The 55,930-nt window shown below is 72.8% G+C and carries 52 protein-coding genes and 3 pseudogenes (1 of these 55 cut by a window edge); 27 read left to right on the top strand and 28 right to left on the bottom strand.

The features are described from left to right. Both PUR71_RS38390 and PUR71_RS38385 read right to left on the bottom strand, forming a co-directional pair. A protein-coding gene (locus PUR71_RS38390; RefSeq protein WP_329931914.1) for an ABC transporter ATP-binding protein crosses the window boundary here: on the bottom strand, positions 1–330 show its 5' portion. It extends 825 nt beyond the left edge of the window; 330 of the gene's 1,155 nt are visible here — the first part of the coding sequence; it begins with the start codon at positions 328–330; its stop codon lies beyond the left edge, outside the window. A gap of 84 nt (positions 331–414) precedes the next feature. Then, entirely contained in the window at positions 415–597 is a 183-nt protein-coding gene (locus tag PUR71_RS38385) for a hypothetical protein (protein WP_329931913.1), read from the bottom strand. A gap of 95 nt (positions 598–692) precedes the next feature. On the opposite strand from PUR71_RS38385, the pseudogene PUR71_RS38380 reads away from it, so the two are divergent. Together PUR71_RS38380 and PUR71_RS38375 are read left to right on the top strand one after the other, a co-directional pair. After that, positions 693–872, top strand: a pseudogene (locus PUR71_RS38380) (response regulator transcription factor); the annotation flags it as partial. A gap of 202 nt (positions 873–1,074) precedes the next feature. Then, positions 1,075–2,280 carry a glycosyltransferase gene (locus PUR71_RS38375; RefSeq protein WP_329931912.1) on the top strand — a complete coding sequence of 402 codons (1,206 nt, stop codon included), beginning with the start codon at positions 1,075–1,077 and terminating at the stop codon, positions 2,278–2,280. A gap of 78 nt (positions 2,281–2,358) precedes the next feature. On the opposite strand, the gene PUR71_RS38370 is transcribed toward PUR71_RS38375, so the two are convergent. Then, entirely contained in the window at positions 2,359–3,087 is a 729-nt protein-coding gene (locus PUR71_RS38370; protein ID WP_329931911.1) for a hypothetical protein, read from the bottom strand. Between the two features lie 371 nt (positions 3,088–3,458). Here PUR71_RS38370 and PUR71_RS38365 point away from each other — a divergent pair, with 371 nt between their 5' ends. Beyond that, entirely contained in the window at positions 3,459–4,349 is an 891-nt protein-coding gene (locus PUR71_RS38365) for a hypothetical protein (RefSeq protein ID WP_329931910.1), read from the top strand. 249 nt (positions 4,350–4,598) lie between these two features. Here the strand turns inward: PUR71_RS38365 and PUR71_RS38360 are convergent, their stop codons facing one another. Further along, complete coding sequence (locus tag PUR71_RS38360) at positions 4,599–5,015, bottom strand: DUF5997 family protein (protein WP_329931909.1); 417 nt, start codon at positions 5,013–5,015, stop codon at positions 4,599–4,601. A gap of 67 nt (positions 5,016–5,082) precedes the next feature. Here PUR71_RS38360 and PUR71_RS38355 point away from each other — a divergent pair, with 67 nt between their 5' ends. Both PUR71_RS38355 and PUR71_RS38350 read left to right on the top strand, forming a co-directional pair. Next, entirely contained in the window at positions 5,083–5,850 is a 768-nt protein-coding gene (locus PUR71_RS38355) for a LysR family substrate-binding domain-containing protein (RefSeq protein WP_329932046.1), read from the top strand. Between the two features lie 109 nt (positions 5,851–5,959). Beyond that, positions 5,960–6,529 carry a DUF421 domain-containing protein gene (locus PUR71_RS38350; protein WP_329931908.1) on the top strand — a complete coding sequence of 190 codons (570 nt, stop codon included), beginning with the start codon at positions 5,960–5,962 and terminating at the stop codon, positions 6,527–6,529. Positions 6,530–6,541: 12 nt separating this feature from the next. Here the strand turns inward: PUR71_RS38350 and PUR71_RS38345 are convergent, their stop codons facing one another. Continuing rightward, a complete protein-coding gene (locus PUR71_RS38345; RefSeq protein WP_329931907.1) occupies positions 6,542–7,873 on the bottom strand; it encodes a cytochrome P450 in 1,332 nt (443 codons plus the stop codon). Positions 7,874–8,128: 255 nt separating this feature from the next. Between PUR71_RS38345 and PUR71_RS38340 the strand changes: the two genes are divergently transcribed. Next, complete coding sequence (locus PUR71_RS38340; protein WP_443077724.1) at positions 8,129–9,532, top strand: amidase; 1,404 nt, start codon at positions 8,129–8,131, stop codon at positions 9,530–9,532. Positions 9,533–9,582: 50 nt separating this feature from the next. On the opposite strand, the gene PUR71_RS38335 is transcribed toward PUR71_RS38340, so the two are convergent. After that, positions 9,583–11,559 carry an FUSC family protein gene (locus PUR71_RS38335; RefSeq protein WP_329931905.1) on the bottom strand — a complete coding sequence of 659 codons (1,977 nt, stop codon included), beginning with the start codon at positions 11,557–11,559 and terminating at the stop codon, positions 9,583–9,585. 475 nt (positions 11,560–12,034) lie between these two features. Here PUR71_RS38335 and PUR71_RS38330 point away from each other — a divergent pair, with 475 nt between their 5' ends. The 6 genes from PUR71_RS38330 to PUR71_RS38310 all read left to right on the top strand — a co-directional run bounded on the left by PUR71_RS38330 (position 12,035) and on the right by PUR71_RS38310 (position 18,521). Then, entirely contained in the window at positions 12,035–13,075 is a 1,041-nt protein-coding gene (locus PUR71_RS38330; RefSeq protein ID WP_329931904.1) for a phytanoyl-CoA dioxygenase family protein, read from the top strand. A gap of 1 nt (position 13,076) precedes the next feature. After that, positions 13,077–14,393 (top strand): DUF6271 family protein, encoded by a 1,317-nt coding sequence (locus tag PUR71_RS38325; RefSeq protein ID WP_329931903.1) that lies wholly within the window; start codon positions 13,077–13,079, stop codon positions 14,391–14,393. 23 nt (positions 14,394–14,416) lie between these two features. Then, positions 14,417–15,727 carry a type III PLP-dependent enzyme gene (locus PUR71_RS38320; RefSeq protein WP_329932045.1) on the top strand — a complete coding sequence of 437 codons (1,311 nt, stop codon included), beginning with the start codon at positions 14,417–14,419 and terminating at the stop codon, positions 15,725–15,727. Next, positions 15,724–16,272, top strand: a complete 549-nt coding sequence (locus tag PUR71_RS41425) for a GNAT family N-acetyltransferase (protein ID WP_443077723.1) — start codon at positions 15,724–15,726, stop codon at positions 16,270–16,272. The genes PUR71_RS38320 and PUR71_RS41425 overlap by 4 nt, the downstream gene beginning before the upstream one ends. A 5-nt stretch (positions 16,273–16,277) precedes the next feature. Next, positions 16,278–17,486: an MFS transporter gene (locus tag PUR71_RS38315; RefSeq protein WP_329932044.1), complete on the top strand. Its 1,209-nt coding sequence runs from the start codon at positions 16,278–16,280 to the stop codon at positions 17,484–17,486. Positions 17,487–17,780: 294 nt separating this feature from the next. Continuing rightward, positions 17,781–18,521, top strand: coding sequence for a PIG-L deacetylase family protein (locus PUR71_RS38310; protein WP_329931902.1), 741 nt, complete (start codon positions 17,781–17,783; stop codon positions 18,519–18,521). On the opposite strand, the gene PUR71_RS38305 is transcribed toward PUR71_RS38310, so the two are convergent. The 3 genes from PUR71_RS38305 to PUR71_RS38295 all read right to left on the bottom strand — a co-directional run bounded on the left by PUR71_RS38305 (position 18,518) and on the right by PUR71_RS38295 (position 20,244). Next, a complete protein-coding gene (locus PUR71_RS38305) occupies positions 18,518–19,216 on the bottom strand; it encodes a DedA family protein (RefSeq protein WP_329931901.1) in 699 nt (232 codons plus the stop codon). The two genes, PUR71_RS38310 and PUR71_RS38305, sit on opposite strands and share 4 nt — an antisense overlap. Before the next feature lie 50 nt (positions 19,217–19,266). Then, a complete protein-coding gene (locus PUR71_RS38300; protein WP_329931900.1) occupies positions 19,267–19,470 on the bottom strand; it encodes a DUF1918 domain-containing protein in 204 nt (67 codons plus the stop codon). Between the two features lie 117 nt (positions 19,471–19,587). Then, entirely contained in the window at positions 19,588–20,244 is a 657-nt protein-coding gene (locus PUR71_RS38295) for a TetR/AcrR family transcriptional regulator (RefSeq protein WP_329931899.1), read from the bottom strand. A 216-nt stretch (positions 20,245–20,460) separates the two neighbouring features. On the opposite strand from PUR71_RS38295, the gene PUR71_RS38290 reads away from it, so the two are divergent. The 3 genes from PUR71_RS38290 to PUR71_RS38280 all read left to right on the top strand — a co-directional run bounded on the left by PUR71_RS38290 (position 20,461) and on the right by PUR71_RS38280 (position 23,592). Continuing rightward, a complete protein-coding gene (locus PUR71_RS38290) occupies positions 20,461–21,801 on the top strand; it encodes an aldehyde dehydrogenase family protein (protein WP_329931898.1) in 1,341 nt (446 codons plus the stop codon). 37 nt (positions 21,802–21,838) lie between these two features. Next, on the top strand, positions 21,839–22,597 hold the full coding sequence (locus tag PUR71_RS38285) for a maleylpyruvate isomerase family mycothiol-dependent enzyme (RefSeq protein WP_329931897.1): 759 nt from the start codon (positions 21,839–21,841) through the stop codon (positions 22,595–22,597). 236 nt (positions 22,598–22,833) lie between these two features. Continuing rightward, positions 22,834–23,592 (top strand): DeoR/GlpR family DNA-binding transcription regulator, encoded by a 759-nt coding sequence (locus PUR71_RS38280; RefSeq protein WP_329931896.1) that lies wholly within the window; start codon positions 22,834–22,836, stop codon positions 23,590–23,592. An 18-nt stretch (positions 23,593–23,610) separates the two neighbouring features. Here the strand turns inward: PUR71_RS38280 and PUR71_RS38275 are convergent, their stop codons facing one another. The 3 genes from PUR71_RS38275 to PUR71_RS38265 are packed head-to-tail and all read right to left on the bottom strand — an operon-like array spanning position 23,611 to position 26,602. Continuing rightward, positions 23,611–24,453: a carbohydrate ABC transporter permease gene (locus tag PUR71_RS38275; protein ID WP_443077728.1), complete on the bottom strand. Its 843-nt coding sequence runs from the start codon at positions 24,451–24,453 to the stop codon at positions 23,611–23,613. Beyond that, the gene (locus tag PUR71_RS38270) at positions 24,429–25,340 is read right to left on the bottom strand and encodes a carbohydrate ABC transporter permease (RefSeq protein WP_329931894.1); all 912 of its coding nucleotides are present in this window, start codon (positions 25,338–25,340) and stop codon (positions 24,429–24,431) included. The genes PUR71_RS38275 and PUR71_RS38270 overlap by 25 nt, the downstream gene beginning before the upstream one ends. A 2-nt stretch (positions 25,341–25,342) precedes the next feature. Next, the gene (locus tag PUR71_RS38265; protein WP_329931893.1) at positions 25,343–26,602 is read right to left on the bottom strand and encodes an extracellular solute-binding protein; all 1,260 of its coding nucleotides are present in this window, start codon (positions 26,600–26,602) and stop codon (positions 25,343–25,345) included. Positions 26,603–26,953: 351 nt separating this feature from the next. Here PUR71_RS38265 and PUR71_RS38260 point away from each other — a divergent pair, with 351 nt between their 5' ends. The 7 genes and pseudogenes from PUR71_RS38260 to PUR71_RS38230 all read left to right on the top strand — a co-directional run bounded on the left by PUR71_RS38260 (position 26,954) and on the right by PUR71_RS38230 (position 35,726). After that, entirely contained in the window at positions 26,954–27,847 is an 894-nt protein-coding gene (locus tag PUR71_RS38260) for an SIS domain-containing protein (RefSeq protein ID WP_329931892.1), read from the top strand. Continuing rightward, the gene (locus tag PUR71_RS38255; protein WP_329931891.1) at positions 27,844–28,755 is read left to right on the top strand and encodes an ROK family protein; all 912 of its coding nucleotides are present in this window, start codon (positions 27,844–27,846) and stop codon (positions 28,753–28,755) included. The genes PUR71_RS38260 and PUR71_RS38255 overlap by 4 nt, the downstream gene beginning before the upstream one ends. 163 nt (positions 28,756–28,918) lie before the next feature. Then, entirely contained in the window at positions 28,919–29,842 is a 924-nt protein-coding gene (locus PUR71_RS38250; RefSeq protein WP_329931890.1) for a 1-phosphofructokinase family hexose kinase, read from the top strand. Positions 29,843–30,100: 258 nt separating this feature from the next. Continuing rightward, positions 30,101–30,943 carry a class II fructose-bisphosphate aldolase gene (locus PUR71_RS38245; protein ID WP_329931889.1) on the top strand — a complete coding sequence of 281 codons (843 nt, stop codon included), beginning with the start codon at positions 30,101–30,103 and terminating at the stop codon, positions 30,941–30,943. 444 nt (positions 30,944–31,387) lie between these two features. Next, a pseudogene (locus PUR71_RS38240) lies at positions 31,388–33,724 on the top strand (glycoside hydrolase family 31 protein); the annotation flags it as partial. A gap of 138 nt (positions 33,725–33,862) precedes the next feature. After that, a complete protein-coding gene (locus PUR71_RS38235) occupies positions 33,863–35,005 on the top strand; it encodes an FAD-dependent oxidoreductase (RefSeq protein WP_329931888.1) in 1,143 nt (380 codons plus the stop codon). Positions 35,006–35,039: 34 nt separating this feature from the next. Further along, on the top strand, positions 35,040–35,726 hold the full coding sequence (locus tag PUR71_RS38230; protein WP_329931887.1) for a TetR/AcrR family transcriptional regulator: 687 nt from the start codon (positions 35,040–35,042) through the stop codon (positions 35,724–35,726). 3 nt (positions 35,727–35,729) lie between these two features. Here PUR71_RS38230 and PUR71_RS38225 read toward each other — a convergent pair whose 3' ends face one another. Further along, positions 35,730–36,317, bottom strand: a complete 588-nt coding sequence (locus PUR71_RS38225; RefSeq protein ID WP_329931886.1) for an NADPH-dependent FMN reductase — start codon at positions 36,315–36,317, stop codon at positions 35,730–35,732. 246 nt (positions 36,318–36,563) lie between these two features. Beyond that, positions 36,564–37,274 carry a hypothetical protein gene (locus PUR71_RS38220; protein WP_329931885.1) on the bottom strand — a complete coding sequence of 237 codons (711 nt, stop codon included), beginning with the start codon at positions 37,272–37,274 and terminating at the stop codon, positions 36,564–36,566. 181 nt (positions 37,275–37,455) lie between these two features. Between PUR71_RS38220 and PUR71_RS38215 the strand changes: the two genes are divergently transcribed. Continuing rightward, positions 37,456–38,796, top strand: a complete 1,341-nt coding sequence (locus PUR71_RS38215; protein WP_329931884.1) for a GH1 family beta-glucosidase — start codon at positions 37,456–37,458, stop codon at positions 38,794–38,796. 130 nt (positions 38,797–38,926) lie between these two features. Here the strand turns inward: PUR71_RS38215 and PUR71_RS38210 are convergent, their stop codons facing one another. From PUR71_RS38210 to PUR71_RS38175, 8 genes are all read right to left on the bottom strand, one after another. Next, positions 38,927–40,099: a M6 family metalloprotease domain-containing protein gene (locus PUR71_RS38210; RefSeq protein WP_443077721.1), complete on the bottom strand. Its 1,173-nt coding sequence runs from the start codon at positions 40,097–40,099 to the stop codon at positions 38,927–38,929. Positions 40,100–40,227: 128 nt separating this feature from the next. Beyond that, positions 40,228–41,394 carry a M6 family metalloprotease domain-containing protein gene (locus PUR71_RS38205; RefSeq protein ID WP_329931883.1) on the bottom strand — a complete coding sequence of 389 codons (1,167 nt, stop codon included), beginning with the start codon at positions 41,392–41,394 and terminating at the stop codon, positions 40,228–40,230. A 21-nt stretch (positions 41,395–41,415) separates the two neighbouring features. After that, positions 41,416–42,693 carry an alpha/beta fold hydrolase gene (locus PUR71_RS38200; protein WP_329932042.1) on the bottom strand — a complete coding sequence of 426 codons (1,278 nt, stop codon included), beginning with the start codon at positions 42,691–42,693 and terminating at the stop codon, positions 41,416–41,418. Next, on the bottom strand, positions 42,693–43,712 hold the full coding sequence (locus PUR71_RS38195; protein ID WP_329931882.1) for an ABC transporter ATP-binding protein: 1,020 nt from the start codon (positions 43,710–43,712) through the stop codon (positions 42,693–42,695). Before PUR71_RS38195 ends, PUR71_RS38200 begins: the two co-directional genes overlap by 1 nt. After that, positions 43,709–44,524 carry an ABC transporter ATP-binding protein gene (locus tag PUR71_RS38190; RefSeq protein WP_443077720.1) on the bottom strand — a complete coding sequence of 272 codons (816 nt, stop codon included), beginning with the start codon at positions 44,522–44,524 and terminating at the stop codon, positions 43,709–43,711. Before PUR71_RS38190 ends, PUR71_RS38195 begins: the two co-directional genes overlap by 4 nt. After that, complete coding sequence (locus tag PUR71_RS38185) at positions 44,521–45,513, bottom strand: ABC transporter permease (protein WP_329931881.1); 993 nt, start codon at positions 45,511–45,513, stop codon at positions 44,521–44,523. Before PUR71_RS38185 ends, PUR71_RS38190 begins: the two co-directional genes overlap by 4 nt. Further along, positions 45,510–46,403 (bottom strand): ABC transporter permease, encoded by an 894-nt coding sequence (locus PUR71_RS38180; protein WP_329931880.1) that lies wholly within the window; start codon positions 46,401–46,403, stop codon positions 45,510–45,512. The genes PUR71_RS38185 and PUR71_RS38180 overlap by 4 nt, the downstream gene beginning before the upstream one ends. 44 nt (positions 46,404–46,447) lie before the next feature. Continuing rightward, positions 46,448–48,025: an ABC transporter substrate-binding protein gene (locus PUR71_RS38175; RefSeq protein ID WP_329931879.1), complete on the bottom strand. Its 1,578-nt coding sequence runs from the start codon at positions 48,023–48,025 to the stop codon at positions 46,448–46,450. Positions 48,026–48,240: 215 nt separating this feature from the next. Here PUR71_RS38175 and PUR71_RS38170 point away from each other — a divergent pair, with 215 nt between their 5' ends. Beyond that, positions 48,241–49,209: a LysR family transcriptional regulator gene (locus PUR71_RS38170; RefSeq protein ID WP_329931878.1), complete on the top strand. Its 969-nt coding sequence runs from the start codon at positions 48,241–48,243 to the stop codon at positions 49,207–49,209. Between the two features lie 292 nt (positions 49,210–49,501). On the opposite strand, the gene PUR71_RS38165 is transcribed toward PUR71_RS38170, so the two are convergent. The 4 genes from PUR71_RS38165 to PUR71_RS38150 all read right to left on the bottom strand — a co-directional run bounded on the left by PUR71_RS38165 (position 49,502) and on the right by PUR71_RS38150 (position 53,502). Further along, positions 49,502–50,452, bottom strand: a complete 951-nt coding sequence (locus tag PUR71_RS38165; RefSeq protein ID WP_329931877.1) for a hypothetical protein — start codon at positions 50,450–50,452, stop codon at positions 49,502–49,504. Between the two features lie 14 nt (positions 50,453–50,466). Beyond that, positions 50,467–51,270, bottom strand: a complete 804-nt coding sequence (locus PUR71_RS38160) for a papain-like cysteine protease family protein (RefSeq protein WP_329931876.1) — start codon at positions 51,268–51,270, stop codon at positions 50,467–50,469. 384 nt (positions 51,271–51,654) lie between these two features. Continuing rightward, on the bottom strand, positions 51,655–51,783 hold the full coding sequence (locus PUR71_RS38155; RefSeq protein ID WP_329931875.1) for a hypothetical protein: 129 nt from the start codon (positions 51,781–51,783) through the stop codon (positions 51,655–51,657). A gap of 141 nt (positions 51,784–51,924) precedes the next feature. Further along, complete coding sequence (locus tag PUR71_RS38150; RefSeq protein WP_329931874.1) at positions 51,925–53,502, bottom strand: flavin-containing monooxygenase; 1,578 nt, start codon at positions 53,500–53,502, stop codon at positions 51,925–51,927. 250 nt (positions 53,503–53,752) lie between these two features. On the opposite strand from PUR71_RS38150, the gene PUR71_RS38145 reads away from it, so the two are divergent. Both PUR71_RS38145 and PUR71_RS38140 read left to right on the top strand, forming a co-directional pair. After that, on the top strand, positions 53,753–54,034 hold the full coding sequence (locus tag PUR71_RS38145) for a 3'-5' exonuclease (protein WP_329931873.1): 282 nt from the start codon (positions 53,753–53,755) through the stop codon (positions 54,032–54,034). A 233-nt stretch (positions 54,035–54,267) separates the two neighbouring features. Next, the gene (locus tag PUR71_RS38140) at positions 54,268–54,597 is read left to right on the top strand and encodes an EsaB/YukD family protein (RefSeq protein ID WP_329931872.1); all 330 of its coding nucleotides are present in this window, start codon (positions 54,268–54,270) and stop codon (positions 54,595–54,597) included. Between the two features lies 1 nt (position 54,598). On the opposite strand, the pseudogene PUR71_RS38135 reads toward PUR71_RS38140, so the two are convergent. Continuing rightward, positions 54,599–54,973, bottom strand: a pseudogene (locus tag PUR71_RS38135) (IS701 family transposase); the annotation flags it as partial. A gap of 126 nt (positions 54,974–55,099) precedes the next feature. Between PUR71_RS38135 and PUR71_RS38130 the strand changes: the two are divergent. Further along, positions 55,100–55,480 carry an alpha/beta fold hydrolase gene (locus PUR71_RS38130; RefSeq protein ID WP_329931870.1) on the top strand — a complete coding sequence of 127 codons (381 nt, stop codon included), beginning with the start codon at positions 55,100–55,102 and terminating at the stop codon, positions 55,478–55,480. A 245-nt stretch (positions 55,481–55,725) separates the two neighbouring features. Here the strand turns inward: PUR71_RS38130 and PUR71_RS38125 are convergent. Further along, a partial coding sequence (locus PUR71_RS38125; protein ID WP_329931869.1) for an AMP-binding enzyme occupies positions 55,726–55,930 on the bottom strand: 205 nt, incomplete at its 5' end.

The raw sequence follows: 55,930 nt of genomic DNA, 5'->3' as shown, positions 1-55,930 counted from the left end.
GCGGGAGGCCTTGACGGTCGGCAGGGCGCCGAGGACGCGCATCAGGGCGGAGCCGTAGACGCCGGTGTCCTCCCGGTTGGCCGTCGCCACGAGCCGCACCCGGCGGGCCAGCAGCAGCGAGACGGCGCTGGCGGTGCCGAGGCAGGCGAGGGTGGGGGCGAGCAGCAGCGGGTCGATCCAGGCCATCATCGCGATGCCGCCGACGACCATGAACGCGCTGGGGGTGGGCGCGAAGAAGCGCCAGTTCGGCAGCAGCGAGAAGGTGTCCTTGAGCTGGAGCCGGTTGAACGCGGGGTGCGGGTGCTGGGTGGCGAGGGTGCCGAGCAGCATCGCGGCCCCGGCGATCCGCCCGCGGCGCCCTTGCCCTTGAAGACCGCTCTGCCGGTGAACACGGCGCGCACGTCGGGACGGGGGTCACTTGGCGGCCTCCTGGCCGGCGGGTCCGGTGGGTCCGGCGGGTCGGGCGGATTCGGCGGGCCGGGCCTCGGCGACGGCGGTGAGGAAGCCGGTGATGAGGTCGGCCGCCCGGTGCGCGAAGCGGCTCTGGGTGAGCAGGGTGTCGTGCCCGGCGTCCTCGACGGCGCGCGTCCTCGTCATCGCCGCCATCGCGATCGCGATCCCGCCGGCCTTCGCGCTCCGTCCTGGACCTCCAGATGCCCGAGCGCGACGGTGTCAGCGTGGCCAGCGAGCTCGCCCGCGAGGCCGACATCCTGTCCCTCGCCGCCGACGGCGCCCCCGTCCTGGAGATCGCCGAGCGCGCGGCCCTCGCCCCGGGGACCGTCCGCAACTACCTGTCCTCCGTCACCACCAAGCTCGGCGTCGAGAACCGCCACGCGGCTGCCCGGCTCGCCCGCGGGCGCGGCTGGATCTGACGGGTCGGCGGCGTTTACCGATCGTCAACAACCTTTCCCTACGGTGAGCCGGTGGGGGCCGCCGGCCGGCGGTGCCCCACCACGCCTTTGACCAGGGGAGATTCCACTGTCCAGGATCATCGCCGCCGCCATCCCGGCGCACGGCCACGTCGGCCCGCTGCTCGCCATCTCCGCCGACCTCGCCGCCCGCGGCCACGAGGTGGTGTTCCTCGGCGGCGGCCGTTTCGCGCAGGCGGCGGAGCGGGCCGGGGTGCGCTTCGCGGCGCTGCCCGCGGAGGCGGACTTCGACGACCGGGACCTCGACGCCCGCTTCCCCGGGCGCTCCGACCTGCCGGCCGGGCCCGCGAGGATCGCCTTCGACGTCAAGCACGTGTTCACCGACCCCGTCCCGGCGCAGTACCGCGCCCTGGAGGAGCTGCTGGCCGGCTTCCCGGCGGACGCGGTGGTCGCGGACGCGTTCTTCCAGGGCGCCCTCGCGCTGGCGCTGAGCCGGCCCCGGGGGCAGCGGCCCGCCGTGGTGGGCGTCGGGGTCGCGCCGCCGATGTTCCAGAGCGTCGACACCGCGCCGTTCGGCCTCGCCCTGCCGCCGCTGCCGGGCGAGGCGGGCCGGGCGCGCAACCGGGCGCTGTACGCGGAGGTGAACCGGCGCGGCGAGCCGCTCCAGCGGTACGCGGAGGAGGTGTTCGCGGGCCTCGGCCTCACCCTGCCGCACGGCCCGCGCGCCAACGCCATGGTGACGGTGCCGGACCACTTCCTCCAGCTCACCGTGCCCGGCTTCGAGTACCCGCGCGGGGACGCCCCGGAGACCTTCCGGATGATCGGCGCGCTGCCGCCGGCCGTCGGTGCCGAGCACGGTCTGCCCGCCTGGTGGCGGGAACTCGACGGCAGCCGCCCGGTCGTCGTGGTGACCCAGGGCACGCTCGCCAACGACGACCTCGGCGAGCTCGTCGCGCCCACCGTGACGGCCCTGGCCGACCGCGACGTCCTGGTGGTCGCCGCCACCGCCCGCCCCGACGGTCCGGCCGAGCTCGCCGGACTCCTCGGCGCACTGCCCGGCAACGTCCACGCCGTCTCGTACGTGCCGTTCGACCTGCTGCTGCCGCACGCCTCCGTCCTGGTCAGCAACGGTGGCTACGGCGGCGTCCACACCGCGCTGCGCCACGGCGTGCCGCTGGTGGTCGGCGGTGCGAGCGAGGACAAGCCCGAGGTGGCGGCCCGGGTGCAGTGGTCGGGCGCGGGGCTGGACCTGCGCACCGGGCGGCCGGAGGCCGCGGCCGTCGCGAAGGCCGTCGACGAGGTGCTGGCCGACGGCCGGTTCCGCGAGCGGGCCCGCGCGCTGGCCGCGGAGCTCGCGGAGCACCGGCCGTTCGACGCCGTGGCCGAGCTGGTGGAGTCGCTCGGCGCCTGACCGGAGGGGGACCGTCGCCAGGAAAGGCCGTCGGTCGCGGGGCCCGTCAGTGCCGGGTGGGCGCGGACGGGCGCCGGCTCACTGGTCGTCGCCGTCCGCGTCCGGTCCGGCGGCCGGCGCGCCGCCCTTGCCGATGCCGAGCTTGGCCTCGGCGGTGGTCCAGTCGGTGGCGATGGCCTGCTGGACGGCGGCGAGGGTGGCCTGGCCCTTGCAGAGCGCGGTGTGCAGGTGCGTCTCGACGGTGTCCTTGGGGTTGTTCGGGCCCTTGCCCGGGACGTGGTCGGGGGAGGGCGGCTGGGTCCACAGGTTGCGCGGGTCGTTGGGGTCGCCGCCGAGCTGAAGGCTGATCAGGTGGTCGTACTCGGCGTCGCCCATCGGGCCGCTGTAGCCGTAGGACTTGGCGTTCTCGGCCTTCTCCTTGCCGGTGATGCTCGCCGGCGGGCGGATCCCCGAGGTGTAGCCGCCCGGCTTGCAGACGGTGTCGTTCAGGTTGGCCTGGGTGACCGCCGGGCTGGTCGCGCCGGGGGTGCAGTTCGGGTCCGGCAGCGGCTGCTTGTCCGCGGTGTAGCGGTACTTACAGGTGCCCGCGGCGGGCTGGGCCTGCACGTCGTACGAGGGCTTGGGGCCGACGCCGACCGGGATCGCGTGCCCGCCGGCCGCGTCGCCGGCCGCCGGGGCCGAGCCCTTGGCGGCGGCGCTGGTGGGCGCGGGCTTGGCGGTGTGTCCGGTGTCGGACGAGCAGCCTGTGGCCGCGGCGAGCAGGACGGCCGCGGCTATGGCCAGGGCACCGCGAGCGGGAGCCGGCACGAGTTCCTCCAGATGGGTGTGCGTGAGCTGCGGGCCGGCGGGCCGCCGGATACCGCGCCAGCGGACACTACCGTGTCAAAGGGGCCAAAGGGGTGACGCCACGTCGGGCGCGGGAGGCCCTGGCCCGGCGTGCGGAATCGTTCCGCCGTGCCCGCCGTCATGGTCGCCCCCGAAGCGCCTGACGTCGGGCGGAGTAACCGAGCAGGGCGGGGCCCGCCGGGCGTGCGTAGCTTCGTCATCGAACGACCGTTCATCGCGTTCGCCCGCGTCCGACACCTTCGGCGCCCCCTCCGGCGCGACGCCTCCGGGCGCCCGTTCCGCCCCGTTCCGACCCCTTCCGGCCCCTTCTGACCCCCGATCCGGAGTCACCCATGCGGATCCCCGCCCTCGTCGCGGCAGTCGCCCTGCTGCCGCTCTCCCTGACCGCCGCGCAGGCCGCTGAGGCCGCCGCCGGCCCGACCCACCGCTCGGCCCACCGCTCGACCCACGCCAAGGACCTGAGCGTCCAGGTGAGCCCGCCGTCCTTCCCGACCGCGCCCGGCGCCGTCGGCACGATCCTGGTGACGGTCTGCAACAACGGCTCGGAGACGCCGGCCGACGGCGCGACCCTGGTGGTCAACGGCCCCGGCGACCCGGGACTGGTCCTCAGCACGGACCACGCCGGACCGGTGGACGGCGGCTGGAACTGGATCCGCTTCACCGTCGCCAAGGGCCTGGCACCGGCCGGCTGCGAGACGGAGAGGCTCTACGGCAAGACCATCAGCACCACCCCCGGCCCGAAGACCTACCCCGGCGGCACCGCCGTCGTCACCTGGGACGCGGACCAGAACCCGAACGACGACTCGACCACCTGGAGCTGGGACACCTCCGCGCCCGTCACCGACGCGGTGCTGGAGCTGTGGCGGCCCCCGAAGCCCGCCGCGCCCGGCGATCCGGCCGACTTCGAGGTGCTGGAGCGCAACCTCGGCCCGTCCACCGACTACCCGTGGCGCGGCCGGCTCGTCGCCCAGCTCCCGCCCGGCTCCAAGTGGCTTGACACCGCGCCGGGTTACAACAGCTGCGCGATCTCGGCCGACGGCACCACGGCGACCTGCGACGACATCGTCGACAACACCTGGTCCCAGTACAACCGGGGCTTCGCGCTCCAGGTCGACCCGGCCGCGAGCCCGGGCACGAGCATCGCCGCGACGCTCACCTACCAGGCCCCGGCCAATCCGGACCCGCACGCGTTCGTGCTGACGGTGCTCATCCCGGTGTGCTGAGGGCCCGTCCGGGGGTGGGGCCGCCCTCCGTGCGCCGCGATCCAGTCCGTGACCAGCTCGTCCAGCACGCCCAGCGGCAGGCTGCCGTGCCCGATCACCTCGTGATGGGACTCCTCACCTGACGGCTCCGCAACCCTGTGACGGCGTCGACCGTTGTGGGTTCCTGCAGTTCGCCCGTGACATGACGATGCCGGTTCCCGGAGCCCAGGGGCCGCGGGAACCGGCATCGGTCGTCCGGAGCGGGGAGCGTCAGGCCTTCGCGGCCTTGGCGGCGGCCTCCGCGGCCTCCTTCTCGTGCTTCGCCTTGATCCGGGCGGTCTCCTTGCGGACGTCCACCTGGTTGGCGCGCTCGTGCTGGAGCCAGAGCGGGTTCTCGGCCTTGATGGCGTCGATCTGCTCGGTGGTGAGCGCCTCGGTCACCCCGCCGCGGGCCAGGCCCGAGATGGAGACGCCGAGCTTGGCGGCGACCACCGGCCGCGGGTGCGGGCCGTTCTGGCGCAGCTCCTGGAGCCACTGCGGCGGGTCCGCCTGGAGGGCGCTGAGCTCCTCGCGGGAGACCGTGCCGTCCTGGAAGCTCGCCGGGGCCGCGTCGAGGTAGATCCCCAGCTTCTTGGCCGCCGTGGCCGGCTTCATGGTCTGGCTGGTCTTCTGCTTGAGCGATGTCATGAGGACAAGGGTAAGGGAGCGCGCGGGCGCTCCCCGTCACGGTCGGTAGCCTTGCCCTGTGACAGACATGCAGGTGAACCCGTCCTTCCGGCTCGCGTACGTCCCCGGCGTCACCCCCGGCAAGTGGGCGCGCGTCTGGGGCGAACGGCTCCCGGACGTTCCGCTCGCCCTCCTCGCGGTGCCCGCCGCCGACGGCGAGCGGCTGCTGCGGGAAGGGGACGCGGACGCCGGGCTGGTGCGGCTGCCGGTCGACAAGGACGTGCTGAGCGCCATCCCGCTGTACACCGAGACCACCGTCGTCGTCTTTCCCAAGGAGCACTGGCTCGCGGCCGCCGAGGACGACGTCGCCCTCGCCGACCTGGCCGACGACGTCGTGTTCCACCCGCTGGACGACACCCTCGGCTGGACCGACCTGCCCGGGCGCCCCGCCATCGAGCGCCCGGCCACCACGGGCGACGCGATCGAGCTCGTGGCGGCCAACGTCGGCGTGCTGCTGGTGCCGCAGTCCCTCGCCCGGCTGCACCACCGGCGCGACCTCACCTACCGGACGGTCGCCGACGCGCCGCAGTCGCAGGTCGCGCTGTCGTGGCCGCAGGAGCGGACGACGGACCTGGTGGAGGAGTTCATCGGCATCGTCCGGGGGCGCACGGTGAACAGCTCGCGCGGGCGCGGCGCCGCCCCGGCCCAGGAGCCGAAGAAGGCCGCTCCGGCCCGCAAGCCGCAGCCCCAGAAGGCAGGGCAGAAGGCAGGGCAGAAGACCACCGGGCAGAAGGCCGGCCAGAAGCCGAAGCCGAACGCCGCGGCCAAGCGCGGCAAGCCGAGGCGCGGCCGGTAGTCCGCGCCTCGGTGCTGGCCGGGGCCCGGCGGGGCGCGTACCGTCGGTGCCCGCCCCGCCCGGCCGGGGCGCAGCCGGGAGCCGAGTCGAGGGTGCGAGGAGAGCGGCCATGTGGCACGACCTGGTAGTCGTCCAGATCCCGATCGTCGAGAAGGTCCTGCGCACGATCGCCGTCTACGCGCTGATCGTGGTCCTCTTCCGGATCGCCGGGAAGCGCGGGCTCGCGGGGCTGAACACCTTCGACATGGTGGTCGTCTTCCTGCTCTCCAACGTCGTGCAGAACGCGATCATCGGCAACGACGACAGCCTGCTCGGCGGCGCCATCGGCGCCGTCACCCTGATCGCGGTCAACTCGGCCGTGACCCGCTGGCTCGCCCGCGACCCCCGCGCCGCCCGGCTGTTGGAGGGCACGTCGACGACGGTCGTGCGGAACGGCGAGCTCGTCCCGGGCGCCCTGCGGGAGCTCGCGCTGCGCCCGTCCGAGCTGGAGCACGCGATCCGGATCCAGCACGGCGACGACCTGAGCGACGTCGCCCGCGCCCGCCTGGAGCCGGACGGCCAGCTCCTCGTCACCCTCAAGGCCGCCGAGCAGAGCGCCACCCGCGGCGACATCGAGGAGCTCCGCCAGCGCCTGGACACGATCGAGCGCCTCCTGACCGACCTCGGCCGACGGGCCTGACCCGCTGCCCCCTCAGCGGCGGCGGGTGAGCGTGGCCGTGAACGGGCGGGGGCGCATCGCGGCGCTGCGCATCGGGCGGACGGGGCGGCCGGGGGTCGGGGTGAGCGTCCAGCGGGCGGCGATGGTCGCGATGGCGAGGACGGCCTCCGTCGTCCCGAAGGCGTCCCCGATGCAGCGGCGGGCGCCCGCGCCGAAGGGGGCGTAGGTGCCGAGCGTGGGGCGGGCGGTGTCGAGCCAGCGGTCCGGGTCGAAGCGGTCGGGGCGGGGGAACAGGTCGGCCCGGCGGTGCAGCAGGTAGGGGCTGAACAGGACGGTCGCGCCGGCCGGCACGTGGTGGCCGCCCAGCTCGGTGCCGTCCCCGGTGACGACGCGGCTGAGGAGCCACGAGACCGGGTAGAGCCGCAGCGTCTCGTTGACGACGCGCGCGGTGAGCGGCAGGGCCGGCAGGTCCTCGTGGCGGGCGGGGCGGCCGTCGAGGACGGTGTCGAGTTCGGCGTGCAGCCGCTCGCGGACCGCCGGGTGGGCGGCGAGCAGCGTCCAGGCCCAGGAGAGCGTGGCGGCGGTGGTCTCCATCCCGGCGAGCAGGAAGGTGATCACCTGGTCGTGGATCTCCTCGTCGGTCAGCCCGCTGCCGTCCTCGTCGCGGGCGGCGAGCAGCATCGAGAGCAGGTCCCGGTGGTCGGTGCCGGCGGCGCGGTAGTCGGCGACGAGGCGGCGGGTGATCTCGGCGAGGTCGGCGCGGGCGCGGTGGTAGCGGCGGTTGCCGGGGGTGGGGATCCGGTCGGCGCCGGGCAGCGGCATCATGATCCGCCGGGCGACGCCGTGGGTGACGACGTCCATGGCCCGGTGGACGGGCAGCGACCCGGCCCGCTCGTGGGCGGCGAAGAGGCAGCGGGCGGTGACGGCGGTGGTCAGGCGGTACATGGCGGCGGGGACGTCGACCACCTCGCCGTCGCGCCAGGGCGCGGTGACGTCGACGATCTCGTCGGCCATCATGGCGGCGTAGCCGGGCAGCCGGTCGCGGTGGAAGGCGGGCTGGACCATCCGGCGCTGGCGGCGGTGCGCGGCGGCCGGGCAGGTGGCGAGGCCGTCGCCGAAGACCTCGCGGGCCTTGTCGACGACGAGCCCGCCCTTGTCGTAGGTGCGGTCCTCGGTGAGCATGCGGCGGACGAGGTCCGGGTGGCAGGCGACGTACGCGTCCATCGGACCGAGCCGCAGCCGCACGAGGTCTCCGTGGGCAGGCAGCCCGGCCACGAACTCGTACGGGCGCCGGACGAAGGCCGGCACGTGGCCGAGCAGGGGCAGGGCGCCGGGGGCGGTGGCCGAGGTGTACTGGTGGGGCACGGGCGTCACCTTGGGGGTGCGGGGGCAGGTGATCGGCAGCTTCCCCGGCGGGAGTCGGCGAAACGAGCGCCGGGCGGCGGGCTGGTGAACGCGGGGGCGTGCGCCGAACACCCGTGCGCCGTCCGGGGGTTGGCCCGGAAGGGGTCGGCAGGGGCGGTCGGCGGGGTGGAGCGGGGACTATCCGCGGGCGCGGTCGCGCGCCTAGACTGCCACCCTCTTGCGAGACTACCGGTCAGTAGGAATTGGGGAGTGGGGATGGCCGACGAGCGGGTCCACGCGTTCACCGACGACGCCCTCGGCGAGCACGACGCGGTGGCGCTCGCCGCCCTCGTGCGCGCCGGCGAGGTCAACCCCCGGGAACTGGTCGCCGCGGCCGTGGCCCGCGCCGCCCGCGTCGACGACACGCTGCTGCCCCTCGCCCACGACTCCCACGACCGGCCGCGGATCAGCCGCGCGGGCGTCGGCGGGCCCTTGTGGGGCGTCCCGACCTACCTCAAGGACAACGTCGACCTGCGCGGCCTGCCCACCGCCAACGGCAGCGCCGCCTACCGGGCCCGGCCCGCCCGGCGCAACGCCCCCTTCGCCGACCAGTTCCTCGCCACCGGCCTCGCCGTCCTCGGCAAGACCCGGTTGCCCGAGTTCGGCCTCAACGCCTCCACAGAGTTCGCCACCGCCCAGCCCGTGCGCAACCCGTGGAAGCCCTCGCACTCTCCCGGCGCCTCCTCCGGCGGCGCGGCCGCCCTGGTCGCCTCCGGCGTCGTGCCGATCGCGCACGCCAACGACGGCGGCGGCTCGATCCGGATCCCCGCCGCCTGCTGCGGCCTGGTCGGCCTCAAGCCCACCCGGGGCCGGCTGGTCACCAACGCGCAGAGCGGCAAACTGCCGCTCGACATCGTCACCGACGGCGTCGTCACCCGCTCCGTGCGGGACACCGCCGCGTTCTTCGCCGCCGCCGAACAGCACCGCGCCAACCCGCGGTTGCCGCCGATCGGCCTGGTCGAGGGCCCCGGGCGGCGCAGGCTGCGGATCGGCCTCGTGGTGGACTCGCCGATCGCCAAGACCGACGAGCCGACCCGCCGCGCCGTCGAGGAGACCGCCGCCCGCCTGGAGGCCCTCGGCCACCACGTCGAACCGACGACCCTGCCCTTCGACGAGGAGTTCTCCCGCGACTTCGTCTCCTACTGGGGCTCCATCGCCTGGGCGATCGCCGTCACCGGCAAGCTGATGCTCGACCCCGGCTTCCGCGCCCGCGACCTCGACGGCCTCACCACCGGCCTGCGCCGCGGCTACCAGCGCGAGTTCCGCCGCACCCCGGGCGTGCTGCGCCGCCTGCGGGCCGCGGAGGCCACGTACGCGGGCATCTTCCGCACCCACGACGCGATCCTGTCCCCGGTGCTCGCCCACGTCGCCCCGCCGATCGGCCACCTGAGCCCGAACGTCGCCTACGACGAACTGATCGAGCGCCTGCTGCGCTACGTCGCGTTCACCCCGGTCAACAACGTCACCGGCGGCCCCGGCATCGCCCTGCCCACCGGCGCGGCCCAGAACGACCTCCCGATCGGCGTCCACCTCTCCGCCGCCCACGGTCAGGAGCGCCTCCTGCTGGAACTCGCCTTCGCCCTGGAGGCCGACCGGCCCTGGCGCCGCATCCAGGACTAGCCGGTCCCTACCCGGCGGGCGCACGAACCTCGCCGACGGACACGCCCTCGCTACCCGGTGGGTGCCGCTACCGCGCGGGCGGCGCGGACCTCGTGGTGGACGCGGAACAGGGCGCAGTCCGGCGGCAGCGGCGCCTGCGGGCCGGGGGCGGGCAGGGCGGCGCCGGTGCGCAGGGCCTGCGCCAGGTCGCTCAGCTCGCGGGTGATCGCGGCCACCTCGGCCCGGGACGGGACGGGCGCGCCGTGCTCGACGCGCACCCTGGTCGCCGTCGTGGTGTCGACGATCCGCTCGACGGCGATCACCAGCGGCCACCACGCCTGTGCCCGGGTGCCGACCGGAGGGGGCTCGGTCAGCGCGCGCTGGAACTCGCTGCGCACCGTGGAGAGGTCGCGGTAGAGGCGCCGCCGGTAGCGGGCGCGGCCGGGCTCGTCGCCGCCGGGGCCGGTGGTGAAGGCGAGCGAGACGTAGGAGGCGGTGTCGGCGACGGCCTCGGCCAGGCGGTCCCCGATGCGGGTGTGCCAGCTCTCGGGCCACAGCAGGTAGCCGGCCAGCAGCGAGATGGCGCAGCCGATCAGCGAGTCGACGAGCCGGGGCAGCACGAGGTGGAAGCCCTGGTGGTTGAGCAGGTCGGAGAGCATCAGGATGACCGGTGTGATGGCGGCCGTCTGGAACGCGTACCCCTTGGCGGACAGGATCGGGATCAGCGGCGCGAGCACCGCCATCACCGGCACGTCCCACCAGCCGTGCGGCACCTCGGCCAGCACGGGCATCGCGATCAGCAGCCCGGCCGCCGTGCCGAAGGCGCGCAGCACCGCGCGGGAGAACACCGAGCCGAAGTCGGGCTTCATGACGAACGTGACGGTGAGCGTGACCCAGTACGAGCGGGGCACCGCGATCACCGACACCAGCACCTGCGCGAGGCCGATGCACAGCGCGAGCCGCAGCCCGTACCGCCAGGACGCGCCGGACAGCAGCAGGGCGCGCGCCGTGCGCCGGGCGCGTTCGTGCAGCCCGGCGGGCCGGCCGAGGCGGTCGTCGGCGGCGTACGGGTCCGGCTGGTCCTCCCGCACGACGGTGGCGGCGTGCCCGATGGCCTCGTGCAGGGCGCGGGTGGACGGCCCGGCGGGCACGGGCAGCTCGGGCGCCGGCGCGGGCCCGGCGCGGCCCGCCTCGACGGCGTCCGCGAGGCTGCGCACCGCGGCCGGGTAGGCGGCCGGCAGCGGCCCGAGGTCGCTCGGGCGCAGCTGGGCGGCCGAGGCCGCCTCGACCACCGGGATCACCGCGTTGAGCTGGGCGAGCAGCCGCACGAGGGTGCGCGAGCGGCCGTGGCGCCGGGCCCGGCGGGCGAGCAGCAGGTCGTAGGAGTGGTTGAGCGACTGGGTGAGGGCCTGGCGGCGCGCGTCGTAGCCGGGGGAGCCGGTGGCCTCCAGGAGCTCGGCGACGGCCCGGTACGTGCCGGCGACGACCGCGCGCTCGGGCGTGCCGCCGCGCAGCGGCCACGCGAGCAGGGTGAGCGCGAGCACGACCCCGCCGCCCGCGAGGAGCAGCAGCGGCGGCAGCCACCACGGGGACGGCAGCGGCAGGCCCGCGCCGACCACGGCGTTGAGCAGCAGGAGCAGCCCGGACACCGACGCGACCGCGCCGATCGAGGAGATCATGCCGGAGACCAGCGCGATCAGCGTCAGCGCGACGACGGCCGTCCAGCCCTCGTGGAAGACCAGGGCGCCCAGCAGCACGCCGAGGGCGCCGAACAGCTGCGGCACGGCGATGTTGAACACCCGCATCCGGTAGGCGTCGGCGGTGTCCCCGATGACGCCGGACAGCGCTCCCATCGACACCAGCGCGCCGTACCCGGGCCGCCCGGCGGCCGTCCCGACGGCGAGCGGCGCGGCGAGCGCCACCGAGGCCCGGGCGGCCGCGGCCCACGGGACCGGCGCGCGGGCGGGCCGCAGTCCCGCGGTCAGCCAGCCGGGCGGGGCGAGCCGGGCGGCCCGGGAGCGGCGTGCCGTGCGGATCGGGCGTGCCATACGAAAAAGCTACGGCCAACCGCCGGGCCGGGCCCGCGGGCGCGGGGAAGGCGGTGTTCCCGGTGACCTCCTTCATGGACTCGCTGCCGGGGCAGGCACCCCCGCCGGCGCGGCGGAGGCCCGCCCCAACGTTCGGACGGCCGTCCGGGTTCACATCCGGGCGGCCATTTTTATGTCAATTTCCGAAACAATGCCTCCGGGGTTATGTCCCTCGGCGAAACATAACGCGAACCCCGGCGGTGGCCTTGAGCTGCGCGGATTTCCCTATTGGCAATCCGCAGTGGAGGGTTGACACCATTAGTTGGTCTAGTCCAACGTAGGGGGCGCGCCGTTCGGCGACGGCTGAGGCGGGGTGAGGTGCCCTGCCGCGCCGACGAGTTGGCCGCCCGACCTGGTGAGAATTCCGGTCCGTCGCGCCCGCACTCGTCCATCCGGGAAGTGCCGTGCCGAACACGAACCATGGAGTGACTTGCTCATGCCGAAGCCTGACGGATATCTGCACCGGGCCGCCTCCGAACGCCCCTACTTCAGCGCCGACGGTGAGTCCTACCTCGCGCAGACGGCCCTGCGGGACATCCGGAAGACGCGGCCGCTGCGCGTCCTGTCCGAGGAGGACCTGGAGTTCTGGCGGACGTACGGCTACGTCGTCGTCAAGGAGGCCGTCCCGGCCGACGCGGCCCGGCGCCTGCTCGACTTCGCCTGGGACTTCCAGGGGCTGTCCCCGGACCGCCCCGAGGACTGGTACCGGGAGCGCGACTACCGCGACGAACTCGACCGGCACCTGCACATCTACGGCTTCGTCGAGGCCTACCACCACCAGCTGATCTGGGACAGCCGCCAGTCGCAGCGCGTCTACGACGCCTTCGTCGACGTCTGGGACTGCGAGGAGCTGTGGGTCACCCTCGACCGGCTCAACCTCAACCCGCCCAACGTCCGCAACCGCGACCGCGCGCTCATCGAACCCTCCGACCGCGGCTTCGACATCGAACTGCACTGGGACGTCGACACCACGCTCGGCATGCTGCCCCAGCGGGTCCAGGGCATCATCGCGCTCAACGACACCGAGCCCGACCACGGCGGCTTCCAGTGCAACCCGGAGCTGTTCCGCCGCTTCAACGCCTGGCAGGCCGCCCAGCCGGCCGACCGCGACCCGATCCGCCCGGACGTCGACCGCGCCGAATACCCGGTCGTCCGGCCCGAGTTGAAGGCCGGCGACCTGCTGATCTGGAACGGCCTGCTGGCCCACGGCGTCGAGCGCAACACCTCCGCCGCCGGCGTCCGCGCCGTGCAGTACCTGTCGATGATGCCCGCGCTGGAGGAGGCCGAGGACATGCGCCGCTCCCGCGTCGACTCCTGGCGCACCCTGAGCACGCCGGACTGGAACCGCACCCTCGTCGGCGACGCCGACAAGCCCGAGGCGCTGCGCTACGGCCCCGCCGAGCTCACGGAGCTGGGCGAGAAGCTGCTCGGGCTCAGGTCCTGGCACGACGGGCAGGCCGCCGGGGAGGGGGAGTAGCGTGCGGCGCAGAATCTGCCTGACCCTGCCGACCAACCGGGCCTGCGCCGGGACGATCGCCGGGACCTTCGCCGAGGCCGCCCACGCGGCAAGGACGTTCGGCGTCGAGGTGCACCTGCTCATCCTGGACTCCGCGGACGGCCCGACCTACGACGAGCACGCCAAGGCCGTCGCCGCGCTCCCCGCGGCGGAACACGTCGTCGTCCACCACCTCGACGAGGAAGCCCAGCGGGCCTTCCTGCGGGACGTCATCGCGCGCTCCGGGCTCGACGGCGCGGAGCACCTGTTGGAGCTCATGCTGCCGGACGCCGTGTCCTACGGCGCCTGCACCAACCGCGCGTTCCTGATCGCCGCCGCCCTCGGCTGCACCTCCGTGCACCGCCGCGACTCCGACAGCCACTACCAACTCCTGGACGGCGAGCCGGTGTTCCCCGTCGACCACGAGCTCGCCACCCTCGGCAGGCGGGCCGCCGACGCGGCCGGAGCCGTCACCGAGACCACCCTCGACCCGGCCCACGCGGACAAGCCCGTGAGCCTCGTCGGCGCCTCCTTCGTCGGTGAACTCTCCGTCGACATCGGCGAGATACGCGAGGCCGACCCGGCCGTCTACCACGAGGTCGTCGGCCTCTGGGCGCCCACCGGTGCCACCGAGGAGGAGCGGCGCGAACTCGTCGCCGAGTCCTTCGTCGGGGCCGGGACCGAACCGTTCTCCCGCGACCGCGCCGTCCTCGACCTGCCCGACATCTGGCGCGTCGACATGTGCAACATCGCCCTCGATCACGAGGTCTACGAACGCGTCCCGCTGCCGCCCGCCACCGCCACCATCGGCAGCGACTACTTCCTCCTGCACCTCGTCCGCGACGCCACCCTGCCCGGCGTCGTCCACAACCGGCACATCGTCAACTACTACACGCCGGAACGGCGCACCGGCGCCGGCTTCACCGCCTACCAGCTGCGCTACACGAAGTTCCTCCTCTCCATGCTCTACCTCTACCCGGTCTACTCCGAGATGGAGGCCGCCGGCGACGCGCTGCTCGACACCGGGCACCGCGTGCGCGCAGACGTCATCGCCGAATCCGCCCGTCGCAGCGCCGCGACCGACCGGGCGGAGAACCACCGGCGGCTCGCCGTCCTCGACCGCTGCTACCGGCGACTGGGCGGCAAGTACGCCGAGTTCGCCGACCACCTGGCACCCCTGCGGGAGCGCCTGCTCGACGAGGCGCAGGCGGACATCGAGGACTTCGCGCTGCTGACCGACGCGTGGGGTCCGCTCGTACGGGCGAGCCGCGCCACCCCAGCCGACCGGCTGCCGTGCTAGCCGGGACCAGGAGCCGCACCCACATGTCACGCGAGACTGCCGCACCAGCCGCGAAGCTCCACACGACGACCTTCCACCCGCACACCCCGCACCGCTCCTCCCTCCAGGGCGCCCTTCCGCCCGGCCTCCTCCCGCCGGGACCCGACGAGCCCGCACACGTCCACGACCCCTCGGCGCTGCGTGCCGCACTCGCCGCGGCCACCGACGACCGGATCATCTACGACCTCGACGGCATCGCCGCGCAGTACGCCGCCCTGACGGCCGAACTCCCCGGCATCGACGTCCGGTTCGCCCTCAAGGCCTGCCCGGTCGACGAGGTCCTCGCCCGACTGGCCGGCCTCGGCGCCGGCTTCGACGCGGCCTCCCCGCAGGAGATCGCCCAGGCGCTGCGCACCGGCGTGGGCACCGAGCGGATCCACTACGGCAACACCGTCAAGTCCGACGCGAACATCGCCGAGGCGTACCGGCTCGGCGTGCGCGACTTCGCCACCGACTGCCTGGAGGACGTCGAGGCGATCGCCGACCACGCCCCCGGCTCCCGGGTGTTCTGCCGCCTGGCGACCACCGGTGACGGCGCGCTGTGGGGCCTGAGCCGAAAGTTCGGCTGCGCGCCCGAGGACGCCGTCCGGGTGCTGGAGGCGGCCCGCGCGGCCGGTCTGACCCCGTCCGGCCTGTCCGTCCACGTCGGCTCGCAGCAGATGACCGCCGAGGCCTGGCACGCCGCGATCGACGCGCTGGCCGCCGTCGTCGAGGCGCTCGACCGGCGCGGCATCACGCCCGCGACCATCAACCTGGGTGGCGGCCTGCCCGCCCTCGGGGTGCTCGACCGGCGCGGCCGGGCGCTGCACCCGCCGCTGGACAAGATGTTCGCCGTGATCCGCGAAGGCATGGACCGGCTGCGCGAACTCTCCTCCGCACCCGTGGAGTTCATCATCGAGCCCGGCCGCCACCTGGTCGCCGACCACGGCGCCATCCGCGCCCACGTCGCCCGGCTCACCTCCCGACGCCAGCTCGACGGCACCCGGGAGGACTGGCTCTACCTGAGCTGCGGCAAGTTCAACGGCCTGTACGAGATGGACGAGCTGCAGTACCGCCTGGAGTTCCCGACCCACCCCGGCGACCGGTTCGTCGACGCCGTCGTCGCCGGGCCGACCTGCGACAGCGACGACGCGTACCAGGCGCTGGAGGACGGGCTCGTCCGGGTGCCCCGCGCGGTCGCCTCCGGCGACCCGGTGTGGGTGCACGCCTGCGGCGCGTACGCGACCGCCTACGCCACCCGCGGGTTCAACGGCTTCGCGCCGCTCCCGTACACCTGCATAGGAGGCGGCGAGTGACCGCCGACATCCGGATCCGCCCGGTGCGGGAAGAGGACTGGGACGCCATCGTCGCCCTGGAGGCCCGCGCCTACGCCGACCACGGCCTCTGCGAGGGCCGCGAGGCGCTTCGCTCCCGGCACGCCGCCTCGCCCGGCACCTGCCACGTGCTGGAGCACGCCGGCCGCGTCGGCGGCTACCTGCTCGCGCTGCCCTATCCGTTGTTCCACAGCCCGGACCTGAGCCTCGGCGAGCGGCCGGGCCCGGCGAAGTCGAGCAACATGCACGCCCACGACCTGGTGATCGCCGAGGAACTGCGCGGCCGGGGCCTCGCGCCGCGCCTGATGCGCCACCTGCACGACACCGCGCTGGCGGCCGGCTACCGGACGGTCTCACTGGTCGCCGTCCTCGGCGCCCAGGCCGTGTGGGCCCGGCTCGGCTACCGCGCCAGGCCCGAGGTCGGCCTGCCGGAGAGCTACGGCCCCGAGGCCGTCTACATGGCGATGCCCCTGCGGCCCGCCGCCCCCGCCGTGTTCGTTCCCACCCTCGCCACCGAACTGGGCTGATGCACATGATCCGCGTCCGCGACGACTTCCGCCGACACCAACTCGCCATCGCCGCACTGTTCTTCGTCCTCGGCTTCCAGTACGCGACCTGGGTCTCCCGGGTGCCCGCGCTCAAGGCCAGGCTCGACCTGAGCGAGGCGGAGATCGGGCTGCTGCTGATGACCTGCGGGGTCGGTGCGGCGGTGTCCTTCCCGCTGGTCGCGGTGCTGATGCGGCGCATCGGCTCCCGGCCGCTGTCGGTGCTGTCCGCGCTGGCGCTCGGCGGGGTGCTGCTCGCGCTGTCGGTGGTGCCCAACTACGCCGTCACGCTGCTGGTGCTGTTCTGCGACGGCGTCGCGGTCGGCTGCCTGAACGTCGCCATGAACGCCCAGGGCGCCGCACTGGAGGCGCGCTTCGGGCGCACGACCATGTCCAGGCTGCACGCGACGTTCAGCGCGGGCTCACTGCTGGCCGCGCTGCTCGCCTCGGCCGTCACCGCGGCCACCGACACGATGCCGGTGCACTTCGGCGTCGCGGTCGCGGTGCTGGTCGCCCTGGTCGCGCTCGCCCGCCCGGCGCTGCTGGCAGAGGAACCCGCTGCTCAGGAGGGGGCTGCCCCGGAAAAGAAGGGACGGCGCCGCTTCGCCCTCCCCGCTATGGCGACGCTGTGGATGGGCCTCGCGATGGTCTTCGGCACCGTCACCGAGGGCGCGATGAACGACTGGTCGGCGCTCTACCTCAAGGACGTCGTCGAGGCGAGCGCCGGCATCGCGCCGCTGGGCATCGCCGTCGTCTCGGTGATGATGGTCCTCACCCGGATCTTCGCCGACGGCTGGCGCACCCGCTTCGGCGACGGCCGGATCGTCCGCGCCGGCAGCCTGCTGGCCGCCGCCGGGCTCGCCCTCGCCCTGCTCTCCGGCGGCGTGCTGCCGACCCTCCTCGGCTTCGCGTGCGTCGGCCTCGGCGTCGCCGCCGTCACCCCGTGCGTCTACGTCGCCGCGGCCCGCCGGGGCTCCGACGCGTTGTCCCTGGTGGCCGCGATGGGCACCACCGGCCTGCTCGCCGGCCCCGCCGTGATCGGCTTCATCGCCGACGGCGCCGGCCTGGTCTGGGGCATGGCCGCCGTCGCCGCCTCGGCCGGGATCGTCTCCCTGTGCGCCACCCGGATCCAGTGGCCCACCCCGGCCCCGGCCCCGGCCCCGCTCGCCCCCCAGCCGGCCCCCGACGCGACCTGACGGCGGGCCCCGGACCCTCGCCCGGTACGCCCACGCCCCCGTCGTGGACGTACCGGGCGAGTGCCTTTCCGCGGCACTCGTGCTCAGCCCTCGTCGCCCGGGGCCGGCCCTCCTCAGGCGGGCGCGGCAGCACTCCGCTGCGGTGCCGGGAGGCCGAAGCCTGACGTGCGGGTCAGGGGCAGGTCCGGGACGCGCTCTGACGCGTCGTCTTCTAGGCTCGCTTCCGGAACGAAAGTTCGAAGCAGAGCCGTAGAGCCGTAGAGCCGTAGAGCCGCACCGAGAGGCAGTACCGCCATGAGCGAGCAGGCGCCCGAGCCGTTCGAGCCCGTCGACGAGGACTGGGAGACGGCGCTCGCCGTCGTCGCGCACCCCGACGACATGGAGTACGGCGGGGCCGCCGCCGTCGCGCGCTGGACGGGGCAGGGCAAGAAGGTGGTCTACGTGATGGTCACGAGCGGCGAGGCCGGGATCGACTCGATGGCCCCCGAGGAGTGCGGTCCGCTGCGCGAGGCCGAGCAGATCGCCTCGGCGGCCGTGGTCGGCGTCGACACCGTCGAGTTCCTCGGCCACCCGGACGGCGTGCTGGAGTACGGGCTGCCGCTGCGCCGGGACATCGCCCGCGCGGTGCGCCGACACCGGCCCGACATCGTGATCACGAGCAACTTCCGCGAGACGTACGGCGGGACGATGCTCAACCAGGCCGACCACGTCGCGGTCGGGCGGGCCACCCTCGACGCCGTCCGGGACGCGGGCAACCGGTGGGTGTTCCGCGAGCTGGTCGACGAGGGGTACGAGCCGTGGAACGGCGTCCGGCAGGTCTGGGCGGCCGCCTCCCCGGAGGCCCGGCACGCGGTGGACACCACGGACACCTTCGACCTGGGGGTCGCCTCGCTGCGGGAGCACAAGGCGTACCTGGCCGGGCTGGGCGGCCCGATGGCGGACCCGCGGGAGTTCCTGGAGGGCTTCGGCCGGGGCGCGGGCAGCCGGCTCGGGGTGCGCTTCGCGGTGCCGTTCGAGGTGTTCCCGCTGGGCTAACCGCCGTCTCCGTCGGCGTCCATGTCGGCGTCGGTGTCGGTGTCGGCGTCGGTGTCGGCGTCCTCGCGACGTCGGCGCCGGTAGCGCACCACCTGGCGTGCCAGGAGCGCGGCCACGACGACCCCGAGCCCGATGGCGAACCAGAGCTGGTAGCGAACCGCCGTCCGGTACACCTCGCCGATGTTCGCGCCGGCAAGGTACCCGAACGTCCCCCACACGGCCGTCCAGAGCGCGGCGCCGATGACGTTGAAGACGGCGAACCGCCGCCACGGCATCTCCGTGGTCCCGGCGATGATGCCGTTGGTCTGGCGCAGCCCGTCGATGAACCGGGCCACCACGACGACCGTCCCGCCGTACCGGGCGAAGAAGTCGTCCGCGCGCTCCATCCGGGCGGGGGTGAGCAGCACGTACCGGCCCCAGCGGTGGACGAACGCGCGCCCGCCGGTGCTGCCGATCAGGTAGCCGAGGGAGTTGCCGAGCGTCGCGGCGACAAAGGCGATCACCAGGACGGCGGCGAAGTCGAGGTGCCCGCTGCCGGCGTAGACGCAGGCGAGCACGAGGATGGTCTGCCCGGGCACCGGGATGCCGCAGTTGTCGAGCAGCACGAGCAGCGCCACCGCCAGGTACCCGTAGTGGTCCAGCAGTGGCGCCAGCCCGGCGAGTGCCCCGGGCAGCGGGGTCGCGGGGGCGGACACCGCTCCTCACCACCTCGCCCGGGTCGGGGACGGGGCGGCGGGCGCGTCGGTCAGCGTTCCGCCCGCAGGGATTGCGCGGGTTCGACGTTGCAGTCGGGGCCCGGGTAGATCAGGCCTTCGTGGCCGTCCTCGAAGCGGACGACGTAGGGCGGTTGGCCGTCGGTGCCGCGCACCTCGGTGATGGTGCCCTTCTGGTCCAGCCGGCCGATCGCGTTGCTGTGGATGTGGAGCTGGTCACCTACTGCCGCGTGCATGGGTCTGCTCCTCGGGTCGCGGTGGCCGCCTCGGCGGCCGGTCTGCCTTCCACTGTGCGGCGCGGGGAGCGGCCCCGCAACGCCTCGGGCGGACGGGACGGCCGCGTTCCGTGGGGGCTACGCGAGCTGCTCCGCCAGGTAACCGCGCACCAACCGCTTGCATTCGGCGATCAGCGCCGGGTCCCCGTCCGGGTCTCCCCGGAAGGCCAGTTTGAGGACCGCGTCGGCGGCCTCCAGGGCCACCCGCAGGGCGAGGGTGAGGGCGGCCGGGTCGCTCGCCTCGAAGAGCTCGCCACCGAGCGCCTGGAGGCGCAGCGCGACGGCGGTGTTGTTGTCCACGCCCGCGTCGAGCAGGTGGCGTTCGTCGCGGACTCCGGACGGGACGGTGGCGCCGGCGAGGCCGAAGTCGAGCTGCCCGAAGCCGGGCACGGCGCGCTTCATCGTGACGAACTCGTCCACCGCGAGGTCGGTGAAGCGGGCCGGGCCGACCGGGGCGGCCTGCGCGAGCCGGTCGTCCAGGCGCTGGAGGTAGCGGTCGAGGTTGCGGCCCGCGAGCGCGGCGAGCAGGTCCTCCTTGCCGGCGAAGAACTGGTACAGGGTGCCGATCGGCACCTGGGCGCGGGCGGCGACCTCCTTGGTCGTGAGCGCGGTGGGGCCGACCTCGTCGAGCAGCCCGGCGCAGGCGTCCAGGATGCGGCCGTACCGCTCCTGGCTGCGCTGCTGGACGGGCTTGCGCCGTCCGGGGGGTACGTGACTCCTCGTGTTCGCGCTCATATGGCTCACTGTGCCGTATCGGGCCAGGTGGGGGCGAATCAATGGAGGTACGGGCGGCGCCCGGGGCGGAGGGCCGAACGGCACCTCGCGCGGCACCTCGCGCGGCACCCCGGGGAAATGATTGACAAACTCAACCTTTCACGTCTAGCGTCGGTATTGCTTCAAGTGATGAAACATCGATGTGCGCAAGCCATCCCGAAGGACCGCGAGAACCCCATGACCGCACTGTCCGGATCCTCCGCCCACGCCCCTGTCGCCGAGGACATCCCCACCGCCGTCGCCCGGCTGCGGGCCGCGTTCGGAACCGGCCGCACCCGCCCGCTCGCCGACCGCCTCGACCGGCTCGCCGCCCTGCGCGCCCTGCTCACCGAGCAGACCGAGGTGTTCCAGGAGGCCCTGCGCGCCGACCTCGGCAAGAGCGCCGCCGAGTCCTACCGCAGCGAGATCGGCTTCACGCTCAACGAACTCGACCACACCGTGGCGCACGTGGAGGAGTGGCTGCGCCCGCGCCCGGCCGCCGTCCCCGAGCCGTTCCGGCCCGCCGAGGCCACCGTCGTCCGCGACCCGCTGGGCGTCGTGCTGATCATCGCGCCGTGGAACTACCCGCTCCAGCTGGCCCTGTCGCCGCTGGTCGGCGCGCTGGCCGCCGGGAACACCGCCGTCGTCAAGCCCAGCGAGCTCACCCCCGCCACCTCCGCGGCCATCGCCGAGCTGCTGCCGCGCTACCTCGGCGAGACCGTCGCCGTCGTCGAGGGCGCCGTGCCGGAGACCACCGCGCTGCTGGAGCAGCGCTTCGACCACATCTTCTACACCGGCAACGGCACCGTCGGCCGGATCGTCATGGCCGCCGCGGCCCGGCACCTGACCCCGGTCACCCTCGAACTCGGCGGCAAGAGCCCGGTCGTGGTCGAGCCCGGCGCCGACCTCGCCGTCACCGCCCGCCGGATCGCCCGTGGCAAGTTCCTCAACGCCGGCCAGACCTGCGTCGCCCCGGACTACGTGCTCGCCGTCGGCGACACCGCCGCCGAGCTGGAGAAGGAACTCGTCGCCGCCGTCCACGAGTTGTACGGCGACGACCCGGCCGGCGCCGAGCACTACGGACGCATCGTCAGCGAGCGCCACTTCGACCGGCTCACCGCGCTGCTCGGCGACGGCCGCACCGTCACCGGCGGCACCCACGACCGCGCGGCCCGCTACCTCGCCCCGACCGTCCTCGCCGACGTCGAGCCCACCGCCCCGGTCATGCAGGACGAGATCTTCGGCCCGATCCTGCCCGTCCTCACCGTCCCCGACCTGGACGCGGCGATCGCCTTCATCAACGAGCGCGACAAGCCGCTCGCCCTGTACGCCTTCACCGAGTCGGCGCAGACCAAGCGCCGCCTGGCCGAGGAGACGTCGTCGGGCGCGCTCAACTTCGGCCTGCCGGTCCTGCACCTGGCGATGCCCGAGCTGCCGTTCGGCGGCGTCGGCGGCAGCGGCATGGGCCGCTACCACGGCGAGTACTCGATCGACACCTTCAGCCACCTCAAGGCCGTCGTCGACAAGCCCCTCGTCTGAGCCCCCGCACCCTCTCGAACCCCCGGAGACCACACCGATGAACCCACTCGACCACGGCTCCGCCGTCGCCGCCGAGACCGCCCGCTTCGTCGCCGCCGTACGGGCCGCCGACCCGGCCACCCCGGTGCCCACCACCCCCGGCTGGACCCTCGCCGACCTCGTCCGCCACGCGGGCAGCGTCCAGCGCTGGTTCACCGTTCTGCTGCGCCAGCGGATCCAGGCGCCGCCCACCAGCCGGGACGTCGACCTCAAGCTGCCCGAGCAGGTCGAGGCGTACCCCGACTGGCTGGCCGACGCGGCGGCCGAGGCCGGCGAGACCTTCGCCGCGACCGACCTCGACGCCCCGATGTGGGCCTGGGGCGCCGACCAGCACGCCCGCTTCTGGGTGCGCCGCATGCTGTTCGAGACCCTCGTCCACCGCGTCGACGCCGAACTCGCCCTCGGCGGCAAGGCGGACATCGCGCCGGAGCTCGCCGCCGACGGCGTCGACGAGTTCCTGACCAACCTCCCGCACGCGGCCTTCTTCGCCCCGGACACCGCCGAGCTCCGCGCCGAGGACCGCACCATCCGCTTCGCCCGCACCGACGGCGACGACAGCTGGCTCGTGCGCCTCCGCCCCGACGGCTTCGGCCTCGACCACGACGCCGCGGCCGGCCCGGCCGACGCGACCGTCTCCGCCACCGCCGCCGACCTGCTGCTCCTCCTGTACGGGCGCGTCGACCGCGCGTCGGAGGCCGTGCTCGTCGAGGGCGACGAGGCCCTGCCGGCCCTCTGGTTCGCCAACTCGGCTTTCTGACCGTCGGATTCACCGCGGTTCTCCGCTCGGAACAGCGACCCCGAACAGCCGCCCCGGACCAGCCGGCCCGGGGCGGCTGTCGCTCTCCATGCCGTCCGCCTCGCCATGTTCATTGTTGATTGGTCCATGGCAAATTGCGCAGCTTCGCGCAGGTCGTGATCCCGGGCCGTATGGCGGGTCGTGCGGGAATCACCCAGGACTGCGCAGGTGTCGTGCCCCGGGGCTACACTCCGGTCATGCTCAAAGCTGATCGCGCCGCGCGGATCCTGTCCCACATCTCGGAGGCGGGAAGCGCGGACGTGCACGCGCTCGCCGAGTTGCTCGGGGTATCGGGGGCCACGGTCCGCCGGGATCTCCAGGATTTGCACGATCAGGGGCTGCTGCACCGCACCCGGGGCGGGGCCGTCACCGGGGCGGTCAACCTCGAACTGCCGCTGCGGCACCGCAGCGAGAAGCAGCAGGAGGAGAAGCGCCGGATCGCCCGCGCCGCGGCCGACCTCGTGCCCGAGGGTGCGGTCGTGGGCCTCACCGGCGGCACGACGACGAGCGAGCTGGCCCGGGTGCTGGCCGAGCGCGGCGGCGTCACCGTCGTCACCAACGCCGTCAACGTCGCGGCCGAGCTCATCGTCCGCCCCGAGGTCCGCCTCGTGGTGATCGGCGGCATCGCCCGCTCGGCCAGCTACGAGCTGATCGGGCCGGCGGCCGAACGGATGCTCTCCCAGTACCACTTCGACGTCTCGTTCGTCGGCGTCGACGGCCTCACCCCGCACGAGGGCTGCACGACGCACGACGAGATGGAGGCCCAGACCGACCGCGCGTTCCTGCGCAGCAGCGCGCGGTCGGTGGTCCTGGCGGACAGCACCAAGGTCGGCCGGGTCACCTTCGCGTCGATCTGCCCGCTCGCCGAGGTGCACGACATCGTGACGGACACCGGCATGACGGACGCCCAGGAGAAGGCGATCGCGGACTGCGGGGTGCACGTCCTGCGGGTGTGAACGCCGTTTCAGGGATGGCTACTTGACCGAGCCGGCGGTCAGGCCCGAGACGACGTGCCGTTCGATCACCGCGAACAGGACGACGACCGGCACGATCGCCACCAACGACGCCGCGAACACCTGGTTCCACTGCACGCTGTAGGCGCCGATCATGTTGTCGATCCCGACGGTCAGCGGCTGCCGGTCCGGGGAGGTCGTCAGGGTCAGGCCCATGATGAACTCGTTCCAGGACGCGATGAACGTGAAGATCACCGCCGTCACCACCCCCGGCAGCGCCAGCGGCAGCGTCACCCGCCCCAGCGCGCCCAGCCGGCCGGTGCCGTCGATCCGGGCCGCCTCCTCCAGCTCCACCGGGATGGCGGCGATGTAGGCGCTCAGGATCCAGATCGCGAACGCCAGGTTGAACGCGGCGTTGGCGAGCACCAGCACGAGGATCGTGTCCAGCAGGTCGAGCGTGTAGAACTCCCGGTAGAGACCCACCTGCAACGCCGTCGGCTGGAACATCTGCGTGACGAGGACCAGCAGCAGGAACGCCTTGCGCCCCCGGAAGCGGACCCGCGCCGTGTAGTACGCGGCGGGCAGCGCGACCAGCAGCACCAGCAGCGTCGAACCGCCCGCGACCACCAGGGTCACCTGGAGGTTCTGGCCGAGCGTCGTGTCCCGCCACACCGCGGTGAACGACGACCAGTCGAAGTGGCCGGGCAGGTAGCCGTTGTCGCGCAGCTCGTCGGCCGGGCGGCCCGCGGTGACGAGCATCTCCACGTACGGCAGCAGGAACAGTGCCGCCAGCGCCCAGGCGGTGGCGGCCAGCAGCAGGGTCCGGGGGGCGAAGCGCTTCACTGGTCCTGCTCCTCGTTCCAGCGGCTGACCCTGAGGAAGAGCAGCACCATGACGATCACGACGGCGAAGTTGACCACCGACATGGCCGCCGACTCGGCGACGTCGTAGCCGCGCAGCATGTACATGAACACGGTGGTCGTGGCGGTGTCGGCGTTGGGCCCGCCCTGGGTCATGCCCCAGATGACGGGGAAGGAGTTGAAGACGTTGATCAGGTTGACCACCAGCGCGACCAGGAACGCCGGGCGCAGCAGCGGCAGCGTGACCAGCCGGTAGGTCTGCCGGCGGGACGCGCCGTCGACCCGGGCCGCCTCGTACACCTCGGCGGGCACGGTCTGGAGGCCGGCCAGCAGCGTGTAGGTGGTGAACGGCAGGGAGACGAACACCGCGACGGCGATCAGCCATGGCTTGGCGTGCGCGGCGTCGCCGAGCCAGGCCTGCGGGCGGTCGATCAGGCCGAGGTCCACCAGGAGCCGGTTGAGGACCCCGGCGACCTGGTCGAGCATCCACCGGAAGCCGATCGCGGTCATCAGCACGGACGCCGCCCACGGCGCGATCAGCGCCCACCGGGTGAACCGCCGGCCGGGGAAGTCCTGGTTGAACAGCTGGGCCAGGGCGAGCGAGAGCAGCATCGTCAGGCCGACGACGGCGACCGTCCACAGCACCGTCCAGCCGAGCACCTCGGGCAGCCGCGGATCGGCGAACAGCTTGCGGTACGTGGCCAGGCCGGCCGCGCCGTGGTCGGTGCCGGTGGTGTCGATGCGCCGCAGCGACGTGCGGACCATCTCCACCACCGGCCAGAGGACGACGGCGAGGATCAGCAGGACGGCGGGCGCCAGCCAGGGCACCGGGCCGAGGCGGCGCAGCGGGTCCCGGTGGGGCCGTTGGCGGGGGACCGGAGGGCGGGGCACGGCTACTGGCCGGCCTGGACGGCGGCCTGCTGGAGCGCGTCCAGTGCCTTCCTCGGGTCGCTCACGGCGGTGCCGATCTGCGTCTTGACCTGGGCCGAGACGCCCGGCCACGTCGGGTCGCTGAGCGGGTAGAAGGTGGCGGTCGGCAGGATGCGCAGGAACGGCGCGAGCGCCTGCTCGTCGGGGTCGGCCTGGAGGGCGGTGAGCGCGGACTTCGTGACCGGCAGCAGGCTGTACTCCTTGGCGAACGTCACCGCGTTGTCCTTGGCGTAGGCGAAGTCGAGGAACGCCTTGATCTGGTCCTTGTGACCGCCCTTCTTGAAGGCCATGACCCAGTCGGCCACCCCGAGCGTGGACGGGCTGACGCCGTCCTTGCCGGGCATCGCCGTCCAGCTGACGTCCATGTTCTTGACGTCGCCCAGCAGGGTCGGGATGCCGTTGAGCATGCCGACCTTGCCGGACGCGAAGTCCTTGGTGAGGTCGGTGCGGTTGACGGCCGCCGGGCTCTGCTCGGTCAGGCCCGCGTCGACCCAGGACTTCAGCTGGGTGAACGTGGCGACGTTGGCGGGGGAGTTGATGGCGTACTTGCCGCCCCCGTCCTGGTAGCCGCCGTGGTTGCCGAGCATCCAGATGAACGACTCGCCCTGCGCCTCCTCCTTGCCGAGCGGCACTCCGAGCGGCACCTCGACGCCCGCCTTCTTGAGGGCGGTCGCGGCGGCGGTGACGTCGTCCCAGGTCTTCGGCGGGTTGGCCGGGTCGAGGCCGGCCTTGCGGAAGAGCACGTTGTTGATCAGGAACATCCGGGCACTGGAGACGAACGGGACGCCGTACTGGGTGCCGTCCTGCACGCCGGCCTTCGCGAGGGCGGGCACGAAGTCGTCGGCGGTGGCGGAGGACAGGACGTCGCCCGCCGGGTAGAGCATGCCGTTCTTCGCGTAGTCGGCGTAGCCGCCGGTCTGGAGGAGGTCGGGCTGGTTGCCGTTCTGGACCATGGTCTTGACCTGGGTGTCGAGGTCGTTCCAGTTGATGACCTGGAGGTTCACCTTGACCTTCGGGTTCCGCTGCTCGAAGGCGGATATGACGCCCTGCCAGTACGCCTGGCTCGGGTTCTGCCCGTTGGAGCCGTAGTCGGCGGCGACGAACCGGATCGTGGTGACGCCGTCGGCGGACGTGCCGCCGGAGCCGGAGCCCTTGCTGCACGCCGACAGGGCGAGGGTGCCGGCCAGGACGGCCGCCGACAGGGCGAGGAGAGGCCGCTTCATTGCAGGACCGCCTTTGCGAGTCTATGAGCTGCGTGAACCGCGTGAGCTGCGTGAAGTTGTGCGATCGCGCCGATCAACAATCAGTTTCGATCAGTAGCGTGCCCAGAGTGTGCCCCCTTGGCGACGGCCATGGCGGGCGCGTTATCGAAGTGTTGCCGGACTGACTGCCGGGAGAAGGCGGTCTTCCGTGTGAGTGGAACTGCGTGTAGCCTCGCCGCCGGTTGCTCAAAATTGATCTGTTTGGCGTGAAGTGCGGCAGATTTGAGCATGAGTGGCGTGTGAGCCGTTGGCGCCGTAGGCGGGGAGGCCCTTGTGAGTCATGTCGAGTCCAGTCACGTCGAGCCCGATCGCGTGGCGCCCAGTCACGTGGGGCCCAGCCACGTCGAGCGTGAGATCGCGGCTCAGCCGGACTGCTGGCGGCGGGCGTCGGCGCTGGAACCGGCCGGGCTGCCCGAGCCGGGCGAGCGTGTGGCCGTCATCGGCTGCGGCACCTCGCTCTACGTGGCCCAGGCGTACGCATCGCTGCGCGAGGCCGCCGGCCACGGCGAGACGGACGCCTTCCCGGCCTCCGAGTTCCCGGCCGACCGCCGCTACGACCGGCTCCTCGCGCTCAGCCGCTCCGGCACCACCACCGAGGTCCTGACGGCGCTCGCGCGCGCCGAGCACACACCCCGCACCGCGATCACCGGCGACCCCACCACGCCGATCAGCGCCGTCGCGGACACCGTCGTCGACCTCGCCTTCGCGGACGAGGAGTCCGTGGTCCAGACGCGCTTCGCCACGACCACCCTCGCCCTGCTGCGCGCCCGGCTCGGCCACGCCCCGGCCGACCTGCCCGAGCAGGCCGAACGGGCGCTGGCCGCCGACCTGCCCGAAGGCGCCCTCGGCGCACGGCAGTTCACCTTTCTCGGCACCGGCTGGACCGGCGGCCTCGCCAACGAGGCGGCACTCAAACTGCGGGAGGCCGCCGGGTCCTGGACGGAGTCCTACCCGGCGATGGAGTACCGGCACGGCCCGATCAGCGTCACCGCGCCGGACACCGTCGTCTGGTTCTTCGGCGAGCCCCCGGCCGGACTCCTCGACCAGGTCCACGAGATCGGCGCCACCACCTCCGTCACCGGCCTGGACCCGCTCGCCGACCTGATCCGCGCCCAGCGGCTCGCCGTCGAACTCGCCAAGGCCCGCGGCCTCGACCCCGACCGGCCGCGCCACCTCACCCGGTCGATCGTCCTCACCCGGCCGTGACCACGGTCATCGCGCTCGACGTCGGCGGCACCTGGGTCAAGGGCGGCGCGGCCGGCCCGGACGCCCGGCTGCGGGCCGCCACCCGCCGCCCCACCGGCGCCGAACACGGCCCGGAGGCGGTACTGGCGACGGTGCTCGCCACCGCGCGCGAACTCGCCGACCACTACCGCCCGGTGGCGGCCGGCGTCGCGATCCCCGGCATCGTCGACGAGCGGGCCGGCCGCTCGGAGCTCGCCGCGAACCTCGGCTGGCGCCGGCTGCCCGTCCGCGACCGCCTCGCGGAGGCGCTCGGCATCCCCGTCGCCCTCGCCCACGACGTCCGGGCCGGTGGCCTCGCCGAAGCCCGGCTCGGGGCCGGCCGCGGCTGCGACAACTTCCTGTTCGTCCCGATCGGCACCGGCGTCGCCGCGGCCCTGGTCGTCGACGGCCGCCCGCTGACCGGCAGCCACGCGAGGGCCGGCGAACTCGGCCACCTCCCGGTGGAACTCGCCGCCGACGAACCGTGCGGCTGCGGCGGCCGGCGCTGCCTGGAGACGATCGCCTCGGCCGCCGCCATCGCCCGCCGCTACACCCGCAGGACCGGCCGCACCGGGGTGGACGCCCAGGAGGTCGCCGAACGCGCCCGGACCGGAGACTTCGCGGCGGTCACCGTCTGGCGCGAGGCCGTCGAGGCCCTGGCGGAAGGCCTCGCCGCCGCCGTCACCCTGCTCGACCCCGATCGCGTCGTCATCGGCGGAGGCCTGGCCGAAGCCGGCGAACACCACCTGGCCCCCCTGCGGACCGCCTTGGCAGCCCGCCTGACATTCCAGACCGTCCCCGAGATCGTCCCCGCCCACCTGGGCCCCCGCGCCGGCTGCCAGGGCGCAGCCCTGCTGGCCCGCGAACTGGCAGAGGGGACGGCGAGATGAGGGAGGCGGGGCGGGCGGGCGCAGGAAGTCGGCGGGGTCGACTTTCGGTGCGATCGCGGGTGGGCGGGCCGCGCCCGCGCGTAGGAAGTCGGGCCGTCCGACGTCCTACGCCGTGGTCCGTGGCCGTGGGGGCGGTGCGGTGGCTCCCTCCGGAGGCAGGGCGATGATCCTCACCGTCACGCCGAACGCCGCGCTCGACCTCACCTACTGGGTCGACCTGCTCCTTCCGCGTGCCTCCAACCGGGTGCGGCGGGCGGCCGAGCGGGCAGGGGGCAAGGGCGTGAACGTGTCCCGCATCCTGCACGGGCTCGGTCAGCCGACGCTCGTCACCGGTCTCGCCGGCGGCCCGTCCGGGGCGGCGCTGCGCCGTGACCTCGCTGCCGCCGGGCTGGCGGAGCGGCTGCTGCCGATCGCCGCCGACACCCGCCGCACGGTTGCGGTGGTCGACGCGGAGGCCGGTGACGCCACCACCCTCCTCGAGCCGGGCCCGGTGGTGCGGCCGGAGGAGTGGCACCAACTGCTCGCCCACGTCGACGGGTTGCTGCCGGAGGCCTCTGCCGTCGTGCTGTCCGGCAGCCTCCCGCAGGGCGTGCCCGAGGACGCGTACGCCGGGCTGATCCGGCTCGCCCACTCGCACGGCGTACCGGCGGTCCTGGACACCGCGGGCCCGGCCCTGCGGGCGGCACTCGACGCGGGGCCTGCGCTCGTCAAGCCGAACGCGGACGAGCTGGCCGCGGCCACCGGCCTCGTCGACCCGGTGGCCGCGGCAGGAGCCCTGCGCTCGGCGGGCGCCGGGGCCGTGGTCGCCTCGCTCGGTGCGGACGGCCTCATCGCGGTGACCCCGCAGGGCGGTTGGCGCGCGGAGGTGCCCGCGCGGATCGCCGGCAATCCGACGGGGGCGGGCGACGCGGCGGTGGCAGCGCTGACCCTCGGCCTGGTCGCGGACGCGCCGTGGCCCGACCGGCTCGCCGAGGCGGTGGCCCTGTCGGCGGCGGCCGTGGCCGCGCCGCTGGCGGGCGACTTCGACCCCGACGTCCACCGCGCGCTGCGCGGCCGGGTGGAGGTGCGGCCGTTGTGGAGCCCGTGATGGGGGAGACGGTGGCGCCGCGCCGCCTCGACCTGCGCCGGCTGGTGGCCCCGGTCCCGGTCCCGGCCCGGGTTTCGGAACGCCGGAGCTCCGCGACGGGCCCGGGTTTCGGAGCGCGTCGTGTGCTGCGCGGCCGCTGCGGAGCCCGCGACGGCCGTGCCCGGCGCGCCCCACTGCAAGCCCCTGCGCCTGCCCGGGGCGGGCGACCGCGACGCCCGCATCCGCACCCCCACCCCACCCCCAGCCGAGGAGTCCCCCATGCCCCTGACCGGTACCGGTGCCATCGTCGCCCCCGCCGTCGCCTACGGGCGCGGGGTCGGGGCGTTCAACGTCATCCAGCTGGAGCACGCGCAGGCGATCGTCGCCGGTGCCGAGGCGGCCGGGGCGCCGGTGGTCCTCCAGCTCAGCGAGAACGCCGTCCGCTACCACGGCGCCCTCGCGCCCGTCGCCGCCGCGGCGCTGGCGGTCGCGCGGCGGGCGGCGGTGCCCGTGGCCGTCCACCTCGATCACGCGACGTCCGTCGAACTCGTCGCCGAGGCAATCGACTTGGGCTTCTCCTCGGTCATGTTCGACGCGTCCGCGCTCGCCCACGCCGACAACCTCCGCCGGACCGCCGAGGTCGTCGCCCGCTGTCACGCAGCCGGGGTGTGGGTGGAGGCGGAGCTGGGGGAGATCGGCGGCAAGGACGGCGTCCACGCGCCGGGTGTGCGGACCGATCCGGACGAGGCCGCCGAGTTCGCCGCCGGGACGGGCATCGACGCGCTGGCCGTCGCGGTCGGATCCTCGCACGCGATGGCGACCCGGGACGCCGTCCTCGACTTCGACCTCGTCGCCCGGTTGCGCGAGGCCGTCCCGGTGCCGCTCGTGTTGCACGGGTCCTCGGGTGTCGCGGACGAGGACCTGACCCGCGCGGTCGAGCACGGCATCACGAAGGTCAACATCGCCACCCAGCTCAACCGGGTGTTCACCGCCTCCGTCCGGCGCGCCCTCGCCGGCGACGCGCGGCTCGTGGACACCCGCCGCTACCTCGGGGCCGGCCGTGCCGCGACGACCGCCGAGGTGGCCCGGCTGCTCGCCGTCCTCAGGGCGAGCCCGTCCTGACCGCACTGCCCCGGCAACTGCCCGGCCCCTCGGCAGCTACCCAGCCCCGCATCCAGGCGTCCCGTCCGGATCCCCCGGCGGGAGTCCCACCGGAGAACGGAAGGTGACACGTCCATGCGCCACCGCTTACGCCGCCCGCGCCCGCGAGGCGTCCTGACCGCCGTGCTCGCGCTGCTCTGCGCGCTGCTCGGCGCCGTCCCGGCGGCCCGCGCCGCGACCCCGTCCGCAGGCACCCTCTCGCCCGGCCACCGAACGGTGACCTGGCAGAGCCCGACCTACGCCAACGGCGCCGTGCCCGACCCCGCGCACTGCCCGACCGCCGCCGCCGACCCGGACGGCAAGGTCTGCGACCGCTTCTCGATCACCGTCGACGTCCCGGCCGGCCACTGGCGCGACAACCCCGACGGCGGCGTGCCCGTGTCGATCAGCTGGCCCGACCCGACCATGGAGTTCGACCTCTACGTCTACGACAGCGCGGGCCGCAAGGTCGCCGAGAGCCAGACCGGCGCCGTCCCCACCACCGCAGTGATCCCGGACGCGTCGGGCACCTACCAGGTGCTGGTGGTGCCCTACTCCGTCAAGAACTCCTCCTACACCGCGACCGCGCTGCTCCCCGAGCCCACCACCGTCGGCAACGCGACCGGCATCGCGCGGGACGGCGACGGCTACCTGATCCAGGCGGGCGCGACGGCCCGCGCCCGCGTGGACTTCACCACCGAGGACGCGTTCCGCCTGCGGTTCAGCCCGGACGGCACCTTCACCGCGCCGCCCGTCGGCGAGATGATCGCGACAACTCCTCCCACTCTCAAGACCGTCGAGGCGCACGACGAGGGCGACTACTACGCGATCAGCTCCGCGCACCTCACCCTGCGCGCGTACAAGCAACCGCTGCGCTTCGCGCTCTACACGGACGACGACACCAAGCGCGTCTGGGAGGAGACCCGGGGCCTCACCTGGACCCAGGACGCGATGCAGCAGACCCTCGCGCGCGGGCCGCAGGAGCAGTTCTACGGCGCGGGCGAGCAGAACGGCTCGTTCTCCCACCGGGACAAGACCGTCCACGTCGCCAACGACTACAACTGGAACGAGGGCGGATTCAACAACTCCCAGCCCTTCTACCTCTCTTCGGCCGGCTACGGCGTCTTCCGCCACACCTACGCCCCCGGCACGTACACCTTCGGTGACCCGGTGCAGACGTCCGAGCGCGAACGCCGCTTCGACGGCTACTACTTCTACGGCCCGGACCTCAAGAGCATCATCGGCGCCTACACCGACCTCGTCGGCAAGCCCTTCATGCCGCCGGTCTACGGCCTCGAACCGGGCGACTCCGACTGCTACCTGCACAACGCCAACCGCGGCGAGCGGCACACCCTGGACGCCCTCAAGGTCGCCGACGGCTACACCGCCAACCAGCAGCCGCTCGGCTGGATGCTCGTCAACGACGGCTACGGCTGCGGCTACGAGAACCTCCAGCAGACCGGCCAGGGCCTGCGCGACCACCAGATGCAGCTGGGCCTGTGGACCTCGACCGGCCTGCCCAACCAGGGCGAGGAGGTCAAGGCGGGCGTGCGGGTGCGCAAGCTGGACGTCGCCTGGGTCGGCCCCGGCTACAAGTTCGCGCTCGACGGCTGCCTGAAGGCCAAGGACGGCATCGAGCAGAACAGCGACGCCCGCGGCTTCGTCTGGCTGCCCGTCTCCTGGGCCGGCGCGCAGCGCTGCGGCGTGCTGTGGAGCGGCGACCAGAAGGGCACGTACGACTACGTGCGCTGGCAGATCCCGACGTACGCGGGCGCGGCGATGTCCGGCATCGCGTACGACACCGGTGACGTGGGCGGCATCTTCGGCAGCGACCCGAAGGTCGAGACCCGGGACCTGGAGTGGAAGACCTTCGTCCCGGCCATCATGACGATGGACGGCTGGGCCGCCGCCGACAAGCAGCCCTGGCGGGCGGGTGAGCCGTACACCTCGGTCAACCGGCGCTACCTCCAGCTCAAGGAGCGCCTGCTGCCGTACTTCTACACGCTCGCCGAGGAGGCGCACCGGACGGGCGTGGGCGCGGTGCGGCCGCTGGTGCTGGAATACCCGGACGACCCGAACACGTGGGGCGACGCGGCGAAGTACGAGTTCATGAGCGGCAGTGACTTCCTCGTCGCGCCGGTCTACGACACCTCGTCCGTCCGCAACGGCATCTACCTGCCGAAGGGCACGTGGGTGGACTACTGGACGGGCCGGACCTACCAGGGCCCGACCACGCTCGACGGCTACCGGGCGCCGCTGGACACCCTGCCGCTGTTCGTCCGGGCCGGGGCCGTCGTGCCGATGTGGCCGCAGGGCACGCTGTCGTGGCAGACCCGCGACACCGGCCGACTGTCCTACGACGTCTACGCCAAGGGCGGCGAGTCCTCCTTCACCCTCTACGAGGACGACGGCACGACGCGCGCGCACGAGCAGGGCGCGGGTGCCACGCAGGAGGTGTCGGTGCGCTCGGTCGGGCACGGCCACGGCGTGACCACGGTGGAGGTGGGCCCGAGCGTGGGCGACTACACGGGCAAACCGGCGGCGCGGGCGTACGAGTTCACCGTCCACGCGGGCGCCGGGCCGGGCGCGGTGCTCCTGGACCGCGAGCCGCTGGACGGCCACTCCTCGCAGGCCGAACTGGACGCGGCGGGCGCGGGGTGGTTCTACGACGCGACGGCGGGCGTGGTGCACGTGCGGACGCCGAAGCAGCCGACGGACTCGGGCTTCTCGCTGCTCCTGGCGGGGGCCGGGCCGCTGGCGGGCTGAGCCGGGGGGGAGGGCGGGGGTCTTCGAGCCTCCGCCCTCCTTCACTTCCCTGGGTTCGTTTCCACGGGCGAACTTGTTCGTAACGAACATGTTCGTTAGCGTGGGTGTGACAACGACCCGAAGGAGCGGACAGAGATGATCCAGCGGAACCCGGCCCACGTCCCGATCGCCGTCCTCGGGGCCGGCCTCGGCGGCCTCACGCTCGCCCGCGTCCTCCACGTCCACGGCGTCGAGGCCGCCGTGTTCGACCTGGAGGCGTCCCCGGAGGTCCGCACCCAGGGCGGCATGCTCGACATCCACGAGGAGTCCGGCCAGCGCGCCCTGCACGCGGCGGGCCTGTACGACGGCTTCCGCGAGCTCGTCCACGAGGGCGGCGAGGCCCTGCGCCTGGTCGCCCCGGACGGCACCGTCCGCCTCGACGCCCCGGACGACGGCACCGGCGGCCGCCCCGAGGTGGACCGCGGCGACCTGCGCGACCTCCTCCTCGGCTCGCTTCCCGCCGGAACGGTCCGCTGGGCCCACAAGGCCACCGGCGTGCGGGCACTCGGCGGCGGCCGTCACGAGATCGCCTTCGCCGACGGCGGCGTCCTCACCACCGACCTGCTGATCGGTGCCGACGGCGCCTGGTCGAGGGTCCGGCCGCTGCTGTCCGACGCCGTCCCGGCCTACACCGGCATCTCCTTCGTCGAGGCCGACCTGCACGACGCCGCCGTCCGCCACCCCGAGGCCGCCGCGCTCCTCGGCGGCGGGTTCTTCATGGCGCTCGCCGAGGACCGCGGCTTCCTCGGGCACCTCGAAACGGACGGCAGCATCCACGTCTACGCCGCGCTGCGAGTGGGGAAGGAGTGGCTGGACGGCCTCGGCGGCCCCGACTCCACGGCGGTCAAGCGGGCCGTGCTCGCCGAGTTCGACGGCTGGTCGGACGGTCTGCGTGCCCTCGTCGCCGACGCCGACGGCCCCCTCGTCGGGCGCCGCATCCACGCCCTGCCGGTCGGCCACCGCTGGGAGCGCGTCCCGGGCGTCACGCTCCTCGGCGATGCCGCGCACCTGATGTCCCCGTTCGCGGGCGAGGGCGCCAACCTCGCCATGCTCGACGGCGCCGAACTGGGCGCGGCGATCGCCGCCCACCCAAGCGACGCCGAGGCCGCGCTTTCGGCGTACGAGCGGGAACTGTTCCCGCGCAGCGAGGCCTCGGCGGCGGAGTCGGCGGCCAACCTGGAGCGGATGTTCGGACCGGACGGGCTCCAGGGGATGCTCGACCTGTTCGCGGGCGCGTGAAACCGCACGGGCGCCGCGTCCTAAGGTGGGCGCCATGAGCAGCACCCCGACGCCCCGCCCCCGCAGCCGCCGCGAACGCCCGGCCAAGCCGGCCCTCACCTACGAGGGCATCGTCGCCGCCGCCGTCCGGATCCTGGAGGCCGAGGGGTTGCAGCGGGTCACCATGCGCCGCCTCGCGCAGGAGCTCGACACCGGCCCGGCCTCGCTCTACGTGTACGTCGCCAACACGGCCGAACTGCACGCGGCGATCCTGGAGGAGTTCCTCGGCGCCGTCGACCTCGTCCCGGTGCGGGCACCCGGCGACTGGCGCGAGCGCCTGGCCGCCGTCCTCGTCTCGTACACCGGCGTCCTGTTCCGGCACCCGGCGCTGGCGCACACCGCGCTCGTCACCCGCCCGTCGGGCCCGCACTACCTGGCCGTCGTCGAGGCGGTCCTCGCGCTGCTGCACGAGGGCGGCGTGCCGGACGGGCAGGCGGCCTGGGGCGTGGACGTCCTGTTGCTGGTGGCCACCGCGACGGCCGCCGAACAGTCCGCCCGCGACGCCGACCCGGCCGCCGAGGCCGAACACACCGCCCTCGCCGAAACCCTGCTCGGCGCCACCGCCCCCGACCACCCCCGCATCGCCGCCCTCGGTGCGGCCCTGCTCGCCGGCACCCCGGAGGAGCGCCTCGCGTGGACCTTCCGCATGGTGATCAACGGAACGGCGAGCACCCCGCGTTAGGGGCTACCGGCTGCCGTACGGCCGCTTCTCGCGGGCCTCGCGCAGAGCGTGTCCCCACCAGCCGAGCTGGTCGAACAGGGTGGCCGCGGCGGCCGTCGCGCCGACGGGCTCCTTCAGCGCACCGGTCTCGTCGAACTGCCCCCAGCAGTTGTGGAAGCTCACCACGTCACGGACGGACACGGCGTGCATCTCGGCGAAGACCTGCCGCAGCTGCTCCACCGCCCGCAGGCCGCCCGACAGTCCGCCGTAGGAGACGAAACCGACCGGCTTGGCCGCCCACTCCTTCCCGTGCCAGTCGATCAGGCTCTTCAGCGAGGCCGGGAAGCTGTGGTTGTACTCCGGGGTGACCACGATGAAGGCATCCGCGTCCGCCAGCCGCGGCGAGAGCTTGGACAGCACCTGCGCAACGTCCTCACCCGGGTTGTGGGACAGCTCGTGCGGCAGCGGGTGGTCGGCGAGGTCGATCGCATCGACCAGCAGATCGTCCCGCTCCTTGGCGAGCGAGGCGACCCAGGTGGCGACGGTCGGCCCGAACCGGCCGTCCCGGACGCTGCCGGTGATCACGGCGAGACGGAGGGGAGTGGTGGACATGCGGACTCCTCGGCGATCGGATCTGTGCGACCCCGGGGCGGGGCGACGTTCACATGATTGAAGTTCAAGTGCACTTGACGTCAAGTCGCTTCCGGCCGATGCGGCCGCCGCCGGGCACTCTCCGTCGCCCAGCGGTCGAGCCCGGTCCCCGTGTGCGCAACGGGGGCTGTGGCGGGATGGCGGGACGGCGGGACGGCGGGACGGCCCAAGGAACCCCGCCGACACATCCGGTGAACCGCCGATCGGTTAGCCCCGCAGCCAGATCCGCAGCGGACCGATGGCCTCGAACCCGTGGCGGACGGCGGCATCCAGGTCCTCGCCGTGCTCGTAGCCGACCACGGGAAGGGCCGGGAACAGCCGGTGCACCGCGTCCAGCACCACCGGCCAGGCCGCGTCACTGCCGCCTTCCAGCGCGAAGACGTTGGAAATCCCGACCACGTGGTCGCTGCGGCTCGCCACGGCGCCGGAGACCACGCGGCCGTCGTCGTGTCGGCCGGCAAGCACGAAGGTGGCCGGGTCGTCGAGCAGTTCGGGCCGGAACAGGTCCTCGGCGCCCCCGCCGTCGTCCCAGGCGAGCGCCCAGGCCCGCAGCGTCTCCGGACTGTCGGCCACGTCCCAGGCAAGATCCGGCGCGGCGGCCGGAGCGCTCGCCGGACGGTGTATCCACTGCGCGTCGAACAGCACCCGGAAGCCCGCCTGCGTGAGGTCGAGGTCGGCGAAGCTGTCCTTGACGCCGGCGCCGGGTGCCCCGGTATCGATCCGGGCCAGCAGGTCCGCCCTGTCGGCGCCCGGCACCAGCGTCACCGCGTCGGGGTAGTACGGCGGCGTCCGAACCGGAGAGGACCACGCCTGCCGCCCGAACGCGCTGCGCAAACCGTGCGTTCGGCTCATCACGGCGCACCACTCGGCGTTGTTGCGGGCGGCCGCCTGGACCAGGGACTGGTTCGTCGTCGTCACGACTGCGGATCATGCCCCGTCCCCGCCGGCGCCGTCGAACGGATTTGCTGCGGCCGGGCTGTCGAGGGCGTCGGTCGGCCTGGCCGCACGACGGGACCGGCTGAGGAGCCGCCGACCACTCTGGCGTTCGGGACTGATACCAGTAACATGAGCACCCCTCATATTTCGAGAAGGGGTCGCCATGCCGAACCGCCTCGACCTGCCCGCCGGATTCCGCTGGGGCGCCGCCACCGCCGCCCACCAGATCGAGGGGGCGGTGGAAGAGGACGGCCGCGGTCCGTCCGTGTGGGATGTCTTCGCCGCCCGGCCCGGCGCCGTCCGGGACGGCCACACGGGTGCGGTGGCGTGCGACCACTACCACCGCTACGCCGAGGACATCGAGCTGATGCGCGGGCTCGGCCTGGACGGCTACCGGTTCTCGATCGCCTGGCCGCGCGTCATGCCCACGGGCGCCGGCGCCGTGAACCCGGCCGGGCTGGCCTTCTACGACCGCCTGATCGATGCGTTGGTGGCGGCGGGCATCACCCCGCTGCCCACGCTCTTCCACTGGGATCTCCCGCAGGCGCTGGAGGACGAGGGCGGCTGGCTCAACCGCGACACGGCGTACCGCTTCGCCGAGTACGCCGCCGTGGTGGCCGACCGCCTCGGCGACCGCGTCCCGACATGGATCACCCTCAACGAGCCCTTCGTCCACACCGTCTTCGGCTACGCCCTGGGCACCCACGCCCCCGGCCGCACCCTGATGTTCGAGGCCCTGCCCGCCGCCCACCACCAACTCCTCGGCCACGGCCTGGCCGCCTCGCTGCTCCACGAGCGCGGCCTGGAGGTGATGCTGTCCAACAACCTCACCCCCGTCCGGCCGGCCTCGCCGTCCTCCGAGGACGCGGCCGCTGCGGAGGCCTACGACACCCTGCACAACCGCCTGTTCACCGACCCGGTCCTCCTCGGCCGCTACCCCGACCTCTCCGCCCTCGGCGTCCCCGACGACATCTACGGCGCCGTCCGCGACGGCGACCTCGACCTGATCCACACCCCGCGCCTCGACGGCCTCGGCCTCAACTACTACAACCCCACCCGCGTCGCTGCCCCCACCGGCCCGGGCCTCCCCTTCGACCTCGTCGACATCCCCGAAGCCCCCCACACCGCCTTCGGCTGGCCCGTCGTCCCCGATGGCCTCCGCCAACTCCTGGCCAGCCTGCGAAAGTCGTACGGCGAAGCCCTCCCGCCCATCACCATCACCGAAAACGGCTGCTCCGTCGACGAGTCCACCACCCCGGACCAACCCCGCATCGACTTCCTCGCCGGCCACCTCGACGCCCTTGCCCAAGCCATCACCGAAGGCGCCGACGTCCGCGGCTACTACACCTGGTCCCTCCTCGACAACTTCGAATGGGCCGAGGGCTACCACCAGCGATTCGGCGTCGTCCACGTCGACTTCGAGACCCAGAAGCGCACCCCGAGGGCCTCGTACGCCTGGTACCGCGACCTGATCGCCACTCACCGAGCGCTCCACTCAGATTAGTTGGGGGCCATGGTGGAGGGTGTGATGCGTGAGATCCTGGTAGTCGTTCCGGGCTGCGTGGGGTAGCGCGGCACATCAGCGTCAGCGGAGTCAGGGGAAATGACAGGGTGTCCGACAAGTTCGGGGCCCGTCACCAGCGGCTGATCTGCACCGTGTCGCCGTACGGGCCGCCGCTGCGCACGGATATCTGGACCCGGGCCGACCAATCGGTGAAGCTCTGGCCGGGCCGGTGGGCGGCCATGTCGAGCGGGGTGCAGCCGGTCGGCGGGGTGTCGGCGGGGTTGCCGTTGACCACGTGGACCGGGCCGTAGCCCGTTTGGACGGAGGTGTCGACGCGGTAGATCAGCACGCCGGTGGAGCAGGGGTTCTCGTCGGTGTACGCCGCGCGGCGGGACTCGGCGACGTAGGCGGTGGTGTCGCCGGTGCGGATCACCGCGATCTTGGTGCCTCCGACGTACTCGACCGCGTTCAGCTGGACGGTGGTCCAGCCGGGGGAGGGCAGGCAGGCGACCTGGTCGTCGTCGATCCAGCCCAGCTTCCAGGACTCCCAGCCGGTGTACTGCGGGGCCGGCCCGCCGATCCTGCCCATCAGGTCCCAGCCGCCGACGTACCGGTGCTGGTCGGCGCCGGTGAAGGCGTACAGGTCGGGCAGGCCGAAGGTGTGGCCCGTCTCGTGGTCGGCGATCCTCGGGCCCCAGTACCACATGTCCTGGCCGAACGTGACGGCCCATTTGATCCGGGTTCCGTTCGCGGTGACACCGCTTGTGGTGGGGTCGTACACGTAGGTAGGCGTGAAGCTGATGGCGGACGCCGTCCGGGGCGGGACGACGTAGATCAGGTCGTACTGGGAGAAGTCCGCGTAGGGCGCGGCGGCCGCGACGGCGTCGCGGACGTAGGCCTCGTGCTGTTCGAAGCCGATGCCGCGCTGGAAGCCGTACGCGGTGGAGGCTTGCGGCATGCGCAGCCAGCGGTCCAGCGGGGTGACGGCGAGCCAGGTGCGACCGTAGGAGGCCTGCCACATCCAGTCGGCCGCGGGGGCGAGTTGGGCGCTGTAGATGGAGGTGGGGCCGTCGGCAGGGGCGTCGGGGAAGTCGACGAAGAGGGTGAGCACGCGTTTGGTGCCGAGCGGTTGCTGGAAGCGGGTGCGGTCGGTGTCGTGGCCCTCGTCGGTCCAGCCGGTGGTGCCGGACAGGGCACAGGCCGAGGCCGGGGAGCCGGCCGCCGCTCTGGCGTCCGGGGTGAGGGTGAGGAGCAGGACGAGGGCGCCGAGGAGGGCCAGCAGGGCGGCTTTCGGAGATCGCACGGATGTGCCTCCTGTGTGGGGGTGGGGGAGGAAGCCCGGCCAGGGCCAGGCATCCCTGGCCGGGCTGGGGCGCGCCGTGGCCCGGGGGCGGGCCGCCGGAGTTGTTCACGGCGCGGGCGGGTGGACCGTCAGCTCGACTTGGTGACGGTGATGGTGTCGGTCATCGGCGTGCCGTGGAGGACGTCGATCCGGACCCCGGTTGCGGGGTCGGTGAAGTTCTGGCCGGGTTGGAGGGCGGCCATGTCGAGCGGGGTGCAGTCGGTCGGCGGTACGGCGGTGGGGTTGCCGTTGACGACCTGGACCGGGCCCTGGCCGGTCTGGGTGGCGGTGTCGATCCGGTAGACCAGGACGCCGGTGGAGCACGCCGACTCGTCGCCGCCGATCGCGCGGCGGGACTCGGCGACGTACGCGGTGGTCTCGCCGGTGCGGATCACCACGATCTTGGTGCCGCCGGGGCGTTCGATCGCGTGCAGGCGGACTGTGCGGCGGCCGGCGCCGGGGAGGCAGGCGACCTGGCGGTCGTCGATCCAGCCGAACTTCCAGCGCTCCCAGCCCAGATGCTGCGGCGACGGACCGGAGATGAGGCCCATCAGGTCCCAGCCGCCGACGTAGCGGTGGGTGTCGGCGCCTTGGAAGGCGTACAGGTCGGGCAGGCCGAAGGTGTGCGAGGTCTCGTGGTCGGCGACCTTCGGGCCCCAGTGGTACATGTCCTGGCCGAAGGTCACCGCCCACTTGATCCGCGTGCCGCCTGCCACGATGCCGGTGGCGGCGGGGTCGTAGAGGTAGGTGGGCGAGAAGGAGATGGCGGAGGCGGACTTCGTGGGGACGATGTACAGCAGGTCGTACCGGGAGAAGTTCACGTCCGGCCCGGCGGCCTCGACGGCCTGGCGGACGTACGCCTCGTGCTGCTCGAACGAGAGGCCGCGCTGGAAGCCGTAGCTGGTGGACGCCTGGGGCATGTGGACCCAGCGGTCGAGCGGGGTGATGTCGAGGCGGGTCCGGCCGTAGGAGTCCTGCCTCATCCAGTCCGCGGCCGGGGCGAGTCGGTTGTCGTAGTCGTCGCGGTCGCCGACCGCGGGCGCGTCGGGGAAGTCGACGAACAGCATCAGCACGTGCTTGGTGCCCAGAGGTCGGAGGAACTGCGTACGGTCGGTGTCGTGGCCCTCGTCCGTCCATCCGGTGCGGCCGGGCAGGGCGCACGCCGCGGCGGAGGGGGAAGGGGACGCGGTCGCCGGGGTGGCGGCGATCAGCGGCAGGGCCAGCGCGAGGGCGCCGGCGAGCAGGCGAGAACTCAACTCTTTCCTTCGGGTGGGTGGTTACGCCCGGCCGGAGGCCAGGGCCATGAGGCGGGCGAGGACGCGTCCGTTCGAGGCGGTCACGCCGTCGTGCTCCCACTCGTTGGTGATCCAGGCCCGCAGTCCGCCGATCGAGCGCGCGGTGCGCAGGGAGAGGTCGGCGTCCACGTACATGTCGTCGTGGTAGACGGCGGCGGCCACCGGTACCCGGTTGGCGGCGAGTCGGGCCGGGTCGTACAGCGTGGCCCAGTCGGTCCGTGCGGCGAGCAGGTCGGCGGCGTCGGCGAACGGGCGCAGGCCGCTGATCTCCCGGAACATCCAGGGGTAGATCATCTCGCCGGTGAGCAGCAGCGGGTCGGCGTCCTCGGCGAAGGCGGGGTGGGCCGCCAGGGCGCGCTCGGCGGCCCAGCCCGTGCAGGCGCCCGGGCGGCCGTAGATGGACTCCTGGAGGACGGCGAAGAGCGGGTTGTCGGTGAAGGCGGTCAGCTGCATGACCTGCTGGAGGAAGGCGGTGGTGGGCTCGCCGGCGGGGTCGAGGGACTCGTCGAGCAGCCAGTGCAGGCGGGCGGAGCCGTCGCCCATGCCGAGCATCAGACCGAGGGTGCGAAGTCGCCGTGCGGTGAGCCGGTCGCCGTCGGGAAGGCGGACCGCGCGGTGGTGGAGGTGGTCGGCGAGCCGTCGGAGCGTGAGCGGGTCACCGGGGTGGCGGAGGTAGTGGGCGAGCACCTTGTCGCGCACTCGGGGGTAGGTGGCGGCGTACACGTCGTCGGCGGTGGCGTCGAGTCCGGGCAGGCCACCGGTGATGTAGCAGGCACGCAGGCCCTCGGGCGCGAAGGACAGGTAGCTGAGGGTGACGAATCCGCCGTAGCTCTGTCCGAGCGTCTCCCAGGGCTCATCGCCGCAGAGGCGACGACGGATCAGCTCGGCGTCGGCGACGATCGAGTCGGCCCCGTGCAGCGCGAGGTGATCGGCCAGCTGCCGGGGTGAGCCGAACCCGGCCGCGGAGCGGGCGGTGACGGGGGTGGAACGGCCGGTGCCGCGCTGGTCGAGCAGCAGGACCCGGTGGGTCTTGAGGGCGTGGTCGAGCCAGCCGCCGGCGTTCAGCGGGCGGGGTGACTTGCCGCCCGGGCCGCCCTGGAGGTAGAGCAGCCAGGGCAGTTGTTCGTCGCCGCGGGCCGGGTCGGCGACCTCCCGGGCGAAGACGTCGATGGTCGCGCCGCCGGCTTCGGCGTGGTCGAGCGGGACGGTGAAGACGTGGTCGGTCACCGCGAGTCCGGGTAGGCGGTGGGTGGTCAGGATCACTGTGACGACTCCGGGCTGTGGCGAATGTTCCCCTCGTTCCCCTCGTTCCCCTCGTTCCGCTCGGCGAAGTGACAGGCGACGTGGTGGCCGGGCGCGATCACCCGCAGGGTGGGGCGCTCGCCGGCGCATCGGTCGGCCGCCCTGGGGCAGCGGGTGCGGAAGCGGCAGCCGCTGGGCGGGTCGAGGGGGCTGGGCGGGTCCCCGTGGAGCACGATCCTCTCGCGAGCGCGCTCGGCGTCGGGGTCGGGCAGGGGCACGGCGGAGAGCAGGGCGCGGGTGTACGGGTGGGCGGGGGTGCCGAAGAGGGTGTCGCGGTCGGCGGTCTCGACGACGGCACCGAGGTACATGACGGCGATCCGGGTGCTGATCTGCCGGACGGCGCCGAGGTCGTGGGCGATGAACAGGTAGGCGAGGCCGTGTTCGTCCTGGAGGTCCTTGAGCAGGTTGAGGATCTGGGCCTGCACCGAGACGTCGAGGGCGGAGACCGGTTCGTCGCACACCACCAGCTTCGGCCGCAGGGCCAACGCCCGGGCGATGCCGAGGCGTTGGGCCTGGCCGCCGGAGAATTCGTGCGGGTGGCGGTCGGCGTGCTCGGGTCCGAGGCCGACCCGTTCCAGGAGTCGCTCCACCGGCTCGTCGGGCTTCAACCCCTGGTAGGCGAAGGGCGAGGTGAGGATCCGGCGCACGGTCTGGCGGGGGTTGAGTGAGGAGAAGGGATCCTGGAAGACCATCTGGAGCTCGCGGCGGACGGGGCGCAGGCCGTGTTCGTCCAGTTCGGCGAGGTCCTGGCCGGCGAACCGGATGCTGCCGGAGGTCGGTGGTTCCAGCCGGGTGAGCAGGCGGGCCAGGGTGGACTTGCCGCAGCCGGATTCGCCGACCAGGCCGAGGGTCTCGCCCGCCGCCACGTGCAACGAGACGCCGTCGACGGCGGTGACGTGGCCGGCGAGGCGCCGGGTGAGGCCGTGGCGGACCGGGAATCGCTTGACCAGGTCCCTGGTCTCCAACAACGCGGTCATGTCTGCTCCGCAAGGGTCGGCAGCCGGCGCGGCAGCGGCCCGTCGATGCGGGGGACGCAGGCGAGCAGGCCGCGGGTGTACGGCTGCCGCGGGCGGTGGAAGACGTCCTGGACGGCGCCGCGCTCGACCGCGCGGCCGTCGCGCATCACGACGACCTGGTCGGCGAGTCCCGCCACCACGCCCATGTCGTGGGTGATCAGCATGATCGCGGTACCGGTCTCCCGCCGCAGCTCGCGCAGCAGGTCGAGGATCTGGGCCTGGACGGTGACGTCGAGTGCGGTGGTCGGCTCGTCCGCGATGAGCAGGTCCGGCTCCAGGCACAGCGCCATGGCGATCATCACGCGCTGCCGCATCCCGCCGGAGAACTCGTGCGGGTAGGAGCGGGCGCGTCGTTCGGCCTCGGGGATGCCGACCCGTTCCAGCATCCGGACGGCGACCCGGTGGGCCGCCTTCCGGCCGGCCCGGTGGTGAGCGCGGTAGGCCTCGGCGATCTGGCTGGCCACCGAGTAGTACGGGTTGAGGCAGGAGAGCGGGTCCTGGAAGACCATGGCGATCCGGTTGCCGCGCAGGCGGCGCAGGGCGCGCTGGTCGAGGCGGGTCAACTCGCGTCCGTCGAAGCGGATTTCGCCGCCGACGCGGACATCGCGGGGCAGCAGCCCGAGGACGGCGAGGCTGGTGACGGACTTGCCGCTGCCGGACTCCCCGACCACGCCCAGGACCTGTCCGGCCGCGAGGTCGAGGTCGAGCCCGGCCACCGCCCGGACGCCTGACGCGAAGTCGACCGTGAGGTCCCGTACGGTCAGCAAGGTCATCCGACGGCCCTCACCCTCGGGTCCAGTGCGGCGTAACCGAGGTCCACCGCCAGGTTGGCGAGCACGACGAAGGAGGCGGCGAACAGCGTCACGCCGAGGATCACCGGCTGGTCCGCGCTCGCGATCGCGTCGGCGGCCAGCTTGCCGACGCCGGGCAGGCCGAAGACCGATTCGGTGATCAGCGCGCCGCCCAGCAGCGCGCCGAGGTCCATGCCGAAGATGGTCACGATCGGCATCAGTGCGGGGCGCAGCGCGTGTCTGCGGACCACGGTGACCTCGGACAGTCCCTTGGCGCGCGCCGTGCGAACGTAGTTGCGGCCGAGGCTCTCCAGCATCTCGCTGCGGGTGACCCGGGCGTACACCCCGGCGTAGAGCATGGCCAGGGTGATCCAGGGCATGACCATCGACTGCGCCCAGCCGATCGGGTCCTCGGTGAGGCGGACGGCGGTCGGGTAGGGCAGCACGTTCAGCTGGACCACCAGGAGGTACTGGAGCACCAGAGCGGTGAAGTAGATCGGCAGCGAGACCCCGCCGAGGGCGGCCGTCATGGCGGCGCGGTCCCACAGACTTCCGCGCCGCAGCGCCGACACCACGCCCGCCGTCACGCCGACGGACAGCCACAACGCCGCCGCACCGACGGCGATGGAGATGCTGACGGGCAGCCTGCCGGTGAGCATCTCCCAGACCGGCTGGTTCGTCTGGAAGCTGAAGCCCAGGCAGGGGAAGGGGCACTGGACGGCCGTCGCCCCGCTGCCGTAGGTGCGCCCGGAGAGGATGCCGCCGAGGTAGTCCCCGAACTGTCCGAACGAGGAGCGGTCCAGCCCGAGGGTGGCTCGGATCGTGGCGAGCCGTTCGGGACTGCAGGCCTTGCCGCAGGCGCCCTGGGCCGGGTCGGCGGGCATCAGGTAGAAGATCGCGAAGGTGGCGGCGCAGATCACCACCAGGATGGCCGCGGTGACGGCCAGTCTTCGCAACAGGTAGAGGATCATCGTGGCTTGCTCCGGGGGTCGAGCGCGTCGCGCACGGCGTCGCCGAGCACGTTGAAGGCGAGCACCGTGACGAACAGGAGGACGCCGGGGATGAGGAAGTAGGCGGGGTCGGAGGCGTACCAGGGCACGGCGGACGCGATCATCTGCCCCCAGGAGGGCGTGGGCGGTTGCACGCCCACGCCGAGGAAGGACAGCCCGGCCTCGGTGGCGATGCAGGCCGGGATCGACATCGTCGCCACCACCAGCACCGGCCCGGTCAGGTTGGGCAGCACCTCACGCAGCAGCAGTGTCCGTCGGGACGCGCCGAGCACCCGGGCCGCCGCCACGAACTCGCCACGGGCGAGCACCATCGCCTGCCCGCGGACGATCCGTCCGATGTACGGCCAGCCGAAGAGGCCGAGGACCATGATCAGCAACAGCCGACGGTCCGCCCCGGGTGCTGCCGAGATCAGGGCGATCATGAAGATCAGGCTGGGGAAGGACATCAGCAGGTCCATCAGCCGGCCGATCAGGGTGTCGGCCCAGCCGCCGAGGAATCCGGCGAGGAGGCCGAGCGCGGTGCCGAGGAGCGTGGAGACGGCGGTGGCCAGTACGGCGATCAGCAGGGAGACGCGCGCGCCGTACACGACCCGGGCGAGCACGTCCCGGCCGTTGACCGGCTCGACGCCCAGCCAGTGCGCGGCGCTGATGCCGCCGGCCGTACCGCGGGGCAGTCCGCCGAGCGCCGGGTCGACGGCTTCGCCGTGGAAGGCGGTCGGGGAACCGCCGGTCAGCCAGGTGATCAGCGGGGCGGCCAGCGCGACCAGGACCAGCAGGGTGACCGCGGCCAGTGCGAGCGCTGTCGCGCGCTGGGACAGGAGCCTGCGCAGGACGGTCACCTGCGCGGTCACGGCCGCGCGGGAACCCGGGTGCGTGGTCCCGGCGGCGCGGGCGCTCACCTGCGCAGTCCCAGCGAGACGAGGTCGAGTCGGCCGACGAAGGCGGTGTGCCCGTACGCGCCGGCCACGTTCGGCCCGACCAGGACGGCGGCCCGGTCCCAGAGGAACGGGACGACGGGTGCGTCCCGCATGATCCGCTTGGCGAGCTCGCCGTACGCCGCCTGCGCGGTGGTCGGGTCGCCGGCGGCGGCGATCTCGTCGAGCCGGGCATCGACCTCGGGGGAGTCGTACTGGGAGCGGTTGTTGTTGCCCTCGACGGTGATCAGCCTGCCGTCGAACAGGATCGGCAGGTAGGTGGAGGCGCCCGGCCAGTCCGGTGTCCAGCCGTCGATCAGCAGGTCGTGCTCGCGGGAGGGGCTGCCGATGGTGCTGTAGAACGCCGAGGAGCTGATCTCGTTGATCCGCACGGTGATGCCGGCCCGGGCGAGTGAGGCCTGCACGGCCTCGCCCTGCGCCTTGCCGCCGGCGGTGGCCGGGGTGTCGAGGGTGAGTTCCAGGCCGGACGCGTGTCCGGCCTCGGCGAGCAGGGCTTTGGCCTTGGCCGGGTCGCCCTTGCCGTCCTGGCTCGGGTACGGGTCCTCGGGGGCCGCCCCGGGCAGGGTGGGCGGCAGCAGGGTGGTGGCGAGGTCGCCCGCGATCGGGCCGCCACGGGTGGTGCGCAGCGCGTCCTTGTCGAGTGCGTACGCGATCGCCTGGCGCACCCGGACGTCGTCCAGCGGCTTGTGCCTGGTGTTGATGCCGAGGAAGCGGGTGTTGATGGAGTCGCCGGTGACCAGGCGTTGCTTCAGCCGGGGGTCGCCCAGCGCCCGTCCGACCGAGGCCGGGCCGATGGGCTCCATCGCCACGGCGTTCGCGTCCTCGCCCTGGCCGGAGATCAGCCGCTGGTCGACCACGGCCGGGTCGAGGTTGAGGTCGATCACGACCTTGTCGGGCAGGCCCTTGCGGACGGTGTCGGTGGCCGGGTCCCACGAGGGGTTGCGCACCAGGGTGAGCTGCTTCTTGGGCTCGAACACGTCGATCCGGTAGGGGCCGGACGAGAACGGGCGGTTGTCGTAGCCCACGCCGGTGTCCTTGTCCTGCGGCACGGGCGCGAACATCGGCAGCGACACGGCCGAGCCGAAGTCGGCGACCGGCCGGTTGAGGTGGAAGACGACGGTCCGCTCGTCCGGGGTCTCGATCGAGGCGAGGCCGGCCTTGTCCTGGTACGGGCCCTTGTACGTGTCGCCGCCCGTCAGCCAGAGCCGGGCGTACGGCGGGCCCTCGGGCAGTTCGGCGGCGAAGGTGCGCTCGACGCCGTACTTGACGTCCTTGCTGGTGACGGTCCGGCCGTCCTCGAAGCGCGCGCCGTCCCGGAGGGTGAAGGTCCAGGTCCGGGCGCCGTCGGTGGGACGGCCGGTGTCGGTGGCGAGGTCCGGCACGATCTTTCCGCCGGCCTGGCCGGGCGCCGGGGCGAAGGTGGTGAGCGTCCGGTAGATCAGTCGGCCTACGTCCTGGGTGGAGGTGACGTACGCGCGGGCCGGGTCCAGGTGTTCCAGGTCGATGGTGGACAGGACGTGCAGGGTGCCGCCCTTCACGGGGACGGCGTTCCCGGGGGCCCCGGTCGATCCGGCCCCAGTCGATCCGGTGCAGGCCGCCGCGGACAGCAGCCCGAGGGCCGCCGCCAGGGCGCATGCGGCTCTTCGTGGCCTCATTCGTCCCCTTCTGGTGTGATATGACATTTCACATGTGGGACAAGATTGGGCCTGCGCGATCCCTTCCGGGAGCTCCCAGCTGTTCATAACATCCGGTTATGGAGCTTGAGATACGGCATCTCCGGATGATCTGCACGATCGCCGAAACCGGCAGCCTCACCCGCGCCGCCGCCTCACTACGGCTCAGCCAGCCCGGGCTCAGCGCCCAACTGCGCCGGATCGAGGCGATGTTGGGCGGGCCGTTGTTCGATCGTGGGCGCACCGGCGCCGTGCCGACCGCCTTCGGTGAGGCCGTGCTCACCCGCGCCCGCGCCGTCCTGCCCACCGTCGACGAACTGCTGGGCGCCTCCGCCCTGGCGGCCCGTTCCAGCAGCCCCGTCCCGCGCCTGCGGCTCGGCTCGGTCAACGCCCCGCTGATCGGCGGGCTGATCGACGCCTTGCGTGCCCACCTCCCCGAGGCCCGGATCGTCTCCCGCGCCCAGGGCTCGTCCGTCCCCCTGATCGAGGACGTCTCGGCCGGCCGCCTCGAAGCCGTCGTGGTCGGCGACTGCCCCGGCTACGAGCTGGCCGCGCGGCCCGGCGTCGTCCTGCGGCCGGTGGTCACCGAGCCCGTCTTCGTCGCCCTGCCGGCGGGCCACCGCCTCGCCGCCCGGCCGGAGGTCGGACTGGATGAACTCGCCGACGAGGACTGGGTGTCGCCCCGGCCGGACGACGACCGGGTCCGCGAGTACTGGTCCACCACTTTCCACGCGACCGGCCACCGGATGCGCACCGTGCACGAGGCGGAGGGGCGGCTGCTGATGGAGTTGGTCCGCAGCGGCGGCGCGGTGAGCCTGTGCCAGGCCACCTACGAGGAACTGCCCGGCATCGCCGTGCGGCCCATCACGGGCGACCCGCTCTGGTACCGGCACCTGATCGCCTGGCACCAGGCGGGTCCGGTGGCCGCCCTGGAGACGGCACTGGTCGAGCACGTCCGCGCGGCCCACCGGGTCGCGGCCGAGCGCAGCCCGGTGTACCAGCGGTGGCTGCGCGCGGCGGCCCGGCAACCCGAGGCGGCCGCCCGATGAGCGGCCGTCCGCCGCCACGGCTCGCCCAACGACCATGATCGTTGGGCGAGTCGAGCCGTCCTGCCGGCGGCGGGACACGATGACGCCCTGTTCGACGGGCCGAGGGCTACCACCAGCGCTTCGGCTGCGTCCACGGCGACTACACCACTCAGCGTCGCACCCCTGAGGGCCTCCTACGCCTGGTAGCGCGACCTCATCGCCGACCACCGGGCCTGCTCGGGGAGCACGAGGCACCGGGCGCCCAAGGCGTGTTGTCCGTCGCCCGGTGCCTCGTGTGTCCGTCGTTCGGGTGTCAGCCCGTCGGTGCGCCGCGGCGGCGCAGGCGCAGGTAGAGTCCCGCGGCGCCGGCCAGCACGGCGGCGCCGGCCGCCGGCAGCCGCCATGACGTCGGGGACGACTGATCGGCAGAGGTCGACGAGGTCGTCGGACCCTGCGCCCCTGATCGTGCTTCGGGCAGGTCCGGGGGCGGCGTTCCGGGCGGTGACCCGGCTGCTGTCTCGAACAGCCCGAACCCTCCGGCGAGCCCGTTCCGGTCGTAGCCGGATCCGGGGAGCTTGTCCGCGTACCGGCCCGTCACCAGCTTCTGGTAGGCGGCCAGCGGGAGGCTCTGTCTGCCGCCGAGGCCTGTGGTGGCCTCGCTGTTGAGCGACTCGACGTCGCCGCGCTCGGTGAGCCGGTACCAGGCGTGGATCTGCGGCTCGGTGAAGGTGCGGGCGTCGGTGGTCGTGCGTTCGGCGAGCTTGAGCTCGTTGTCACCGTCCTGGATGCCCGCCAGCCGCCAGCTGCCGGCCTTGTCCGGCGGAGCGAGTAGTACGGTGGCCTGGTGACCGTCGGCCGCGCTCACCCGCGAGGCGAGGTAGGACAGCCTGAGTGCGTACTGCGGTGTCGGCTGGGCCTTGCCCGTCACGAAGTCCACCGACAGCTCGTACATCGGAACCGGGTCCTTGAGTTGGAACGACGGTGACGCGGCGGCCACGTTCGGAGAGTTCGGCCGCCCGCCCGCACTGCCGCCGTCGGCGCCGGTCCCGGCTCCGGGGGCGGTCCCGGCTCCGGGGGTGGTCGCCGTCCTCGCGGCGCCGAGGAAGCGGGAGACGGTGTTCTGCGTCTGCCCGGAGCGCAGCACCTGCTGAGCGGCGCCGTAGTCGGGCACATTGCCCCCGCTGTCGGCCCGGGCTGTCGTGGTGGCGACGCCGACGCTCACGAGTGCGGCAGCGGTGAGGGCAACCGCCTTCAGTGTCATCATGGTTGGTTGTCTCCTCACGCGTGGATGCCGACCCGCGAGTGGGTCCATTGGAACGATCCGTTGCTGACATAGGTGTTGAAGTTCCACCAGGTGTACGTCTGCGTGCTGGGCCACGGATCGCCTACGGCGATCATGTTGCTGGTGCTGTCGTAGCCGTAGATGACGTTCATGTGCCCGCCGCCCGACGTCCAGCCGATGCGCACCGCGAACGGCCGCCCGTTGGCTATCTCGTTGGTGACCTCGTTGAACGAGGCGTTGCGGTTCAGGTCGTAGCCGCTGTTGCGGAAGCCCATGGCGGACAGGCCGTTGGCCATGTCGTCGAGCGTGGCGGGTCGGTCGTTGCAGTCCAGCCAGCGGCCCTGTTGGGCGAGGCGGCAGAAGTCGTACTGGTTGTACCGGTTGTAACCCCAGTAGGTGGCGACCGTCAGGCCGGAGGCGTCCCAGCACCACTCGTCCTGGACCTGCTTCTGCATGGTGATGTCGAGCGCTGTCCAGCTGGTGGGCCGGGTGGAGCTGCAGAGCGGCAGGTTCCCGGTGTTCTCGCTGATGAAGGCGTCGGCGATGTAGTAGGCGCCGGACCAGATCCAGCGGTTGTCATTCTCGACGGTGTCCCCCGTGGTGCGGCAGATCATCGGGATGCGGTCGGCCGGTGCGGCCTGGCCGGAGACCCGGGCTGAAAGTGAGGGCAGCACACGCTCATTGACGGTGCTGTAGTTGCTCTGGCCTCCGATGACGGTTCCCTTGACCAGGCCCGCCTGGGCCATGGCGCCGATGCCCAGCGTGGCCGCGGCGGCCAGCACGGCGGCGATTGCCGTCACGGCCGCCCGACGCGATTTCCTGCGGTGTCTGCTCATGCGTCAGATCTCACTCCCCGTTAGGTGAAATCGAATGCCGGGGAGTCTGGCAGAGCCACATCAGAACCGGAATGGAGAAGTCCGGGTCACTTTGCGGTTACCCCATGGGTGGTGAGCGTCGAGCAACAATACGCAGTATCCGAAGGTGATTTGTCGGCCCGCGGCCTTGGTGGTCTAGTCCACTGTTATCCAATCGTTATCTCCTGTGGTAATATTTCAGGCTGTGAAATTTCACAGAGTGAGTGCAATGTTACTTATGATGACGGTTTCAGAAGGGAAAATTCGAGGGCCCCAAGAAGGGCTTATGCACCGCCGGTCGAGCCACTGTGAGAGGGGGTCTGCGGGAGATCATCCGGGTCTGGACAGGCCGCTCGACGGGTCGAGGGCTACCACCAGCGCTTCGGCCTCGTCCACGGCGACCACACCACTCGGCACCCGCACCCCGAGGGCCTCCTGAGCCTGGTACCGCGACCTCATCGCCGCTCACCGTACCTTCGGAGAAAGGACGTTGGGCCAACGGGGCCAGATCTCCGGCGCCCTGGTGCCTCAGTGATCACCGAGAGGCCCAGCGCGCTCGGAAGCCAGCGGCGGTCGGGGCGAGCGGGCCTGGGGCCGCAGCTACGGCGTGCGGCGTTCGGCGGTGAGTCGGTGAGCGCGCTGCCGCGAGGCTGGGGGTGGTACCACTGCTCCTCCGGTGGGCCTGCCGATGCGCGGGTCACGCTGCTGTTTGGTCCAGATGTAGGAGTCCGGGGTGAAGGTGTGCAGGCGCTTGACCAGCCTGCCGGCGGACCAGGGCCAGCAGAAGGTGTTCACACCCGGGACTCCGAAGTAGTAGCTGGAGCCGCTGGTGTTGTACACGGTGCCCCGGAGTGCGTGCTGGAGGGCGTTGTGGTGTGCCTCTTCAACCTCCGGTGTGACGTCCAGTGCGGTGTTCCCGCTGGCGTACAGGTGGTTGAGGGCGGTGGTGATGTAGCGGAGTTGTGCCTCGACGACGGTCGGGACCGCACTCGTGCCGGTGAGGATGTTCGGGCCGGGAAGAAGGAAGAGGTTCGGGAATCCGCTGATGCTCGTGCCCAGGTAGGCACGGCGGTCGTCGGCCCAGGTCTGGGCGAGGGTGGTGCCGTGGAGGCCGTGCAGGCGAGGAGCCAGGGCGAGGTCACCGACGTGGAAACCCGTGGCGAGGATGATCGCGTCCGCGGTGGTGCGGGTGCCGTCGGCTCCGATGACCTGGGAGCCGTGGACTGCGGTCACGCGGGTGGGGCGCAGCTGGACGTTGGGCCGGGTGAGGGCGGGGTAGTAGGTGCTGGAGGCGATCAGGCGGCGGCCGCCGAGGCGGTAGCGCGGGGTCAGGGCCTCGCGGAGCGCGGGGTCGGGCACGGCGGCGCGCAGGTGGAGGCGGGCCACGGCTTCCAGGGGTGCCAGCAGTCTCGGGTGACGCAGGGGCACACCGATCGTCTCCTGCGTCCAGTGCTGCACGCGGCGCAGGAGGCGGCGTGCCGCCGGGCGGCGTTCGAGGAATCGGCGGAGGCGGGGGGAGAGCGGGTGGTCCGGTTTCGGCAGTACCCACTGTGGTGTGCTCTGGAAGACATCGATGTGGGCGGCCTGTGGCTGGATCTCCGGCAGGAACTGGACGGTGGACGCTCCGGTGCCGACCACCGCGATGCGGCGCCCGGTCAGGTCGGTGCCGTGGTCCCAGTCGGCGGAGTGGAAGACGGCGCCGGGAAAGCCGTCGAGCCCGGGAATGTCGGGGTAGCGGGGACGGTGCCAGGGGCCGGTGGCGATGATGACCGCCCGGGCGGTCCAGGTGCCCGCCGTGGTGCTCAGGTGCCAGAAGTGGGTGTCCGGGTCCCAGTGAGCGGCGAGGACTTCGGTGCCGTAGTGGATCGCCTTTTCGGCGCCGTGCGTTTCCGCGGTGGTTTCGAGGTAGCCGAGGATCTCGGGCTGGGCGGCGAAGGACCGGCTCCAGGAATGGGGGGCGAAGGAGTACTCGTAGAGCACGGACGGCACGTCGCAGCCGCATCCGGGATAGGTGTTGTCGCGCCAGGTGCCGCCGAGGCGGCCGGTCTTCTCCAGCAACACGACGTCGTCGATTCCGGCCTGGTGCAGTGCGATCACGGCGGCGATTCCGGACATGCCGGCGCCGATGACGACGACCTCCGTCCGCTGACAACTGCCGTCGAGTCCGTCGCCGGTCACCAAATCCCCTGCCTGCGTGGGTGAATGCCTCGGCCCGGCGCCTGCCGAGGCCGTGCGGGCTCATTCCGATCCCTTGCTCAAGGCGTCGAAGCGTAGCTTCAAGTAGGGCCTCAGGCACCGGACATGACCATCGATTGGCTCATATGAGTGACTTCACGGGTTGGCCTGACGTTCAGCGCCGATGCCGTGTGGTTGGCTTCCCTCGCATGACCTTTGTGCGGGAGAATCCGCCCGGATCATCGAGGCGGAAGTGCCCGTCGTCTCGCTTGAACAGTACGAGGGCCGGCCTGTCGAGGCGGTGAAGATCGGGACGTATCGCAGGGCCAAGGGACTGGAGTTCAAGCACGTCTACTTGCCGTGCCACGACCAGGCCCTCCAAAGCGGGGCCGACGAAGGCGCAGAGGTGGCGGCGGAACACGCGGAACTCGCCCGGAGCCGACTCTTCGTCGCCATGACCCGCGCCCGGGACACCCTCTGGCTCGGGAGCGTCATGCCGTCGGGCGTTGGGACGCTCGGGGAAGCTACGCCGTGAGGTGCCCGAGAGCCGCCACCGTCGCCTGGACCGGGAGCTGATCACTGTTCACCGGGGCGCCGGGCGGGGTAGACGGGGGTGCCGAAGGGTTTCGGTCCGGGGGCGCAATTCTGTCGGTGGCGGTCGTCATGTCCTCGGGCCGCTCGGTTTCTAGGGTGGAGGGACCGGGAGACGGCGTGGTGCGTGGGTACCCGAGTCGATCGTTCCCGTTGTTCGCGCATCCGAGGAGCACCATGACCGGCACGTTGACCGCCATCTCGCCCCAGCACGCCGTCCGTCGGCTGACCGTCGTGGGGCCGGAGGGGCTCCTCGAGGTGGCTCTTCCGGTCACCGTTCCGGTCGTGGGGCTCGTTCCCGTGCTGGTTCGGTGCCTTGGTGGTGCCAGTGCCAGTGCCAGTGCCGGTGACGGTGACGGTGCCAGTGCGGGTGACGGTGACGAGGGCTGGGCGCTCCGGCGGATCGGTGGTGCGGTGCTCCGGCCAGGCGACACGGCCCTGTCGCTCGGGTTGCGGGACGGGGAGGTCCTGCACCTCGCGTCCTGGTGCTCCAGTGCGGTTTCGTGATCTACGCGATGGGAGCGGGGATTCGTCGCAGATTGTGACTGCGGCGTGCTGCGGCCTGGTGGTGTCTGTGCCAGCTCGACCAGTGCAGCAGTCTGTGCGGGGATGTGGTTCGTACGTCCAGTAGGGCGCCGAGCAGGTGGCGGATCTCCGGGACGGTCAGGTCGATCGGGTCGGTGCTGCGGACGTGCCGGTTCTGCCGGGTGGGTCTGGCCGGTGTCGTGTCGGCGGCGAGGGCTGCCAGGAAGGCCAGGGCGAGCATGGCCAGGGTGATGTGCCGGTGCCAGGCCGAGGCGGGCAGGCGGTCAGCGACCGTATCCGCGCGGGCAGCGGTCCGCCCCTGGTTGATCCGCACCCGTGTGTTGCAGGCGACGGCCAGCGGGCGGCGTCTAGGCCATGACCCACGGCCATCGCGCGATCTTCAGGAGTCCACGCAACCCATGAATGCCATGCATGGCACCAGCGGTCGGTTGGCGACCTGACTCAACCCCGTGGAGGCTTCGGAATGCTCGCCCCGCGCCCGCTCCGACCCGCTCTGGGGCGCCTGCTCGCCAACCCCGCCCTCAGCTCACCGCCCCAGATGATCGCTCCGCTGATGATGGGCATGCGGACCTACAAGCCGAACACCCGTCCTGTGGCCCGACCGTTCACCGACGAGGAACTGAGCTCCATCCAACTGCCCACCCTCGTCCTGCTCGGACGCCGAAGCGCCCTGCTCCGGCCGCACCGTGTTCTGAAGCGGGTCACCGCGCTGATCCCGAATGTTCAGGCCGAGATCGTTCAGCGGGCCGGCCACGGCCTCAACCTGGAGCGTTCCGAGCTGGTCAACGAACGCCTCCTGCGGTTCGTCACCGCACTCCGGCCCGAGCCCACCCGGAGCGAGTAACGCCACCTGCCGCTTCCCTTCGTGACAGTATTCGTGACAGTAAGCGCGCTCAGCCACAGCCCGCTTCGGGCACGAGATCACAAAACCACACGGGTGTACTGCCCGGTCGGGCCGTCGCAGCCGATCAGGGGGCAGGGGATCCGGGCGAGTACGGTCGACACGACAACTCGGGTGTTCCTAGCGGGAGTTCGATGGCGAGAGGCCGCTTACCGGTTCGCACCGGTGAGCGGCCCCTCGCCGGGGGATCAGCTATGGGGCGAAGCGTCGGTCAGCTGGGCCTGGATGGACGTCATCACGGCGGCATCGGTCAGGGTGGTGGTGTCGCCGACTTCGCGGCCTTCGGCGATGTCGCGCAGGAGGCGGCGCATGATTTTGCCGGAGCGGGTCTTGGGGAGTTCGCCGACGACTTTGATCTGCTTGGGTTTGGCGATGGGGCCGAGGGTGCGGCCG

The organism is Streptomyces sp. SP17BM10, from assembly GCF_036322405.1.
In the GTDB taxonomy this organism is placed as follows: domain Bacteria; phylum Actinomycetota; class Actinomycetes; order Streptomycetales; family Streptomycetaceae; genus Kitasatospora.
The sequence above is the reverse complement of the archived record's forward strand: the minus strand, read 5'-3'. Positions and strand labels throughout refer to the sequence as shown.

Coding starts and splice junctions, on each gene's coding strand:
- PUR71_RS38385 (WP_329931913.1), bottom strand. CDS start 597: ATGACGAGGACGCGCGCCGTCGAGGACGCCGGGCACGACACCCTGCTC.
- PUR71_RS38365 (WP_329931910.1), top strand. CDS start 3,459: ATGCGGATCCCCGCCCTCGTCGCGGCAGTCGCCCTGCTGCCGCTCTCC.
- PUR71_RS38360 (WP_329931909.1), bottom strand. CDS start 5,015: ATGACATCGCTCAAGCAGAAGACCAGCCAGACCATGAAGCCGGCCACG.
- PUR71_RS38355 (WP_329932046.1), top strand. CDS start 5,083: ATGCAGGTGAACCCGTCCTTCCGGCTCGCGTACGTCCCCGGCGTCACC.
- PUR71_RS38350 (WP_329931908.1), top strand. CDS start 5,960: ATGTGGCACGACCTGGTAGTCGTCCAGATCCCGATCGTCGAGAAGGTC.
- PUR71_RS38340 (WP_443077724.1), top strand. CDS start 8,129: ATGGCCGACGAGCGGGTCCACGCGTTCACCGACGACGCCCTCGGCGAG.
- PUR71_RS38335 (WP_329931905.1), bottom strand. CDS start 11,559: ATGGCACGCCCGATCCGCACGGCACGCCGCTCCCGGGCCGCCCGGCTC.
- PUR71_RS38330 (WP_329931904.1), top strand. CDS start 12,035: ATGCCGAAGCCTGACGGATATCTGCACCGGGCCGCCTCCGAACGCCCC.
- PUR71_RS38320 (WP_329932045.1), top strand. CDS start 14,417: ATGTCACGCGAGACTGCCGCACCAGCCGCGAAGCTCCACACGACGACC.
- PUR71_RS38315 (WP_329932044.1), top strand. CDS start 16,278: ATGATCCGCGTCCGCGACGACTTCCGCCGACACCAACTCGCCATCGCC.
- PUR71_RS38310 (WP_329931902.1), top strand. CDS start 17,781: ATGAGCGAGCAGGCGCCCGAGCCGTTCGAGCCCGTCGACGAGGACTGG.
- PUR71_RS38300 (WP_329931900.1), bottom strand. CDS start 19,470: ATGCACGCGGCAGTAGGTGACCAGCTCCACATCCACAGCAACGCGATC.
- PUR71_RS38295 (WP_329931899.1), bottom strand. CDS start 20,244: ATGAGCGCGAACACGAGGAGTCACGTACCCCCCGGACGGCGCAAGCCC.
- PUR71_RS38290 (WP_329931898.1), top strand. CDS start 20,461: ATGACCGCACTGTCCGGATCCTCCGCCCACGCCCCTGTCGCCGAGGAC.
- PUR71_RS38285 (WP_329931897.1), top strand. CDS start 21,839: ATGAACCCACTCGACCACGGCTCCGCCGTCGCCGCCGAGACCGCCCGC.
- PUR71_RS38280 (WP_329931896.1), top strand. CDS start 22,834: ATGCTCAAAGCTGATCGCGCCGCGCGGATCCTGTCCCACATCTCGGAG.
- PUR71_RS38265 (WP_329931893.1), bottom strand. CDS start 26,602: ATGAAGCGGCCTCTCCTCGCCCTGTCGGCGGCCGTCCTGGCCGGCACC.
- PUR71_RS38250 (WP_329931890.1), top strand. CDS start 28,919: ATGATCCTCACCGTCACGCCGAACGCCGCGCTCGACCTCACCTACTGG.
- PUR71_RS38245 (WP_329931889.1), top strand. CDS start 30,101: ATGCCCCTGACCGGTACCGGTGCCATCGTCGCCCCCGCCGTCGCCTAC.
- PUR71_RS38235 (WP_329931888.1), top strand. CDS start 33,863: ATGATCCAGCGGAACCCGGCCCACGTCCCGATCGCCGTCCTCGGGGCC.
- PUR71_RS38230 (WP_329931887.1), top strand. CDS start 35,040: ATGAGCAGCACCCCGACGCCCCGCCCCCGCAGCCGCCGCGAACGCCCG.
- PUR71_RS38225 (WP_329931886.1), bottom strand. CDS start 36,317: ATGTCCACCACTCCCCTCCGTCTCGCCGTGATCACCGGCAGCGTCCGG.
- PUR71_RS38215 (WP_329931884.1), top strand. CDS start 37,456: ATGCCGAACCGCCTCGACCTGCCCGCCGGATTCCGCTGGGGCGCCGCC.
- PUR71_RS38195 (WP_329931882.1), bottom strand. CDS start 43,712: ATGACCGCGTTGTTGGAGACCAGGGACCTGGTCAAGCGATTCCCGGTC.
- PUR71_RS38190 (WP_443077720.1), bottom strand. CDS start 44,524: ATGACCTTGCTGACCGTACGGGACCTCACGGTCGACTTCGCGTCAGGC.
- PUR71_RS38185 (WP_329931881.1), bottom strand. CDS start 45,513: ATGATCCTCTACCTGTTGCGAAGACTGGCCGTCACCGCGGCCATCCTG.
- PUR71_RS38170 (WP_329931878.1), top strand. CDS start 48,241: ATGGAGCTTGAGATACGGCATCTCCGGATGATCTGCACGATCGCCGAA.
- PUR71_RS38165 (WP_329931877.1), bottom strand. CDS start 50,452: ATGATGACACTGAAGGCGGTTGCCCTCACCGCTGCCGCACTCGTGAGC.
- PUR71_RS38155 (WP_329931875.1), bottom strand. CDS start 51,783: ATGAGGTCGCGGTACCAGGCTCAGGAGGCCCTCGGGGTGCGGGTGCCG.
- PUR71_RS38140 (WP_329931872.1), top strand. CDS start 54,268: ATGACCGGCACGTTGACCGCCATCTCGCCCCAGCACGCCGTCCGTCGG.
- PUR71_RS38130 (WP_329931870.1), top strand. CDS start 55,100: ATGCTCGCCCCGCGCCCGCTCCGACCCGCTCTGGGGCGCCTGCTCGCC.